Here is a 57671-nt window from a genome sequence, read left to right as displayed (position 1 = left end):
CGTTCAGCCCTTATTGTACGCATAGCTATGTGAGAGTGTCACCCTTACTATGATTATTTGACGCTTTCTTGTGCCGTCATGATTTCGTAGCAGGGCTCATATTGAGTGCCTGGCAATTTCATACGCTGTTGTTCGACGAAATTTTTCAGGAGTTTATCCATACGCTTCATCAATACTAGATCGCCATTTATTTTAAAACGCCCGTTGCGTTCTATTTCTTGTATACCTTCTTCTTTTACGTTACCCGCGACAATGCCAGAGAATGCTCGACGCAAGTTAGCTGCAAGGTTCTCTGGGCGTTGATTCAGGTGTAAATCTAAGCTGGTCATTGATTCATGTGTCGGTTCGAAAGGTAGTTGAAATTCTGGTGGGATTTTCAATGACCAATTGAAGCTATAAGAATCACCTGTCGCTAACCGGTGTTCTTTAATTAAAGGCATTGCCGATTTCATTACTTGGGCAACTTTTTCGGGGTCATCAATGATAATTTGATAGTACTGAGTTGCTGGTTCGCCAAGGGTATCCTTTATAAAGGAATCAAGAGTACGGAAGTACGGTTCACTTTCTTTAGGCCCCGTTAAGACTAACGGTAAAGGTTGTGCCGCATTATCCGGGTGCATCAAAATACCTAAAATGTACAGTAACTCTTCAGCAGTACCCGCTCCACCCGGGAAAATGATAATACCGTGACCCACGCGAATAAACCCTTCTAGACGCTTTTCGATATCAGGGAAAATAACTAATTCATTCACAATGGGGTTAGGTGGCTCAGCAGCAATAATGGATGGTTCGGTAAGACCAAGGAAACGACTTTGCTTGTAACGTTGTTTGGCATGACCGATAGCTGCGCCTTTCATTGGCCCTTCCATGGCCCCCGGGCCGCACCCTGTACATATATTTAACTCTCGTAACCCCAGCTCATGGCCTACTTCGCGCGTATATTGATACTCTATAGGGTTAATTGAGTGCCCTCCCCAACATACAACGATGTTTGGGTCTTCACCTGAGCGGAGGGTTTGAGCATTACGCAGAATACTAAAAACAAAGTTAGTAATATGGGTGGCGCTGGTTAAGTTAAGGTCGTTACGTTGCTGTACATGCATGTTTACGTACACAATATCACGCAGTACTGAAAACATATGTTCTTGAATACCGCGGATGATACGCCCATCAACAAAGGCATGTTCTGGTGGATTGATCAGTTCTAATTTTATGCCTCGTTCACGGCGCATTACGTGCACATCGAAACTTTTATTTTTTTCTAATAATTCTTTGGAATTATCAGTGTGGCTACCTGAATTTAAAACCGCTAAAGAACAGTTTCGATATAAACGGTATAAGTCGCTTGATGCGGTCGCTTTAAGACGATCAACTTCCAATTGTGAAAGTAGCTCCATAGCACCGACTGGACTGATATGTGTAATCATAGTGACCTCCCTGGTTACGATGAAACGGTATAGTTCGCATGCATTGTGGTATTTATTGATTGTATCCAAACATAAATACGTTGGCGGACATATCCGTAATTGAAAAACTTGAGGAGTAATTCGTATTGATTAGATTAACTATTTATCCGTATATTTAACAGTAGCAGACTCTTTATAATCAGCCTGTTATTTCACCATACACAGTGAAACGTTGTTTGACCAGACATGAATAAGGAAGCAGAGGGGGGGGCTATAATGTAATGATAATATTAATGATAGAAGGGGGAGAATATTAATAAATCCAGATAAAACGGTTACGGCCACTATTCTTGGCATTATCGAGGGCTTTACTGGTGCGTTCGGTAATATCGGCAGGGGTATCGTTACCTTCGAATAATGTGGCACCAATAGAGATCGTTATGCTGACATTTTGTTCTTTAAACCTAAACGGTAATTGCGCGACGGTTTCTCGGATTTTATTTAAACTTTTAGTGCGATTATCTTCATTAATATCAGGCATGATAATCATGAATTCATCACTTTTATAACGAGCAATAAAATCGGTTTCTTCAAGGCATTGGTGAATGGTTCTGGCTATGATTTTTAATGCCTTATCACCCGCGACATGGCCATAACTATCATTAATTTCTTTAAAATTATCGATATCAATTAATGCGACACACAGTGGGTGTTGATAACGCAACCAGCGACGATATTCATGTTCAAGGCGATCATTCAATGCAGCACAGTTATATACCTTCGTTAAATGATCGAGGAACATCTTACGTTCTTGATCATTTAAGCGCTGACGGTAGTCTTGAGTTTGTTCAAAGAGTGTGGTGATTTTATTTTCGTTGTAACTTAGCTGTTCAATAAGGGTCTTTTCGCGTTTTTCGAGTGCGCGATTACGATCTGCTAGAACTTGCAGCTCTTTGGTTAACTCGGTGATTTGTGGGCGCCATGTTTCGAGGTTTTTGTGCTCGCTTAGCCCTTTTTTTACCGTGGTAACGATAGTTGATAATTCATTATTTAGTCCACCACGGTGTTCATATAGTGCCGATGATTGGCCTACATATTGATTCGTCGTTTTTTGTAGTGTGGCTAAATCACCATTGACCCCATCAAGAAACTTTTGTGAAGATCGACGCTCCTGATGTGTAGAATCTAACACTAAACGAATTACTTCGAGTGCCAACTCCAGTAAAGCTTGCGGAGGAACACCAATCAAAAGACGGTTACGTATTGTCAGAAGCTTATCGCCTGATTCACCGTCAAAGTCGAGTTCAGAGATAAGATGTTGCAGCTCATTGGTTAATTGATGCTGTATGTCATGATCTAACATATCTTTAAGCTCCACATTTTCAGTGGATACAGAAAGCAACTTTAGCGATCTTTCATAGAGTTCAACCAATGCAATAATACGTTGATGGCTGTGGGTTAGTGATGCCGATGTGTTGTTCAGTAAATTACGCAGATCACGTTTAAGTTGTGCTGGTAAACCGCGAACACGTTTGAGTGTTTCGCCGCTTTGATGGATCTGATTTTCTATTCGTAGGTTTTCTTTTTCGGTGATGCCTGCTTGTCGAGTCACCAGCCTTTCAATGATTGCAAGGCGGGGAATAAGCTTGCTGATATCTTTGGGTTGCTCAAGCTCACAGCGTAACTCTGTAAGCTTAGTATCTAGCTCTTCATCTAGCCCTCGGCATGCAACAGATAGGCGAGTAATTAGGCGTTTTAATATTACAATCTCACGCCGAGACTTCAGTGAAGCATCGCGGTAAGAGAGTTGAGCTTGATCTAAACGTTGTTTCAATTTACTCACTTCAGAAACAACAGCGCTAATATCACTCACGCTGTATATTGCTTACCTAAGCTCATATGATTAACCCTTTTTTTATCATAGGTTTACTAAAAACACATTTCAGCCATACTAGCAAAAAAAATCTAGTCATTTAAGAATATCGGCACATAAATTGATAACTGGAATCGATTAAATAACATTTTTATCAAAATCGTGATCAGGATTCCAATTGAACTCTATTGATGAAGAGCTTTGTACTTTCACTAAACCGTTATCAATACCCTGTATACAAGCTTTTCGAATATTATCGCATGCGAAACTGGCTGCAGGGGCAGCATCAATAGCGCTTAAGTGTACCCATTGGCTGCCTGGCTCTTGTTTGCTATTTAGGCGAGCAGCATTGGTCGCCATCAGCAGAATATCAATCAGTTCTTGATCGTTAATCGCTGTGTATGCACGTGGTAAAAAAGGGTATTCCGCCATGCCAATACATACAGCGGCATCTAATTGATGCTCTTTTAAGAAGTTACTCATTAATTGTTGAATCGAGTCAGCCAGTTGCTTAGGTTCACCGTTAAGGCGAGAGTTAGGCTCAATGTATAAAAACATCGCATCGGAAAAATGATAAAGCCGTGCAGGTTTACAGACTTGTTCTTTTAAGTATTCACCGAATTGACGCTCAATTTCTAAGCCTTGCTGATAACCTTGCTGCAAATAAATATGTTTAAGGAAGGTCGCTTCAAACAAACCAAAACGTAGTCGATCACTTAATGGTTCATTGATGATTTCGCCTAAATGCCATTGCTCGAAGTTGGCACTACTTTGTTGTAAAGAGTTGGGTAGGCGAGCATTAAGCATCCGTAAGTTACGTAATCCACTACGTGGGTGAGTGTAGAGTTCGCTACGTAAGTGAGAAAGACGGCTCTGCAGTTGTTTGGCAACAGTATGGCGACGCACTAAAAAAGTGATGAGAAGAACGATAACACTGATTAGAAACAGACTGATTTTTTGCTGTTTATAGATCGATTTTTCATTTTCAAACTGTTGGCGTTCCATTTCTTCTAGGCGAAGAGATCGTTCAAGCATACGTTGCTGTTGTTTAAATACCTCAACGTTACTTTTTCTTTGTTTTTCTTGTTGGCTAGCAAAGAGTTGTTCGTAGCGGCGCTGACTTAATAGGGCATTATAGTAATCATTCTGCTTTTCAAATGCTTGAGATAGAATCGATTCACCCATTAATTGCAGGTTTATTTTGCCGATACGACTTGAAGCGATGAGCCCCGCTTGCAGTGTCGTAATTGATTTATCTATACGGCCTTCAGCTAGTTCAAGTTTACCTTCTAAGATCTGTGCTTCAGCCGAAATGACATCATTACCTGTTTGCTGTGCAAGAAGGCGTGCTTGTTGTAAATACTGTTCAGATTTTGGGTAGTTGTAAAGTTGTAAGTAGACTCTTGCAATATTAAGGCGTAACTGAGCAGAACGGACAACGTGCTTTAATTCACTTTCTTGGTCGAGCGCATTAAAATAATGCACTAATGCCAAGTTATAGCGATTTTGCTGTTCATAAATAGAAGCTATTAGTGTCAATGTTTTAGCTAAAGGTCGGCTACGTTGATAACGTTCGTAAAATTCACCTGCTTGAGTGGCATGCTCTAATGCTTTATCAAACACTTTTCGTTGTTCAAATAAATTCGCTAGCATGTAATTTGCAGAGGCTATTTGGGCGTTGTCTTCATTTTCAACCGCTAACCAGTAACCACTTAGAAGACGATCTAAGGCCAAGTCATAATGACTATGACGCAGGTAATGCCGCCCTAAAGTGAGTTGATATATGATTTTCTCTGATGAGTCATCAATGCTGATGAGCAATTGTTTGGCTTTTATAAACAGTTTTTCTGCTTGATTATCATTGTTTAATTTTGACTCAATGACAGCTCGCTGCATCAATGACCAATATTGTAAAAATGTCACTTGCTTGGTGCGCTTGAGTGATTGTGTCTGTTCTATTTCGGTATCAATGTTATCTAACATTTTTAATGCAGTTGCACTATTTTTGAGGTTTTCCCAATAAAATTTAGCATGTAATAAACGCGTTTCTAAGATGGTATAGGTGAGCCCATTTTCAACGGCCAGCTTTTCCGCTAATTTTATCGTGTTTAATGCCTGTTCAGAGTCATTCAATAGTGAATAAGCTTGTGCTTTAATTTGTAGGGCATTAATTGTATTTAATGGAGTACGAACGGTGTGATCGGTTTCATCGTTAGCATGAACACGAGAGGCGCCCTTCTTTTCTGTGAGGCGGCGTTGTTTAATGTAACGATCGGAGATTTCTAATGATTTTTCTGGGCTAGTTTGTAATAGCTCGTTTGCATCTGCCAAAATAGGGGTAGTGTATACTTTTGCACTCGCGCTAAAGGAAGCAATCAGAATCACTATTACACTTATCAACCCGCGGCGAAAACTCATATCATCTCTTAAACCACAATAAACACAGTTGTCTAATATTACTGGCTTGGTGAATCAAGTCCAGCAAAGTAAACCTTTTTACTGGACTTATTATTCAATGTGTTGGAATTATTAAGATTACTGGCGCGCTAGGCGGAAGTTATCACTCGGTGTTTTGCCTTGGTTTGTACGATATGGGTTAATATCTAACCCGCCACGACGTGTATAGCGTGCGTAAACCGTTAATAATTCTGGTTGGCAGAACTTCATGATATCAGTAAAGATACGTTCTACGCATTGTTCATGGAACTCATTGTGGTTACGGAAAGACACTAAGTAACGTAGCAATTTCTCGCGGTTGATTTGCTTACCTTTGTAAGAAATTTTCACGCTGCCCCAATCTGGCTGATTGGTGATTAAGCAGTTAGATTTCAGCAAATGGCTGTGAAGATCTTCCGTCACAATCTCACCTTCTGCAGCATCTTTAAGGTATTGTGCATCAAAGTCGTAACTGTTGATTTCAATATCTTGTTCATCAATACAATTGCCAGCAAAGTTGATCACCGTTTGGTCAGTGAAATCTTCTAATGGCTGAATCGTGACATCCACTTCTTGTCCCGCACAAGCTGTCAGATCTTTCTGTAATGTATCGGCAATTTGCTGCCAGCTATCAAAACGCGTTTGATTAAAGCTGTTGATATACAACTTAAACGATTTTGACTCAATTAGATTAGGGCTAGAAGCGGGTAAACGCACTTCACCAATTGCAACTTGAGGTAACCCTTTGCTGTTTAGCCATGATAGCTCATAGAGTGTCCAGATATCATAGCCAGTAAATGGTAAGCTTTCGCCAAGGTTTAAGTCACTGCGGTTTAGACTTCGAGGTACTGGTTGCAGTAAAGAGGCATCGTACTGATCGATATAATCGGTTTTTTGCCCCAGTGTTAAACCCGCTAATTCTTTAGCATCTTTATATTTGCTCATACTGTATTTGACACTCTTGGATTAGAATATGTGTGCGATTCTGCTTATAGCCTCATAACGCTGTATTAACGTTAGTAGGGGCTAAGCTGAAGCGTCACTGATTTATATTAAAAATACTATAGTGCAAAGTTTACTTAATCTTTAATGAGGTTGCGAATGAATCATCCTGTTGCTGTCGCTTTATCTGACTTTTCTTCTCTTTTTTTACAAGCTTGGCGTGATGCAGGTCACGGTTTTCCACGTAGCGAAGATTTAGTTGGGCTTGAGTCACCGTGTGTTGAACATGATTCAGGTGATGAAGTGACATGGAAACCCATTACTCGTCAACCTCAGGGAGATTTAGCTGGGGTTGAGAAGGGTATTGAGATTGAGCTACATAAAGATATTGTTGTTTTTTATAGCACCCAGTTTAGTGGTGATATGGCGGCAAAATTTGGTGAGATTGAATTAGACTTATTGCAAGTGTTCAGTGAGCAAGATGGTGTACGTTTACAAGAAAATATTCTAGGGCACCTTGTGACGCAACGTCGTCTAAAATTAAAGCCAACAGTTTTCATTGGCGTTATTGATAGTGCCGATAAAGTGATCGCCATTTGTAATCTAACAGGTGAGGTCATACTTGAAACCTTGGGTAAAAATGAACGCGATGTGTTAGCAAAAGATGTGACTAGCTTTTTACAGCAGTTAGTGCCCGTAGTACGAGAGGCTTAAAGATGTACGTTGTAGAGCTGCAATTTGAGTGTTTTGATAACACCACAATATCCGCTGTTGATGCTGCAATCAACGGCTTGATGGATGCATTACGTTATAACGGTCAGGTACTTGGTCGAGAGTTTCCTATCGTAATGGACGACGGTATTTTCCGTGTTAGAGCGGTATGCCCTGAGCAAGATGGTTTGCACTCGCAGTTTAACAGTGAAAATGTCAATGCGCATATCAAGCGCTTGAACAATGCTTGCTTATTAGCGCCTAAGATTAAATTGCTTGGACGTGATATTAATTCAGAAGCCGCTGCTGAAAATTTAACACCATCTTGGCAGGTTATTTATACCACCTTTGTTCATACTTGTTCGCCATTACGTTGTGGCGAAACGTTAATGCCTATTCCACTTTACCGTATTGGCCCTACATCTAATGGCGATCATAAAGCTATCTTGAAGTGGCAAACAGAGTGGCAAGCTTGCGATGAAATTCAAATGGCTGGTGGGTGCAAAGCTGAACATGCAGCCCTGCATGAAATTCGTGATGTTGATAGTGATCTATTTCGTCGTGGATGGGATCTGCGTGGACGTATTGAATTTTTAACGAAGATACCTACGTACTATTATCAATATCGTGTTGGTGGTGACAGCTTAGCGGCAGAACTTGAGCGTAAGTGCCCTAAATGTAATGGTGATTGGCGTCTGGATGAACCACTGCATAACTTGTTTCACTACAAGTGCGATAAATGTCGGATCGTTTCGAACTTATCTTACGACTTTCAGTAATCTGCTTATTGCATGATCCTCAATGAGAAAGGGCACCGCATGGTGCCTTTGAACTATCAGCTGCCATCGTATCGAGCAAGATAATATCGGCATCATCTCGCGCTAATGATTTGCATTTTCTAATTGGGAAAGGCGCGCCGTTAGATCCGCAACTTGTTGTTCAAGTTGTTTGATACGTTCTTCATTGGAGAGGCTGGGTTCTGTTCTCTCAATTTTTGGTACTTTTGCATTTTTCTTCCATGCCTGTAGTGCCTTTATAATAAGGGGCATTGGCAGCGGTTCAGTTAATCGTGCTTTAATTAATGCAACGGAAGGTTCTTTACCTTCAGCAATAAGAGAGGTAATCGCCTGTTCTAGCGCGAGGGTAATCGTCGACATAGTACTTCCTGAAATCGTGTTTGATATGAAGATACACGCTATTTTCGTAGCAAAGTATCTAATTGATCAATAACTTCACTCCAGTCAGCATCCTGTTCTTGGGATTCTTTTAAAAATCGTTTCTGAGCGGGCTGCCAAAAACTGGCTTCGGTTAACGTCTCATTTTGTTCAAGGTGATGTTCACAAAGGAATGACTCAATGAATGATTGAGAATTGTTTAGCCCTAACTGGCTGAAAAGATTTGATAAATTATGGTTGAATGTTTCCATGCCTATATCCCTTTTAAGTCGATTCTTATTGAATATGAAACTCGCGCATCTGTTATGAATGTAGGATAAGTTTGGCTATTAATACCAATTTTTGATGGTTATTTGCGTTAACGAGATAAAGTGTAGTGGGAGTCTGGCGAGATATCTCTACTTGGCTTGTAAGAGATCTCTTACAAGCACGTGCGCCTTTTAAGTTAATGTTGTCAGCGTTAATGTTGGGGCTCGTATTAACCTGTTGTTTTTATTGAGGTTGCGTTTTTATCGTGAATGTTATTATGAAAACTGTGATTGAAGTCCGCTTTGCCTCCCTTGTTCAAAACTTCTAAAAGCGTAATCTTATTGGTGTCGGAAGGAACTGACGGAACGGAACAGGAAAAAGCCAAGGATTTGGTAGTCTCAGGATGAGACCGGTGTATCAGGATGATATATCGAACATGGATAGTAAAAGGACCACCGAAGGATTCGGTAACAGTAAGCAGGATGTTTACTGGTCAGGATGACAAAAGGACCACTTCAGGACGAAGTTAGGGACACCTCTAGGATAGAGGCATAAAGGAACACTTCAGGGTTGAAGTAAAGGACACCTCCAGGAAGGAGATGAGAGTTGATATAGGATGTATCGACGGGTTAAGGAAAGCCAAAGGATCTCTTCAGGACGAAGATAAAAGGACAATGCTGACGGATTACAGCAGTCAATGGAATGATGCAGGGAGCACCATAGTAGCCGGATTGCTGCAAGTAAGACCTAAGGGCGCGACGCAAGTCGCGCCCGCTCTTTTATGTCTGCTATAAAATTATTCTTTTCTAAATCTTATTTATTTCCTCTCCTTTGTATCTACAACTCAATGTATTCGCTGTGTATTTTTGAGTGATATGTTGAATTATTGTTATTATTTCCACCCATTTACCTCAAATGAAATCGATTACCGGATATTGTTTATTTCAGGTGTGAGAGATCTCTTACAAACTCGTGGGAAAACTATATTTCAACTTACGGCTATTACGTAACCCTTAATGTTAAGTTGTTTAAATTCAATGCCTTAACTGGTTGTGATGAGGTTGTTATATTTTTTGTTCCTATTATATTTTTTCTTGGTCATGTCTAAAGTATGCATATAGAGTAGTATCTCTCTTGTCGGAAGGAACTGACGGAACGGAACAGGAAAAAGCCAAGGATTTGGTTGTCTCAGGAAGAGAACGGTGTATCAGGATGATATATCGAACATGGATAGTGAAAGGACAATCAAAGGATTTAGGAACAGTAAGCGGGACGTTTGCTGGTTAGGATGACAAAGGACCACTTCAGGACGAAGTCAGGGACACCTCTAGGACAGAGGTTTAAGGGGTTTGCTTCAGGATGAAGTCAGGGACACCTCTAGGACAGAGGTTTAAAGGATTTGCTTCAGGATGAAGTCAGGGACACCTCTAGGACAGAGGTTTAAGGGATTTGCTTCAGGATGAAGTCAGGGACACCTTCAGGGTTGAAGAGAGAGTTGAAGCTGGATTATTCAACGGGTCAGGGAATACCGTAGGACACTCTAGGATAGAGTGGGGAATTATGCTTTAGGAAGAAGCACATCATGGAATGATGCAGGGAGTATAGTAGTAGCAGGATTGCTGCAAGTGAGATCTAAAGGCGTGACGAAAGTCACGCCTTTTCTCGTTTCTGCAATTTCCGAATTGTTTGTGTTGTTGATGGTTAATCTCTTATATCTACCTGCCTTGTGCGAGATCTCTTACAAAGCTGTGGGAAATCATGTGATTTTAGGTAAGCTAAAATCACATGATATTGGTTAAGATGCTGTTTGTATTGGGGTTTTATGTTTTTTGGTTCGAGGTGTTTATTTCGTCATACAGTATTTTTTGCTAGGTGGTTCTTTTTTTAAGGATTCGGCGTAATCTTATTGGTGTCGGAAGGAACTGACGGAACGGAACAGGAAAAAGCCAAGGATTTGGTAGTCTCAGGATGAGACCGGTGTATCAGGATGATATATCGAACATGGATAGTAAAAGGACCACCGAAGGATTCGGTAACAGTAAGCAGGATGTTTACTGGTCAGGATGACAAAAGGACCACTTCAGGACGAAGTTAGGGACACCTCTAGGATAGAGGCATAAAGGAACACTTCAGGGTTGAAGTAAAGGACACCTCCAGGAAGGAGATGAGAGTTGATATAGGATGTATCGACGGGTTAAGGAAAGCCAAAGGATCTCTTCAGGACGAAGATAAAAGGACAATGCTGACGGATTACAGCAGTCAATGGAATGATGCAGGGAGCACCATAGTAGCCGGATTGCTGCAAGTAAGACCTAAGGGCGCGACGCAAGTCGCGCCCGCTCTTTTATGTCTGCTATCTAACATTCAGTGTTTTGCTATTAGGCTTTAGCCTATCGTTAACGAGCATCTACCTTCATTATCATTAATCAATTTCAACGTCTGGAATATGATGAGCTGGCACATAGAACGTCATGGGTCTAAACCCTTTCATTTCGACAATCCCTTCATAATAGTCATGTCCATTGGCAGAGAATTCAAACAAGTACACCGTTCGCCATCCCCAATTACCTTTATTATCTTTTAGCTTATGGGAACCTCTTGCTGTGCTGAGTAATTGCAAGCCAAGGTTTTTACAGCGTTGTTTAATGAACTTTTCGGCGAATTCAGTTTGGCGTCGTTGCTGCCAAAATAAATATGCGCCGAATGCGACCAGCAAGATTGCGATTAAGTTATCCATAACGAATAAGACTATCCTTAATAAAAATCAACAGATCTTAATATCCTTAAAATAGCACAGACTATTTATTATGAGCATGTTGTTGAAGCTGAGTTATCGCTTCAACTAATGCAGGGTTTGCTTGGCTGTGAAGAACTTGAAGCATAATTCCGCGAAGTAAAGGCAACATGACAAGATCAGTAAACAGCTGATTAAATAGCGTTTGATCTTTTGTTTCAGCAAGGCGTAATAAGAATAGGCTTGCGGTGTCTGTGTTTGCTAAACCATACCAACAGCGTCCTGCAATTGCGACTAAGACTTCAGGGTGACAAAGTTCGGTATGTTGTAGCAAGACATTAAGCTGCTCTGTAAGCGTGACAGCGTTGCTACCTGCAAGCGAACGAATAATAGCGGCGAGTAAGAAGAGATCTGGCTCTGAAGATGCCATTTCTGTGTGTAATCTTTCTTCTAAACGCTTGCTCAGTGTTTCTGGAATATCACAATGCTCTAAACAACCCAGTAATGCATAAAGAGGGGTCATTGGCAGATTGTTCACTGCTTTTCTTAGTAACGTGCTGTTATTTTCTTGCTTTATTCTTGCACAGATATCAGCCAAACCTTGCAGACCGACACCTTGCCACTGTTCCCAGCCGAGATCACCACTTAGAAATAGCTGAGCATGCTCATAATACTGGCTGGTCGATAATGAGAGAACGTGACGTAATTGGGCATGAAAAATCGCCATTTTGTCGTCATTCGGCTTAAATGTGTATGGGTTCGCGGCTAATTTCTCTTGTTCTTCTTCTGTCGGCTCAGCATTGAGCGTTGCGCCCATGGCTTCGATAACATACTTGATAAAATCACCCACAGCGGCTTGCTTTAATAGCCCACGCTCGTCTAATGGTAAACGTAAGAACCAAACCCAAGGTGCATTATTGTTCTGCCAAAAAGAGATAGAAAGGTGCGCATGCTGCTGCAATGGCCATGGATAAGGCTGACGATTTTCTTCTACAGCTTTGAATTGCTCGATATCAATTTCGCAAACACGGCGACCAAGGTCGAAAATCTTGTACTGACAACCAGCATTATCAAGTAATTGGGTAAGGGTATGAAATTTATCCATGGACATAGTTATTGCTCCTAAATCTGATTCGTGAGTATATCAAAGACAGTAATTAACTGACTATTCAATTGCGTAAATCATGTCATTAAGTACCTGAACCTTGATTGTCTGTGTATCCGTTGTTGGGTGGCGGGGGATGAAATGGTATTCTAGCGCGCCAATTTCATGAGGATTTGTTGCATGGATAAATATCGTCATAGCATGTTGTTACTAGAAAAGCTTGAGGCTGCCTTACGCAATGCCGACTTGTGGGAAAATGTACCACCAAGTGATGTGGCACTTGCGAGTACGGAACCTTTTGCTGTGGATTCGCTCTCTTGTAGTCAATGGTTGCAGTGGGTTTTTATTCCGAGAATGACCCAGCTTATCGCGCTGAAACAACCGTTACCTCAACATTTTGAACTTTCCCCTTATGTTGAAGAAGCAATGAAGCACGATAGTGGGATAAATATTATTCTTGGCGTAACACGTGAGTTAGATAACTTATTTAAGGCTCAATAATTGTGGAATTAGACATTCTTTTTCAAGATGAATACTTAGTTGCGGTTAATAAGCCCTCTGGCATGTTGGTTCACCGCTCTTGGCTTGATCGCCATGAAACGGTATTTGTAATGCAAACATTACGCGACCAAATTGGTCAGCATGTATTTCCGCTTCATCGTTTAGATCGTCCTACATCTGGGGTGTTATTATTTGGCTTATCGAGTGAAATTGCGTCGCAAATGATGCCGGTATTTTCAGGGCGAGAGATACATAAAACATATCATGCAGTTGTTCGTGGTTGGATCAAAGACGCTGCAGTACTTGATTATCCGTTGAAAAAAGAGCTTGATAAAATTGCGGATAAAAACGCAGCAGAAGAACAGGAAGCTCAGGAAGCAGTAACAGCCTATAGTCCACTTGCCACCGTTGAAACCAACATTCCAGTAGGTCGTTATGCGACCAGCCGTTATTGCTTAGTTGAAATGAAACCAGAAACGGGCCGTAAACACCAGCTGCGTCGCCATATGCACCATTTAAATCATCACATTATTGGTGATGTAAACCATGGTGATGGTCGCCACAACCGTATGTTCCGTGAAAACTATGACTGCCATCGTTTGATGCTGCATGCCTCCCGTTTGCAGTTTGTTCATCCAGTAACAAAGCAAACGCTAGATATTCGAGCATCAACTGATGAAACATGGCTACGGGTGATGTCAGAGTTTAATTGGTCTACTGAGCTATTAAATTCAAAATAGTGATAAATTATCATCACGCCACTTTTTTAATGAGGTAGCTCTCGTTGTCGGGTTATCTTATTTGCATCTTCGAATATAAAAAGCCAAATTTATTTTTGGATTCTCTGAAAATAAAGGCTAGGACGTTATGGCTAAAGTTGGTGTATTTGTTGGTTCTGTATTTGGCGGCGCTGAAGATGTTGCCCAAGATGTAATTACCCAGTTAAGCTGTAATGGACATACGGCTCAGCTGTATTTAGATCCTCAGCTTGATGATTTTTTAGCATATCAAAATGACACAATTGTCGTTATTACCTCGACAACGGGGCAGGGTGAAGTGCCTGATAACCTTTTACCACTATATGTTGCGCTAAATGATCAATTTCCATTGGTGCCTAAGTTAAGTTATGGCGTGATTTCAATGGGGGATTCAAGTTATGGCGAAGATCGTTATTGTGGTGCCGGGCGACAGTTCGATGAGATGCTGCAACAACTGCAGGCTAAACCTGTTGCAGAGCGATTAGATATTGATGCCTGCGTTAGCTTTGATGCATTAGAAGCGACGCTTCCTTGGTTAAGCCGTTTTTTGAAGCAAATCGCTTAGATGATGATTTCTGCTCTTCAAGAAGAGAGCAGAAATCAATGATGTTTATTTTAATTTTTCTAAATCTGCTTCAATTTCTGATATTTTGTGGCTTACAACGCGCTCTAAATGACGTAAGTCACCTAAAATTTTCTTCTTAATATCCACTTCTGTATGCTTTCTTTTAGTGATGATATCGAGCTCATCAATAATATGTGTCAGTGTTCGATTTATTTCAGTAATTTCTTTGTATTCACGGCTACCGCTATTCACTAAGACGGATTTTCGCTGACGAGGAAATTTAAATTTCACACTCTTTGCAAACAGCTCACCTTTATTTTTTGCAAAATAGACTTTCAGAATGTCATTGGCGGCTTCTTGACGCAGGCTGTAACGTTCAATTGCTTCTGGTTGTTCAATACCAATACTGGTGAGGTGTGGATACATAAGGGCCTCTGCTTAATGTCTTTATATTTTACGAGCAATAAAATAACTGTAGCAAGAACCTATCATAACGTCCTGATAGTCGATCCAGAATGTGGTGAAGATCGCGCATCCTTTAAGTAAAAAATATCTAGCGTAAAGAATGCGTATTAATAAGGTATTCGAGTGAATCAGGTAGTCATACTTAAGCCTTAATCTTGAGGGGTCAGCTTGATGATTAACGCCTCTTTCAATGCTTGCTGATGCTCTTCAGTTAACGGACTTCCGTGCTCATTCACTAAAATAAAGAAATCTTCTGCACGCTCACCAATGGTGGTAATTTTGGCGGCTTGTAGACTGACTTTTTGTTTAGCAAACACGGCACCAATTCGAGCGAGCAGACCCGGCATGTCTAACGCAATGAGCTCCATTGTTGTTTTTTTGCCCGTTTTAGTTGGCAAAAAGTCCACTTGAGTTTTAACGTTAAAATGCATTAATTTACGTGGTGCGCGTTTATTTTTACGCTCTGATTTCATTTTTGTCAGTGCGTTAACGAGTGCGCGTCGAATTGTATTGTGGCGATTTTCTGGTATGGCTTTTCCGCTCGGATCTAGCACCATAAATGTATCAAGCGTGTAACCGTCTTTACTGTTCATGATTTGGGCATCGTGAACACTGAGATTTTTCTTATCCAATTCTGATACGACAATTGCAAATAACTTGGCTTTGTCTTTGTTATAAACAAATACCTCCGTCCCCCCTCTTGTCGCTTTTTTACTCAGCAGTATGAGTGGTTTGTCATGATCATGCGTGAGTAGCGCTTCGGCATGCCAGGCTAATTGCTTGTGTGTATGACGCAAGAAATAATCAGCTTTAAAACGTTGCCACAGTACTTCTATTTCACGAGGTGCGAAGCCTTTTCCGCGCAAAATAGCAGAAGATAGCTGTTGGTTGTGACGGATACGGTCACGTACATCAGGAGTATTTTCTAATCCACGGCGCAACGCTTTTTGAGTCGAATAATAGAGCTCTGCGAGCAGAGTGCGTTTCCAGCTGTTCCATAATTCTTGGTTTGTCGCGCAAATATCAGCCACGGTTAGGCAAACCAAATAATCGAGACGTTCCTCATCTCGCACTTCTTTGGCAAATTCAGCGACAACTTCTGGATCATAGATGTCTCGGCGCTGAGCGGTGACTGACATCAGTAGGTGCTTTTGAACCAACCAAGCGATGAGGTTAGCTTCTGGGCGTGATAAACCGTGCTGAATACAGAACTTATGCGCTTCAACTGCGCCAAGCTCAGAGTGATCCCCACCACGGCCTTTGGCTATATCATGGAAAATACCTGCAATGGTGAGTAATTCCTTTTTGATGATCCTTGGATAGACCTCACAGCAAATAGGGTGACGCTCTCGATTCTCTGGGTCATTAAATTTATTGAGATTCTTGATAAGGCGAACGCTGTGTTCATCGACCGTGTATACATGGAACAAATCAAATTGCATCTGACCTACAATTTGACTCCATTGAGGTAAATATGCCGATAAAACGCCATGACGGTGCATTAAGCGAAATGCTTTTTGTAAAGTATTTGGCTGGCGAACCAATTCCATGAATTTTTCACGGGCCTCGGGAATATCAACTAAAAACACGTTTAAACGCCGTCGAGCTGTACGCAGTTGGCGAAGTGTCGGAGCCGCTATCCCTTCAATGTCACCGTTTTGTGCTATGTGCAAAAACATATCAAGGATCGTTTCAGGGCGGGCTTGGAATAATGCCGGTTTGATTGCTTCAATTAAATGCCCGCGAATTTGAAAGTCATCACTAAGCTGTATAGTTTCAACCGTTTTTCCGTTCTCGAGAATCGCTTGATCAAATAATTGAAGTAACATTTTATTGAGTTCAAGTACGCGACGTAATGTGCGATAAAACTCTTTCATCATCATTTCGACACCGCGATTGCCTTCTCCGGTGTAGCCTAAATTTTCAGCAACGGATGGTTGGTGTGAAAAAGTGAGGCGGTTATCGTAGCGGCGTAACTCAATGTGCAGGGCAAAACGAATGCGCCACAGTGAATCTTGGCATTCAACTAATTCACGGTATTCCGCATCAGTTAAAAAGCCAAATCGACTCATCTCTAACAAACTGGTCGCCCCAAAATGACGGCGTGCAACCCAGCTTAAGGTATGAATATCTCGTAATCCGCCAGGGCTTGATTTGATATCAGGTTCTAGATTATATGTGGTGTCGTGATAACGGGCATGGCGTGTTTTTTGTTCTTCTAATTTAGCCCGATAAAAGTCTTCACTCGGCCAGAAATCACCTGCACTAATACGTTCTTGTAAGCACTGAAATACGTCGTCACTGCCGCAGAGTATGCGTGCCTCGGTTAGGTTCGTAGCAACCGTTAAATCATTGCTGCCAATTTCAATACAGTCATCGATAGTCCGTACACTATGACCGACCTCTAAACGCAGATCCCATAAAAAGGTTAAAAACGCACTGATGATTTTTCCTGTTTCATCACTTAGTGGTTGAGCGCTTAAGATTAGAATATCGACATCTGATAATGGATGTAACTCACCCCGACCATATCCACCTACAGCGACTAATGCGATATCAGGATACTGGTTTACGCCATAATGTTCCCATAGACGAATTAATAATTTATCAATGAAAGTCGAGCGAGACAGTACCAAATCGGTTACTGGACGGTGCTGGATAAATTGTTGTTTTTGCTGTTCAGCAAATTGTTCAAGCGTGTTACGCAAGTTTTCTTGAGTAATCGCTTCAACAGGAAGTGTTTGAGGGTTAGTTATCGTAGAGGTGTCAATCATCGCGGTCCATGCCCTGTGATGTAGTGCTTAGTCTTACTATAACTGGATCGTAATAAATGGGTAGTAGTTATCGATAGATTGCTAACGGTTGGAGGATAGTGTTGAGGAGGAGTTCGTACTAAGGAAAAGTCGGCACATGGCCGACTTTTTCAATATTATGCTTTGATGATACGAGGTAGTGTTTCATCTTTTCGTAATGTAAGCACTTCACAACCAGTTTCAGTTACCAGTAGTGTATGTTCCCACTGTGCTGATTTTTTGCCATCAACAGTATATACAGTCCAACCATCATTATCGTCAGATACACAGCCAAATTTACCAGCATTGATCATCGGTTCGATAGTAAAACACATACCTGCTTTTAATACCGTACGGTCATTGTTTTTGTAATGAACAACCTGAGGCTCTTCATGAAACTCGTTACCGATACCATGCCCACAGTAATCTTTAACAATAGAGAAACGGCTGTTACCCGTTTTAATGAATTTCTGAATCGCAGTACCAATTTCACCTAGTTTAGTGCCAGGTTTTACCTTCTTAATTGCAAGGTAAAGACTTTCTTGTGCAACACGGCATAAGCGTTTGTCATCCAGTGATACTTCACCGATCTCAAACATCTTAGAGGTGTCACCGTGGTAGCCATCTTTAATAACAGTAATGTCGATATTAAGGATGTCGCCATCTTTTAGTACTGCAGGTTTGTTGTAAGAGCCATTAACGTCTTCATCTTTTTCAGCGGGAATGCCGTGGCAAACAACGTGATTGATCGATGTACAAACCGATTTAGGGAAACCGTGATAGTTGAGCGGCGCAGGAATTGCGTTCTGCTCTTTTGTGATGAAATCGTGACAGATTCGATCTATCTCTTCTGTCGTTACGCCCGCCTTTACATGGGGTTCAATCATCTCTAGCACATCAGCAGCCAAACGGCCGGCTACGCGCATTTTTTCTATTTCATCAGCCGTTTTGATCTTAATGCTCATACAATATTCTCTATATTTTACTGTTTGCTATTAATCATATGTTAACAGTGAGGAAGGGCGATGGAAACCAAGTTTAGATACATCAACTAAACTTAGTCTGGATTATTGCTATAAAGATATGGTATAAAACGCGCCGTAATTAGCTAATTTGGTTTCGACTCTATTAGTTAAATTACACACACTTTTATTAATCACTCACACATATCGACACATGCTCCGGGGTGCCCGCCATTTTTAATAAGCCCATTATGGACTTAGGTAAAATGGATAGAGGGTCGGTAGGATGGGATATGTGGACGCCTAACCCCATAGAGGAATTATTCAATGGCAACTGTATCAATGCGCGACATGCTTAAGGCTGGTGTACACTTTGGTCACCAAACTCGTTACTGGAACCCAAAAATGAAGCCATTCATTTTCGGTGCTCGTAACAAGGTACACATCATCAACCTTGAGAAAACTGTACCAATGTTCAACGAAGCACTAGCTGAAATCAACAAGATTGCAGCTCGTAAAGGTAAGGTGCTTTTCGTTGGTACTAAGCGTGCAGCCAGCGAATCTATCAAAGAATCAGCTATCAACTGTGATCAGTACTACGTAAACAACCGTTGGTTGGGTGGTATGCTGACTAACTGGAAAACTGTTCGTCAGTCAATCAAACGTCTGAAAGAGCTAGAAATTCAGTCTGCTGACGGTACGTTCGAAAAGCTAACTAAGAAAGAAGCGCTAATGCGTACTCGTGAAATGGAGAAACTTGAAAAGTCTCTAGGTGGTATCAAGAACATGGGCGGTCTTCCTGACGCAATGTTCGTAATTGATGCTGATCACGAACACATCGCTATTAAAGAAGCTAACAACCTGGGTATCCCTGTATTCTCTGTTGTAGATACTAACTCTAACCCAGACGGCGTTGACTTCGTTATCCCTGGTAACGATGATGCAATCCGTTCAATTCAGCTTTACACTGGTGCTGTAGCACAAACTGTAACTGAAGCTCGTAACCAAGATATCGTTGTTCAAGCTGAACAAGATGGTTTCGTAGCAGAAGCTTAATAGCCGCTCTTTTGAGTTTCTTAGTTTACCTAGTGTAAACTAAGAATGGTTAACAGGGGCCCATTTCGGCCCCTGATTTTTATATCAAGAATTCAAACCGAGGATATGACAATGGCAACAGTTACAGCTGCCCTAGTTAAAGAACTGCGTGAGCGTACAGCTGCAGGCATGATGGATTGTAAAAAAGCACTTGTTGAAGCAGATGGCGACATCGAGCTAGCAATTGATAACATGCGTAAGAGCGGTGCTGCTAAGGCTGCTAAAAAATCAGGTAACATCGCAGCTGAAGGCACAATTATCATCAAAGAAGTTGATGGCGTTGCTGCAATTCTAGAAGTTAACTGTCAAACAGATTTCGTTGCTAAAGATGCTAGCTTCCTTGCGTTTGCTAATGAAGTAGCAGATGCAGCTCTTGCAGGTCGTGCTGAAGTTGCTGAACTTCAAACTACTTTCGAAGAGAAGCGTATTGCTCTAGTAACTAAAATCGGTGAAAACATCAGCATTCGTCGTGTTGAGTTCATCGAAGGCGCAGCAATTGGTTCTTACCGTCACGGCGACCGTATTGGTGTTGTTGTTGCATCTGATGCAGACCAAGAAACAATTAAGCAAGTAGCTATGCACGTTGCTGCATCTAAGCCTGAGTTCGTAACTCCTGAAGATGTACCAGCAGAAGTTGTTGCTAAAGAAAAGCAAATCCAGATCGATATCGCTATCCAATCTGGTAAGCCAGCTGAAATCGCAGAGAAAATGGTTGTTGGCCGCATGAAGAAATTCACCGGCGAAGTTTCTCTAACTGGTCAAGCATTCATCATGGACCCAGCACAAACTGTTGGTCAAATGTTGAAAGCTAAAGGTGCTACAGTAACAAACTTCATCCGTTTTGAAGTTGGTGAAGGCATCGAGAAAGCACAAGAAATGAGCTTCGCAGAAGAAGTTGCAGCTGTTCAGAAGGGTTAATCCTTCACAGCAAAAAGAACTCTAAAGACCGTAGCCAAGGCTGCGGTCTTTTTACAACTCCATATCTCTTTAGTTTAGTTAGCCTGGAAGGTAATACTTATGACCACAAACCCTAAACCAATTTATCAACGAATTTTACTTAAACTAAGTGGTGAAGCACTACAGGGATCAGAAGGTTTCGGTATTGATGCAAAAGTTCTTGACCGTATGGCACAAGAAGTTAAAGAACTCGTTGAACTGGGTGTACAGGTTGGCCTTGTTATCGGTGGCGGTAATTTGTTCCGTGGCGCTGGTTTAGCTGAAGCGGGTATGAACCGAGTTGTGGGCGACCACATGGGTATGCTAGCAACTGTGATGAATGGTTTGGCAATGCGAGATTCATTACACCGTGCCTATGTGAACGCTCGAGTGATGTCTGCAATTCCACTAAATGGTGTGTGTGACAGCTACAACTGGGCTGAAGCTATTAGCCAACTTCGTCAAGGTCGCGTTGTGATCTTCGCAGCTGGTACTGGTAATCCGTTCTTTACTACTGATTCAGCGGCATGCCTTCGTGGTATTGAAATTGAAGCTGACGTAGTATTGAAAGCAACGAAAGTTGACGGAGTTTACACTGATGATCCAGTTAAGAACCCAGATGCGGTTCTTTGTGATAAGCTTGGTTACCAAGATGTTCTCGAAAAAGAGCTTAAAGTGATGGACTTAGCTGCATTTACACTTGCTCGTGACCATAAAATGCCGATTCGTGTTTTTAACATGACTAAACCAGGCTCTCTTCGTCGCGTAGTAATGGGTGAGCAAGAAGGCACTTTGATCTCTTAATTGTTAATGTGAAAACATGAGTCTTCACGTTGGTGAAGCTTTAAAACGTATTAACGATAAAAACGACTAATTCAGGATGGAGGCCTTTGAGGCCTCCGCCGTGACTAAATAACCTGACCATTACCAAGCAGGGGTACTAAATCGTGATTAATGAAATTCAAAATGATGCGCAAGAGCGTATGGGAAAAAGCGTTGATGCGCTAAAAAACCAACTTGTTAAGATCCGTACTGGTCGTGCGCATCCAAGTCTACTTGATACCATTTACGTAGAATACTACGGTGCGAATACACCACTTAAGCAGCTTGCAAATGTTGTTGCTGAAGATTCACGTACGTTGGCGATTACGGTTTTTGACCGAGAGCTAACGCCAAAAATCGAAAAAGCTATCATGATGTCAGATTTGGGGCTAAACCCAATGTCTGCAGGTACCGTAATTCGTGTACCATTGCCTCCGTTAACGGAAGAGCGTCGTCGTGATCTTGTTAAGATTGTACGTAAAGAAGCAGAGCAAGGTCGTGTGGCTATTCGTAACATCCGTCGTGATGCGAATGCAGACTTAAAAGCATTGCTAAAAGACAAAGAAATCTCTGAAGATGATGATCGTCGTGCACAAGATGAAATTCAGAAGCTGACAGATGTTGCTGTTAAGAATATTGAAGCTGTTCTTGAAGTAAAAGAAAAAGAGTTAATGGAAGTTTAAGACACTTGTCTTTCCAATATGATTTAGCTTTATGATATTTGAAGCGCTGTGCGTACAGCACAGCGTTTTTTTTTGAGGGAGAAACATGGCAGAGCGTACCATCGAAACTGAACTTTCTGCTGAATGTTTACCGAAGCATGTTGCCGTCATTATGGATGGAAATGGTCGGTGGGCGAAGGCAAAAGGAAAGGCTCGAGTGTTTGGCCATAAGGCTGGCGTTGAAGCCGTGCGTAAAAGTGTCTCGACGGCTAACCGTCTTGGCGTTAAGGTTTTGACATTATTTGCTTTTAGTAGCGAAAACTGGCGTCGCCCTGAAGACGAGGTTTCATTATTAATGGAACTGTTTATGACTGTACTGACTCGTGAAGTTAAACGTCTTCATAAAAATAATATCCAGTTACGTATTATCGGTGACAAAAGTGGCTTTAGTGATCGACTTCAACGAAAAATAGCAAGCTCAGAAGCGTTAACAGCTAACAATACTGGGTTAGTCTTGAATATTGCTGCCAATTACGGTGGACAATGGGATATCTTGCAAGCAACGAAAAAATTGGCCGTTCAAATTGCTGAACAAGGTTTAACTGCTTCAGATATTACTGAGGATATGTTGTCTGCAGGCATGTCGACTGCTGATTTACCTGATGTGGATTTAATGATCCGTACGAGTGGTGAATGCCGTATTAGTAATTTTATGCTGTGGCAGGCGGCTTATGCCGAATTATACTTCACAGAGCAGCACTGGCCTGATTTTGATGAAGAAAGCTTTGCTAACGCTATAGCATGGTATGTTAACCGCGAACGCCGTTTTGGTTGCACGGGTGAACAGATTAAAGCTTTAATACAAGAATAAATATTATTCAAGAGATGCGTTTTTAAGAAAACGCATTGATTATCGTCACAACATTAAAATCGTGATATTTGGTCTGAATAATGAAAATAAATAACAATCGAGAGGACGCCGCTTGTTAAAGCAACGAATTATTACTGCACTAATCCTCGCGCCTTTAGTGATTGCTGGGATATTTTTACTACCATTTCCTTTTTTCGTCATTGCTCTTGCTGCGATTACGTTGATTGGTTTTTGGGAATGGACACAGTTTGTTGATGCTAAATCGCGCCTCGTTGCGATGGTCGTACCTACGATAGCCCTAGGCTTAAGCTTAGTGGTAATACCTTTCGATGTAACTGCATTATCAACACTGGCTGAGTCGCACCATGGCATATTGTTTGTTGGTGGAATTTGGTGGTTAATTGCATCTACCTTAGCAATAACATATCCATCCAGCGTAAAACTTTGGTCTACATCTTCTTCGCTAAAATACTTCTTTGGGTTACTTACACTCATTCCATTTTTTTGGAGCATCTTAATGCTCCGCGCAGTTAATTATGCTGAAAACCCATACCACGGTGCAAAACTTGTGTTACTAGTTTGTTTTCTTGTTTGGTCGGCCGATACAGGTGCGTACTTCTCTGGTAAACGTTTTGGTAAAACTAAAATGGCCCCTGCGGTTAGCCCAAACAAAACCATTGAAGGTTTAGTTGGAGGTGCATTGTTAGCGATCCTTATTACGTGGGGTGGCGCGACATTGATGGATATTCCATTTACGAGCTTAAGCAATCTTTTCATCATTGCTATTATTACAGTGATTGCATCTGTTTTAGGTGATTTGGTTGAAAGTATGTTCAAGCGTGTTTCTGGCATCAAAGATAGTGGTAATATTTTACCTGGTCACGGTGGTATCCTTGATCGTATTGACAGCTTAACGGCTGCCCTTCCTGTTTTTGCTTTATTGTACCTTTGGGTACTGTAAGCAATATCATATAGCGGGCAGCGATTCTTAAACTGCCCTCCATAGCTGAATTAAGTGATTTTATGCGTAAGTTAACGATTCTTGGTGCTACTGGCTCTATTGGAAGTAGTACATTGGCTGTTGCAGCACAGAACCCACAATTGTTTGAGGTTGTTGCTTTAGCTGCCGGTACGAATAGTCAGAAAATGCTCGAGTTGTGCCGTGTTTGGAAACCAAAATACGCAGCAATGGCATCTCAGCAGGCTGCGAAGGAATTGTCAGCATTACTGAAACAGCATGAGATTAGTACCCAAGTTTTAGCGGGTGAAGCAGGGCTCTGCCAAGTCGCGGCACTTGATGAAGTTGACACTGTCATGGCCGCAATAGTTGGTGCTGCGGGTTTATTACCGACAATGGCTGGTGTGAAAGCGGGTAAACGCATTTTATTAGCGAACAAAGAAGCATTGGTAATGTCTGGTCAGATGTTTATTGATGCGTGTGAGCAATACGGCGCTGAGCTATTGCCTGTAGATAGTGAGCATAATGCCATCTTCCAATGCCTACCTGCTGATATTCAGCGTGCAATGGGGCGTTGTGATTTGGAAGAGTACGGCATTAGTAAAATTTTGCTAACGGGCTCTGGTGGACCATTTAGGTATACTGAACTATCTGAATTGACATCGGTTACGCCACAGATGGCAATCGCACATCCTAATTGGTCTATGGGACCAAAAATCTCAGTTGATTCCGCAACCATGATGAACAAAGGGCTTGAATATATTGAGGCTCGGTGGTTGTTCAATGCATCTAGAGAGCAGCTGCAAGTGATTATTCACCCACAGTCCGTTATTCACTCCATGGTGCAATATAAAGATGGCTCAGTATTGGCGCAGATGGGGTTACCCGATATGCAAACGCCCATTGCGTGTGCAATGTCCTACCCTAATAGAGTAGATGCGGGGGTTGCGCCATTAGACTTCAGTAATATTGGTGAATTCACTTTCTTGCCGCCAGACTACTCGCGCTATCCTTGTTTGAAACTTGCTATTGATGCATGTTATGACGGTCAAGCCGCGACAACGGCATTGAATGCGGCGAACGAAATAGCGGTTTCGGCGTTCTTAAATAATGAAATCGGTTTTACCGATATTGCAGTAATAAACGAGCAAATTCTTAATTCTGCCGATATGACGACACCAGTAGATTTGGAAAGTGTGATTGAGTTAGATATGCGAGCTCGTGTTTTGACTCACAACATAATTCGTAAGGTAGCATGAATATGATGAGTATTTTATGGAATCTAGGGTCATTTATACTGGCTTTAGGGATTCTAATTGCAGCACATGAATTCGGTCACTTTTGGGTCGCTAGACGTTGTGGTGTCTATGTTGAACGCTTTTCCATCGGTTTTGGTAAATCGTTATGGCGTAAAGTGGGCAAAGATGGCACAGAATATACTCTGGCCATGATTCCACTGGGTGGTTACGTTAAAATGCTCGATGAGCGTGTTGATGACGTACCAGCTGATAAAAAACATATGGCTTTCAATAATAAACCACTATGGCAACGTAGTGCGATTGTTGCTGCTGGACCAATGGCGAACTTTATGTTTGCTATCTTTGCTTATTGGGTCGTTTATCTGATTGGAATTCCTGCTGTTCGTCCCATAATTGGTGAAGTCGCTCCGCAATCGATAGCGGCGGAAGCAGGAATTAGCTCTGGAATGGAACTAAAATCTATTTCAGGAATCAAAACCGCTGATTGGGAATCCGCTAATATGGCGATGATTTCTCATATCGGTGATAAAGAAATGGTTATTACAGTCACTGAACCTAATAATGACTATGAGGTTCAGCGCACTTTAAACCTAAGTTCTTGGTCATTTGACCCTGAAAGTGAGCGTGTTCTAACAACACTCGGTATTACACCCTATTCACCTGCAATAACCCTTTCCATCTCACAACTTGTTGACGGTGGAGCAGCAATTGATGCTGGATTCAGGTTAAATGATAAAATTGTGGCGATCGATAATACCCCGATCTCACAATGGAAAGAGGTTGTTGATGCTGTTCGATCGCACCCTGAACAAGCACTGTTGTTTGAATTAGAGCGTGAAGGGCAGCGTGTTTCGGTGACTTTGACACCGAAATCAAAAAAATTGGCAAATGATGAGTTAATTGGATACGCAGGTTTTGCGCCAGAAGTGGAAGCTTGGCCCGAGTCATACCGTATTAACCTTCAGTTTGGTCCTATAGAAGCAGTAGGAAAAGCAACAGAAAAAACATGGCAGTTGGTGACGTTGACCTTTGACATGGTGACAAAGTTGGTAACTGGAGATGTGGCGCTTAAAAATCTAAGTGGCCCAATATCCATAGCGAAAGGGGCTGGAATGACCGCCGATTACGGTTTGGTGTATTTCCTTGGATTTTTAGCTCTGATTAGTGTGAACTTAGGGATAGTTAACTTGTTACCGCTTCCGGTACTTGATGGTGGACATTTAATGTATTTTGCCATTGAAGCTGTAACCCGTCGTCCCGTTTCTGAGCGTGTTCAGGATCTTGGCTATAGAGTGGGATCTGCCATTTTGGTTGCATTAATGGCCGTAGCGCTATTCAATGATTTTACCCGCCTTTAATAAGTGCGTTTTTAGCAAGGAATAATTAGAACAGTAATGGCGATAAAAAAACTGTTGATCGCATCACTCTTACTCGGTAGCAGTGTTGCGCAGAGCGCGGAACAATTTGTAGTTGACGATATTCGTTTTGAAGGGCTTCAACGTGTCACTATGGGGGCTGCATTGTTAAAAATGCCAGTACGTGTAGGCGATAATGTTGATGACCGTGATGTAGCGGAAATTATTCAGGCTCTTTTTGCTTCCGGTAACTTCGAAGATATTAAAGTATTTCGTGATGGTGATGCACTGGTTGTCAAAGTGCTTGAGCGTCCGACAATTGCCAATATAACATTTTCGGGAAACAAGGCGATCAAGGAAGAGCAACTTACTGATAATCTAGATTCATCGAATCTGCGTATTGGTGAAGCACTTGATCGTACGACACTCAGTAAAATAGAAAAAGGACTAGAAGACTTTTACTATAGTGTAGGTAAATATAACGCCAGCGTACAAGCTGTTGTTACGCCATTGCCTCGAAACCGTGCGGATCTTAAGTTTGTCTTCACTGAAGGTGTATCGGCAAAAATTCAGCAAATCAACTTCATTGGAAATGACGTTTTTACTGATGCAGAGCTGAGCAGTAAATTTAACTTGAAGGCTGATATTCCATGGTGGAACTTCCTTGCTGATGAAAAATATCAAAAGCAAGTGCTCGCTGGTGATTTAGAAATATTACGCTCGCAATACTTGAATAATGGTTACTTGAAATACAAGTTAGACTCAACTCAAGTCTCAATCTCTCCAGATAAAAAGGGTGTGTATATCACGCTTAAAATTGATGAGGGCGAGCAGTATCAAGTGAAAGATGTAACGTTCCGTGGTGACTTATCGAAAGAGAATAATGACCTAAACGAGCTTGTTACGATCAACACTGGTGATATCTATAACGGTGCACAAGTGACGGCACTTGAAGAAGCCGTTAAGCGAACATTAGGTGAATCTGGTTATGCGTACCCGCAGGTAACGACCATTCCTGATTTTGATGACGATAAAAATGAAGTCTCACTGCTTGTAAACGTTGAATCTGGCAAGCGTATTTATGTGCGTAATATCCAGTTCTCTGGTAACACATCGACGAAAGATGAAGTGTTGCGCCGAGAGATGCGTCAAATGGAAGGTAGTTGGCTGAACTCGAAATCTGTTGAAAGCGGTAAGAGTCGTTTGAATCGAACTGGCTTCTTTGAAACCGTCGATGTACAAACCGTTCGTGTACCGGGTTCTGACGATGAAGTCGATATCAAATATGTAGTGAAAGAGGCTAATGCTGGTAGCATTAATTTCGGGGTTGGTTATGGTACTGAATCAGGTATCAGCTTCCAAGCGGGTATTCAGCAAGATAACTTCTTAGGTACCGGTAACCGTTTTGGCATCAATGCGATGATGAATGATTACCAAAAGAATGTCAGCTTAGAATACCGTGACCCTTATTTCACGATCGATGGTATCAGCTTAGGTGGTAAAATTTACTACAACGAGTTTGAAGCATCGGATGCAAACATCTCGGACTATACCAACCAAAGTTATGGTACAAGTTTGACATGGGGCTTCCCGTTTGATGAATTAAACTTCTTCGAATTTGGCCTTGGGTACGATCATAACAAGATTTCGAATACCCAAGAATATTACCAGATTGAAAAATTCAAAAAGATTCATGGCTTCGACCGAGGTCAAAATGTGATCGAACTGGATGACTTTGATTGGTCGGTTTCATGGACTCGTAACAACTTGAACCGTGGTTACTTCCCTACGGCGGGTAATCACCAACGTGCATCATTCCGTATGACAATTCCGGGCTCTGATGCTCAGTATTTCAAAACGCAGTACGATGTTCGCCAATATTTCCCGTTAAACGACGGGCATGATTTCAGTTTATTACTTCGTGGTCGCTTAGGTTACGGTAATGGTTATGGCACAACAGACAATGGAAGTGATCAATTACTGCCATTCTACGAAAACTTCTACGCGGGTGGTTTTACTACGCTACGTGGTTTCCGTTCTAATACTGTTGGCCCTAAAGCTGTTTATGTACAAGGTTGTCCGACTGGTGGTCCATCAGGGAACAACAATTGTGCTATCGGTACTGATGATGCAGCTGGTGGTAACGCCGTGGCATTAGCAAGTATGGAGCTTATTGTTCCAACCCCGTTTGCATCAGATGAAATTCGTAACCAGATCCGTACTAGTCTATTTATTGATGCTGGTACAGTGTGGGATACGGAATATGATTTGAAAGATACTGACGGTAAATATCTTGAAGATTATTCCGATATGGGATTAATTCGTGCGTCATACGGTGCTGCTTTACAGTGGATGTCACCTATGGGCCCATTGGTATTCTCGATTGCTCGTCCGATCAAGAAATACGACGGTGATGATGAAGAATTCTTCACATTCACCATTGGACGAACATTCTAATTTTTTGAGGAGAAGTCTTTTGAAACAGTGGATTAAAGCAGCAAGTTTAAGTTTAGTTATTTTATCATCTTCAATGTATGCGCAAGCTGCTGAAGCGGCACAAAAAGTGGGTTATGTTGCAACGGGTCAAGCAATGGCTCAGTTAGCTAAGCGTTACAATGTGTCTGAAAAGCTACGTAAAGAGTTCAAAGATCGTATTGATGAGCTTCGCGGCATTGAAAACCGCATGAAAACGAAGGTCGAGAAAATGAAGCGTGATGGTGAGTTAATGAGCTCAACTGATCGTACTAAGATTCAGCGTGAATTAGCATCTCTTGATTCTACTTACAAGCTAAAGGCTAAAGCACTTCAAGAAGACCAGCGACGTCGTGGTCAAGAAGAAGAGCAGAAATTAGTGATGAAAATTCGTACAGCAATCCAAACTGTAGCGAAGAAAGAAGGCTACGATATTGTGGTTGATGCACAAGCTGTATTGTTTGCAGATCCTAAAGATGACTTATCTAATAAAGTTATCACTGCAGTAAAATAAAGTGATTATTCTCTTAACGCTATTTTGCTCAACAGCAAGATAGCGTTGAGCTGAGCAGTTATAAAAGAATAAGGTTAACAATGGCACGTATTACTCTTGCTGAAATAGCAGATAAATTGGGTGCAGAACTTCGTGGAGATGGTTCTGTAGAAATTCAATCAATTGCAGGCATGGAAAAAGCAGCTGAAGGGCACATTACCTTCTTATCTGCAAGTAAGTACCGTAAACATTTAGCAGAATGTCAGGCGTCGGCAGTCATGCTGAAAGAGGCTGATTTACCGTTTTTTGATGGGAATGCACTGGTACTGAAAGACCCGTATTTAGGGTATGCGCTTCTTGCTCAATTATTGGATACGACACCTAAATCTGCTTCAAATATTGCGCCATCGGCATATATCGCTGATGATGCAATAATCGGTGAAGGTGCTGCTATTGGCCATAATGCGGTTATTGAATCAGGCGCACAAATAGGCGCTAACGTACAAATAGGTGCTGGTAGCTTTATTGGGCAGCATGCAGTTATTGGTGCGGGCAGTAAAATTTGGGCGAATGTATCTATTTACCACAAGGTGACATTAGGGAATGATTGCTTAGTACAATCAGGTGCTGTAATTGGTTCTGATGGTTTTGGGTATGCTAATGATCGTGGTAAGTGGGTCAAAATTCCACAACTAGGCTCTGTCCATGTTGGTAACAATGTAGAAATTGGTGCATGTACTACGATTGACCGTGGTGCGATCGATGATACAGTTATTGCCGATGGTGTTATTATTGATAACCATTGTCAAATTGCCCATAACGTATCTATCGGCGAAAATACTGCGATTGCTGGTGCAACAACAATGGCGGGTAGCTTAAAGATTGGTAAGCATTGCTTTATTGGTGGTGCAACAGTGATCAATGGTCATATGGAAATTACTGATGGTGTAACGATTACCGGAATGGGGATGGTAATGCGCCCTATCAGTGAGCCTGGTGTATACTCATCAGGAATACCATTGCAGACTAATCGTGAATGGCGTAAAACAGCGGCTCGAGTGATGAAAATTGAAGAGATGAATAAACGCCTTAAATCAGTTGAGAAAAAGCTGAATGAGAGCAACTAATTAATCTTCAATAGAGTTCGTTGAACTGGCCTGCGCATGCGTAGGCCGTTTTGCGTTTAATATATATGATTTTAAAAATTATTTTTATAGGTGTTAATTGCCTATTTAGAACAGGAATGTAGTTTTGACGAGCGAAAAGAAAACGTTAAATATCACAGAAATTCAGGCGCTTTTACCGCACCGTTACCCGTTTTTAATGATTGATCGTGTAACGGATTACGAAGAAGGTCAAACGTTAACAGCGTATAAAAATGTATCAATAAATGAGCCTTTATTTACAGGCCATTTCCCTAAGATGCCTATTTTTCCTGGCGTGATGATTCTTGAAGCAATGGCTCAAGCTACTGGTCTATTGGCTTTTAAAAGCTTTGGTGCTCCCTCTGAAAATGAATTGTATTACTTTGCAAGCATTGATAAAGCGAAGTTCCGTAGACCTGTTGTCCCTGGCGATCAGCTTGTTTTAGACGTTGAGTTTATAAAAGAGCGCCGTGGTATTGCTCTATTTAATGGCACCGCAAAAGTTGACGGTGAAGTTGTTTGCTCTGCTGAGCTTAAATGCGCAAGACGAGAATTCTAATGATCCATGAAACTGCAAAAATCCACCCATCGGCTGTAGTCGAAGACGGCGTTAAAATTGGTGCGAATGTTACCGTTGGTCCATTTACTTATATCGGCGCAGATGTCGAAATTGGTGACGGTACAGAAGTGATGTCACACGTTGTGATCAAAGGCCCTACGGTTATTGGTCAAGATAATCGTATTTTCCCATTCGCAGTGATTGGTGAAGAGTGCCAAGATAAGAAATACAGCGGTGAAGCCACACGTCTTGTGGTCGGTGATCGCAATGTTATTCGTGAAAGCGTCCAGATGCATCGCGGAACAGTTCAAGACCGAGGCGTGACAACGGTTGGTAGTGATAACCTATTTTGTGTGAATGTTCACATTGCACATGACTGTGTTGTGGGTGATAACATCATCATGGGCAACAATGCTACGCTAGCGGGTCACGTAAACGTTGAAGATTATGCCATTATTTCGGCCTTATCACCGGTGCACCAATTCTGCACTGTGGGTGCCCACAGCTTTATTGGTGGCGGCTCGATAGTGGTCCAAGATGTGCCACCGTACGTGATGGCGCAAGGTAATCATGCTAAACCGTTTGGTATCAATATCGAAGGCTTAAAGCGCCGCGGTTTTGAAAAACCAGAGCTGCATGCAATCCGTCGTGCTTATAAAGAGATCTACCGCTCAGGTAAAACACTGGCAGAGGTGAAACCTGTGCTGGAAGAGATGGCAAAAGATTACCCATCGATTGGCCTGTTCGTTAAGTTATTTGATAATTCGACTCGCGGTATTATTCGCTAATGACGAAGCCACTTCGAATAGGAATTGTCGCTGGGGAAATCTCCGGCGATATTTTAGGTGCTGGCTTTATTCGTGCGATTAAAGCTCAATACCCTGATGCTGAATTTGTTGGTATTGCAGGTCCACGTATGGAAGCAGAAGGCTGTGAAGCGCTGTTTGATATGGAAGAGCTTGCGGTGATGGGCATTGTGGAAGTATTAGGGCGTTTGCCTCGCTTGCTCAAAGTTAAAGCTGAGTTAGTGAAATACTTTACTGAAAACCCACCGGATGTATTCGTTGGTATTGATGCGCCTGATTTTAATCTGCGCCTAGAGCTAGATTTAAAACAGCATGGTATTAAGACGGTTCACTACGTGAGCCCATCGGTATGGGCGTGGCGCCAAAAGCGGATTTTCAAAATCGAGGCTGCAACAAACTTGGTGTTGGCTTTTTTACCTTTTGAAAAAGCGTTTTACGATAAGTTTAATGTGCCTTGTGAGTTTGTTGGGCATACGATGGCTGACGCTATTCCCCTTGAAACCGATAAAGCTGCAGCACAAACTTTACTGAACCTTGATGGCAATAAGCGTTGGTTAGCGGTATTACCAGGCAGTCGTGGTAGTGAGATGGGGATGTTAGCAGCTCCTTTCATTGAAACCTGTAAATTGCTTAAGCAAAAACACCCTGATCTTGGTTTTGTTGTTGCCTTAGTCAATGAAAAACGTCGTGAACAATTTGAACAATCATGGCAAGAAACGGCTCCAGAACTCGATTTTGTATTGGTGAATGATACCGCGCGTAATGTGATGACAGCTTCAGATGCGGTGTTATTGGCATCAGGCACTGTCGCATTAGAGTGCATGCTTGTTGGTCGTCCGATGGTGGTGGGTTACAAAGTGAAGCCCTTGACCGCATGGATAATAAGACGTTTGGTTAAAACAAAATATGTGTCTCTGGCAAACATTTTGGCCGACAAACCCTTGGTGACCGAATTACTGCAACAAGATTGCGTGCCTGAAAAGTTAAGTGCCGAAGTCGATCGAATTTTGAGTTCTGATAATACAGAACTATTGAGTGAATTTTCTCGTATGCACCAATCAATAAAGTGCGATGCAGATAATCGAGCCGCTCACGCAGTTTTATCTCTAATTAACAAAGCTTGAGCAAAAATAATGACGAAAGATTTTGAACCATTTGTATATCCACAAGCCAATTTGATTGCAGGTGTTGACGAAGTTGGACGTGGTCCATTGGTTGGTGCTGTTGTGACTGCCGCTGTTATTTTAGATCCTAATAATCCTATTGTGGGATTAACTGATTCTAAAAAGTTGAGTGAAAAGAAGCGCAATGTATTATTTGATGAAATTAAAGAAAAAGCATTAGCGTGGTCGCTGGGCCGTTGTGAGCCAGAGGAAATCGATGAGCTTAATATTTTACAAGCGACCATGGTTGCTATGCAGCGTGCTGTTGCGGGCTTAAGTCTTCAGCCTGATTTCGTACTGATTGATGGTAATAAAATCCCTCAATTGCCTATGGCTGCGCAAGCGGTAGTTAAAGGGGATTTACGTGTGGCAGAAATTAGTGCCGCATCGATCATTGCAAAAGTAACACGAGATCGTGAAATGGAAGTACTTGATGCTCAGTATCCACAATACGGTTTTGCGAAACATAAAGGTTACCCTACCAAAGCGCATTTTGAAGCATTAGAGCTACATGGTGCGATTGAGCAACACCGTAAGAGTTTTAAACCGGTAAAACGCATTTTGGATATAGAGTAACTGAACGATTATTTAGTCTTAATAGCGTCATTGCTGTTAAGCGATATACGGTGATAATAAATACCTTAGGCTATAATTATCACTTCAAATTAGAACGCAATAAATCTGGTTGTCATGGCTGATCCTCGCTTTATTCATCTTCATACTCATAGTGACTTTTCAATGGTTGATGGCTTATCAAAAGTCTCGCCGTTAGTTAAAAAAGTGGCTGAACTTGGTATGCCTGCAATGGCATTAACCGACTTCACTAACCTGTGTGGTTTAGTGAAATTCTACTTTGCAGCACATGGTGCTGGAATGAAGCCGATCATCGGTGCTGATTTTAAAGTGCATTCAGAAGAGCTTGATAATGAGCTGGCTGACCTCACTATTTTGGCTGCAGACAACGACGGCTATCAAAATCTAACCATGTTGATTTCGAAAGCGTATTTGCGTGGTCATGTTCAGCATCAGCCCGTTATCGATAAAGAGTGGCTAGCTCAATATAGCAAAGGGCTAATTTTATTGTCTGGTCGCTGTGGCGATGTCGGTAAAGCCCTGCTTAAAGGTAACCAAACGCTGGTCAATCGATGCGTCGAGTTCTATAAAACCCATTTTGAAGATAGATTTTATTTGGAATTAGTCCGGACTGGGCGTTCTGATGAAGATGCATACATTCACTTTGCGGTTGAGCTTGCTACGAATGAAGAACTGCCGGTTGTTGCAACCAATGATGTGCGTTTTATATCTGCTGAACAATTTGATGCACATGAAATTCGCGTGTCAATTCATGATGGTTACACCATCGTTGATCCTAATAGACCAAAGCTATACAGCCCACAGCAGTATTTACGTACTGAAGAGGAAATGTGTGAGTTATTCTCAGATATTCCTGAAGCGTTGGCGAACAGTGTTGAAATCGCGAAGCGTTGTAATGTAACGGTTCGTCTTGGGGAATACTTCCTGCCGAATTTCCCTACTGGGGATCTAAGTACTGAAGATTTCTTAGTTGTTAAGTCTCGTGAAGGTTTGGAACGACGTCTAGCGTTCCTTTTTCCGGATGAAGCGGTACGTGTCGAAAAGCGCCCTGAGTACGATGAGCGACTTGAAATCGAACTTCAAGTTATTAATCAGATGGGGTTTCCCGGCTATTTCTTGATCGTCATGGAGTTTATCCAATGGTCGAAAGATAATGATGTGCCGGTTGGTCCTGGGCGTGGTTCTGGTGCGGGGTCATTGGTGGCTTATGCTCTCGACATTACCGACCTTGATCCGCTGGAATTTGACTTACTCTTCGAACGTTTCTTGAACCCTGAACGTGTATCGATGCCCGATTTCGATATTGATTTCTGTATGGACAAACGTGATTTGGTTATTGATCACGTTGCCGAAATGTATGGTCGTGATGCGGTATCTCAGATCATTACGTTTGGTACAATGGCGGCGAAAGCGGTTATTCGAGATGTAGGGCGAGTACTCGGTCACCCGTACGGTTTTGTTGATCGTCTTTCTAAAATGATCCCGGCAGAGCCAGGTATGACATTGGCTAAAGCTTTTGAGGCAGAACCGCAACTTGGGGATGCCTACAATGCCGATGAAGAAGTAAAAGCCTTAATTGATATGTGTCGCATCCTTGAAGGTGTAACACGTAATGCGGGTAAGCATGCGGGTGGTGTTGTAATTTCACCAACGACGATCACTGATTTCTCACCACTGTATTGCGATGCAGAAGGTGCTAACCCTGTTACCCAGTTTGATAAAAATGATGTTGAAACTGCAGGCTTGGTGAAGTTTGACTTCTTGGGTCTACGAACATTAACCATTATTGACTGGGCGCTAGATCTCATTAACCCTCGTCGAGAGGCTGAAGGTAAAGAGCCGATCAATATTGCTTCGATTCCAATGAACGATAAAAAGTCATTCGACATGTTGCAGCGCTCTGAATCAACGGCAGTGTTCCAGTTAGAATCGCGAGGAATGAAGGATCTGATCAAGCGTCTTCAACCCGATAGCTTTGAAGATATGATCGCACTGGTAGCCTTGTTCCGTCCCGGCCCTTTGCAGTCCGGTATGGTAGATAACTTTATCGACCGTAAGCATGGTCGAGAAGAAGTGTCATACCCTGATGCCACTTGGCAGCATGAATCGTTGAAAGAGATTCTCGAACCCACTTACGGCATTATCTTGTATCAAGAACAAGTTATGCAAATTGCACAGGTACTGTCTGGCTACACCTTGGGTGGGGCCGATATGTTACGTCGTGCGATGGGTAAGAAAAAACCTGAAGAAATGGCCAAGCAGCGCACCACCTTTGAAGAAGGGGCGGTTAATAATGGGGTCGATGGCGAACTCGCCATGAAGATCTTCGACTTGGTAGAGAAATTTGCCGGTTATGGTTTCAACAAATCCCACTCAGCTGCGTATGCATTGGTATCGTACCAAACACTGTATTTAAAAGCGCATTACCCTGCGGAATTCATGGCTGCGGTAATGACTGCAGATATGGATAACACTGATAAAATCATTGGTTTGGTTGATGAATGTTTACGCATGAAGATACCTTTGCTGCCGCCTGATGTAAACAAAGGGCTTTATCGATTTAATGTTGATGAGCAAGGCGCAATTGTTTACGGTATAGGTGCAGTAAAAGGTGTTGGTGAAGGGCCGATAGAGAATCTGATTGAAGCCCGTGAAAAAGGTGGTCACTTTAAAGATTTATTCGATTTCTGTGCGCGTATAGACACTAAAAAAGTCAACAAGCGTGTACTTGAGAAATTGATCAAATCGGGTGCGATGGATCGTTTAGGCCCAAATCGTGCCACTATGATGGCGACGTTGAACGATGCTATTAAAGCGGCTGGCCAGCATCATCAAGCAGAAGCCTTTGGTCAGGCTGATATGTTTGGTGTATTGACAGCTGCTCCTGAAGAGGTCGAGCAAGCTTATGCCAATATTCCAGAATGGCCAGATAAAATTTGGTTGGAAGGTGAACGTGAAACTCTAGGGCTGTACTTAACAGGTCACCCGATAAATGCCTATATTTCAGAGTTAAAGCATTACACCACTTGGCGCCTAAAAGATGCTAACCCAACAGGACGTGATAAAGTAGCGTCTGTTGCAGGGTTAGTGATTGCTGCACGCGTTATGACAACAAAGCGTGGGACACGTATTGGTTTAATGACACTAGATGATCGTTCAGGTCGTATGGAAGTCATGTTATTCTCTGATGCGCTTGAACGTTACCTGGATTTGCTTGAAAAAGACAAAATAGTGGTTGTTTCTGGACAGGTCAGCTTTGATGATTTCAATGGTGGCCTTAAAATGTCAGCCAGAGAAGTACTGGATATCTCTGAGGCAAGAGAAAAACACCTTAGAGGACTTGCTATCTCGGTAACAGAACAGCAAGTCGATGAAAAGTTTTTTGCACGCTTCAGTCAAGTACTGGAGCCTCACAGGGCAGGTACAGTACCTGTTAATGTGTATTATCAGCGCTCGAATGCACGTGCCAAACTTACCTTAGGAACAGAATGGCGTATTACGCCGTCGGATCAGTTAATTCTCGATCTCAAGTTGTTGTTAGGTGAGAAGCAAGTCGAGCTTGAATTTAATTAATTTAGTTTATCCGTCGTCTAGTTCATTTTATGGTGCTTTAGACAAGCCATTATAGAGTGAAAGACGGCGATAATAGACAAAAGGATTTAAAGTTGTATGAGCCTGAACTTCCTTGAGTTTGAACAACCAATTGCAGAGTTGGAAGCCAAAATTGAAGCACTTCGCGATGTTTCTCGTCGTGATGAATCGGCGTCGGTTGATTTAGACAAAGAAATCGGACAACTAGAAAAGAAAAGTCTTGAGTTAACTAAAAAAATCTTTAGTGACTTAGGGGCATGGCAAGTCGCGCAATTAGCGCGTCATCCTGAGCGCCCATATATTTTTGACTATGTTGAGCATATCTTCACTGAGTTTGATGAATTAGCGGGCGATCGTGCATTTGCTGATGATAAAGCGTTAGTGGGTGGTATTGCACGCCTTGATGGTCGTCCTGTTATGGTTATCGGTCATCAAAAAGGACGTGGTACAAAAGAAAAAGTACTGCGTAATTTTGGCATGCCTAAACCTGAAGGTTACCGTAAAGCATTACGTTTAATGAAAATGGCTGAGCGTTTTAAAATGCCAATCATTACCTTTATTGATACTGCGGGTGCATATCCTGGTGTTGGGGCTGAAGAACGTGGTCAATCAGAAGCGATTGCAACTAACTTGAAAGCAATGGCGGGCCTAACAGTGCCTGTTATTTGTAATGTTGTTGGCGAAGGCGGTTCTGGTGGGGCATTAGCGATTGGTGTAGGTGACTGCGTTAATATGCTTCAGTACTCTACATACTCTGTTATTTCTCCTGAAGGTTGTGCATCAATTTTATGGCGAGATTCAAATAAAGCGCCTCAGGCAGCTGAAGCGATGGGACTGACGGCTGATCGCCTGAAAGAACTTGAGCTTATCGATAGCATTATTGAAGAACCTCTAGGTGGTGCACATCGTGATCTAGAGGCAATCTCTGCATCATTAAAAGCAACGCTAATCGCTAACTTAGCTGAACTTGAAGCTTTGGATACCGATGAGTTGCTTGAGCGTCGTTACCAACGTTTGATGAGCTACGGTTACTGCTAAGCAGACTTAGTCAAAATTAGAGCACATTGAAGCGAGTCAATTCTAAGTAAAGAGTTGGTTCGCTTTTTTTTGACGACTAAAAAGTATTATACTGCGACATTATTCTTCCCTGTGCAGGCTTCATATTTCCCATGCTTTATTCTTCGCTTCGTTCGTGCCTGCTGGCTAATACTCCCGATTCCAATCGATTTGTAATTGCTTTAAGTGGCGGGTTAGATTCGCGGGTATTACTGCACTTAATGGGGCGTTTTATTCGCGATAATCCGCAGTATCAATGCGATGCTGTGCATGTACATCATGGTTTAAGCGGCAATGCGGATAAATGGGCTCAGCAGTGTCAGCAATGGGCTTTCGAAGAGAAGATAACCTACTGCCATATTGAACACGTTACTTTGGTTCTAGGTAATCGAATTAGTGTCGAACAACAAGCGCGAGAGCAGCGTTATCTTGCGTTAAGTAAGCATATTCAGCAAGGTGATTGCTTATTAACCGCGCAGCACGCTGATGACCAGCTTGAGACATTTTTACTCGCGTTAAAACGAGGCAGTGGTCCTGCTGGGTTAGCCTCTATGCCAGAGAGCACTACGTTTGGCATTGGTTATCATCTTCGACCTTTGTTGCAGGTTACACGTCAGAGTATTACTGATTACGGTATTGCCCATCAATTAGAGTGGGTTGAAGATGAAAGTAATCAAGATCAACGTTATGACCGCAATTTTCTTCGCCATCAAATAACGCCATTATTACATCAACGCTGGCCTGGAATACGTAAAGCGGTATCTCGTAGTGCCGTGTTATGTGGTGAACAAGAAGCATTATTAAATGAATTATTAGCTAGTCATTTATCGAAAGCATTGCATGTGGATCAAAGTTTAAAAATTGTAGAACTAGGTTCTGAGAGGATAGGCAAGCAGCTGATCCGTCAGTGGCTAAGTCTATTTACGGTGTTAATGCCATCGCAAGCTCAGTTACAGCAAATATGGCACTCGGTTGTTTGGGCTCAAGATGACGCTAACCCACAAGTATGTTGTGGTAGCCATCAAATTCGACGCTATAAACAACGCTTGTATGTTGTCAAACAGTGGGCCGATATTAGCCGCTTTCAGCAAGAGTGTAAGTTAAACCAGCCCTGTTCCCTGCCTGAAGAGCTTGGAACGTTAGTGATAACAACCGTTAAAGTAAGTGGAACATTACGCTTGCCTCTGAAAAATGAAACTGTATCTGTACGGTTTGAGCCCGAAGGTATAGAGGCTAAACCTCAAGGACGTATTGGGAAGCGTAAACTTAAAAAGCTATTTCAAGAATATGAAGTGCCCAGTTGGAATCGCCGTCGTACACCGTTAGTTTTTTATAATGATCGGCTTGCCGCTGTTGCGGGGTTATTTGTGACTGAAGATTTTGTCGGTGAAGATTGTGATCTAGATTGGCAGTGTAACTCACGAGAAGTGCAATAGTTTCACAAAGAGTGCACAATTTGCGAAAGGATATTAAAAATGTATAAGAGGACAAAATGAATAAAATTATTGCACTTACTATTTTCGCAGCTGTATTCTCATCATCAGTAATGGCTGCAGGTGACCCCGCAGCAGGTAAAGCTAAAGCTGCTATTTGTGCGGCATGCCATGGTGCTGATGGGGTTGCAATGATCCCAGGCTATCCAAACCTTAAAGGGCAGAATGAACAATATTTGGCAAATGCATTAAAAGCCTATAAAAATAAAGAACGCACGGGCGGAATGGCGATGGTAATGCAGCCCCAAGCTTCTATGCTAAACGATACCGACATTGCAAATGTTGCTGCGTATTTTGCTCAATTAAAATAAGTTTATTATTTAATATACCTCAGTAGGCATATTGATATTTAACATTAACCGCTATTAGTACTCAACACTGATAGCGGTTTTTCTTTGTCTATTATTGCTGTACCACGATATTTACAGTTGCTAGCTCATAATTTATTCAGTTAGATACTCTGCTCTTGCTAAAGAAAGTAGCATGCATTATTGTACTAGCACACTGATACGATGATTGGTAAATGAGTACGCATAATGGCTGGTAGTAGAGAACATTTTGGTTCAAAAGTAGGGTTTATTCTGGCTGCTGCCGGTGCTGCTGTTGGGCTTGGGAATATTTGGGGATTTCCAACACAAGCGGCAAGTAATGGAGGAGGGGCGTTTGTTCTGGTTTACCTCTTTATGATCTTGGTCGTTGCTTTCCCTATGCTGGTGGTCGAAATGGCTATTGGTCGTCATGGTCAAGCGAATCCAATCGATAGCATGCGTAGTTTATCGGATAACCCGTTAGCTAAAAAAGCAGGCTCAGTAGTTGGTTGTATTGGTTTAGCCGTACCTTGTTTAGTGTTGGCATTCTACAGCATTGTCGCAGGATGGTTAATTACCTTCATGTTTGCAGCTGTAACGGATATTTTCGGTTTTGAATCGGCATCTGCATGGTTAAAAGATTTCTCTATTGGTCGTAACCTCTTTGGCGCAATTATATTTTATATATTAACCATTCTTATTGTGCAAAGTGGCGTTAAGCAGGGTATCGAAAAGTGGTCTACACGTTTAATGCCTGCGTTGTTTGCTTTATTTGGTTTAATGTTTGTTTATATCATGACTCAAGATGGCGCAATGGAAGGGTTAAAGCACTTCCTTATTCCTGATTTCAGTAAAGTCTTTGATCGCCAGTTACTGTTAGCCGCAATGGGACAAGGGTTCTTCTCTTTGACTATTGGTGGCTGTTCTATGCTTATTTATGGCTCTTACTTAAGTAAGAAAGAAAACCTACCGAAAATGGCGCTTAGCGTGACATTGGTTGATACCGCTGTTGCCATTGTAGCGGGCATGGTTGTAATGCCTGCGATGTTTGTCGCGATGCAAAAAGGTGTAGCAATTTACGCAGAAGATGGCTCTCTTCTGAGTTCTGATACCTTAGTGTTTACTGTTCTGCCTATGTTGTTTGATAGCCTTGGTTTTGTGGGTGAACTGCTTGCTCTCGTTTTCTTTGTGCTAATGACGATCGCTGCACTAACATCATCTATCTCAATGCTTGAATGCCCAGTGTCGTTAGTCAGTGAGCGTTTTAATACGAAACGTAAGCCGACAAGCTGGGTGTTAGGGGCGTTAATTGCTTTATTCAGTGTTGTTATTATTTTTAATTTTGGCCAGATGTTTGGTTTAGTTGCGACTATTGCTACGCAGTATTTTCAGCCTGTAGCTGCATTACTGTTTACTTTATTTGGTGGCTGGGTTTGGTCTCGTAACAGTAAACTCAAAGAGTTGAGCGAAGGTTGCCCTGAAATCGAAAACAGTTTGTTCTGGAAAGTTTGGCCGCTATACCTAAAAGTTGTATGTCCTATTTTAGTGGCAACAGTACTTTGGGCTTCGTTTGGCTAAGGTTACTGATAATTAACCATGAAATATAAAAAACGGAAGCCATTGGCTTCCGTTTTTGTCTCTAATACTCATTTATTTGATGCGTTAGCGAAATTGTTTCACTTCAGGCAAGTAATCAAAGCCTGCCTGTTTTAGGCGGCTGATCAAAACTTCTTTATCGATTTCGAAATAGTTAATCAAGCTGTCCAAGTCCTCAAATTCATCACGAATTTTCATATTAATAATGCTCATTAACATGACAGGGTCCATCGTTTCATATTTGGATAAGTTCATAGTTAGTCTTCAAAATCACTCATCAATAGATTTGCAGCAGCAAAAGCCGCACGTTCGCGAACATCTTTTGGTAGCTCTTCATTAGCAGCAATAAAATCAAATGTTTTGACTGCACAATGAATCGCATTAGGAATATAGCCGAGATCACCGCTGCCAACTTGTGCATAAGTCATACGGATTAATTCGCAGCATTCGTAAACTTTCATGATGTTTCCTCTAAAGTAAAATTTATTCGAATAGAGAACGTATTGGAATAAATTCTATGACGATGAACACCAATATACACGTTGAGGATAACAAAGAATATTGATCAAAAGAGGATAAATTTGGGAGGTGGCTATTTATTACGCTTTTGTTTATATAACTGGCGATCAGCGCGATCAATTAGTGAAAGGGTGGTATCCCCTTTTTGATATTGGGCATAACCATGTGATGATGAAACCTGAAGAGTACGTAGCGCTTGGTCATCATTAATCAAGTGATGTACGCGTTCTGCTACTTTTTGTGCCGATTTGTCTGTTGCTGGCTGCAGCAGCATGATGAACTCATCTCCGCCTAGACGATAACAACGGTCAGAGTTACGAACAGCATGTTTTAACGCAATAGCGAACCGACGGATAACTTTATCACCATCAAGGTGTCCATAGCGGTCGTTAACTTGTTTAAAATTATCTAAATCAAAGATCACGACGACTAAACCCACATCCCGACGTTCGCTCATCGCAATTGAGTGTTGTATATCTTGCTCAAAACTAGAACGGTTGCCTAAACCTGATAAATGATCTCGCATAGCCATATTTTTGACTCGACGATATTCAATAGCATTACTAAGGGGACCAGCGAAAAGGCGGTGATACGTATGAAGTAAGTTAATTTCATCGTTATCAAGTTTATAAGGGGTCGTGTATTTTAATTTACCGAGTTCATTTTCACCAAAGCGTAAAACAAAGGTTTGGTTGAATTCGGTGGCTTTTCCTCGACGAATTAAGGTACTAGTATCGTCAAGATCCCAGATAAGACGGCTTATATCGATTTGTTTTTCGATTTCACGAGTGAATATTTCGAATAATATTCCAAGTTCTATTTTGCCTTGTAGTTTTTGCAAGATCAGTAGACGCTGATCAGCGCCGAGAGGTTTTGTCCTCGGTTTTCGTTCATCAGCAAAAAACTTGTCCCAGAGAATTGGATCCATAAAAGCGTCATAAATTTGTTAGGGGTTCACTATAGGCAATTATTTGTTCAAATCAATATCTAGAGTAATTTATTATTAATAATTATATGATTTTATTTCAAAAACTTGCGGAGCATCGTCTCTTTTTCAGTCGTATCTTCATAACCTAGCTTTATTAAAGCCTGAATATATTCAGGTTCAAATAAGATGTAACTGGTTATGGCGGCATCATCTTTAGGGCTAATCCCCGTAAGTCGCATTAATGCGCGGGTCATTGGTGGTAGATGGCAGTAGTACTTTTGGGCTAATGGTTCAAAGGATTTGCTTGGGGATAAATGAATATGGTCCACATTTTTTAATTGTAGGCGTTGTCTTTCATGTTCAGGTAGTGCCTGAATGATGGTATTGGTACGTGATAGGTTTTCTAGGTCAGCTGTTAACGTATCGCTAAAAATAGTATCCATTAAATGCCCCCCCAAAGACGCTAATCCTGGTGCTTTGGTGTGATCTCTTTCTTCTGTTTTTTCATTGATTAAATCAATCATCAGTATTTTATCTGCGCCCATTTTTAATGATGGACGCAGTGGCGATAATTGGTGGATTGAACCATCCCCATAGTAGGTTTGACCTATCCTACTGGCAGGAAAGACCAGAGGTATTGCGGCAGATGCTAACAAATGCTCTGTCGATATTAATGAGCGGCGCCCTTTCGATTTTGCTCTATCCCATTCACACAGTTCTTGTTGGCCTTGAAAGAAGCTGACAGAGCGGCCACTTTTATAGCTGGAAGCGGTGATAGAGATGCCATGTAAATTACCGGCTATAATTTGTTTTTCTAGCCGTTCATAATTATTAACTTGGTTAAGTAGCTCACGAAGGGGACGATTATTTAATAAGCCAAAAGGTGGGCGTTCATGATAATCAGCCTGTAAGCGTGCAAACCCTTGTTTAAGCAAGTAGTTAGTCATGCCATACGGACTGGCGATAAATACTCTGCGGCTATGTAGCCGCGCCCAAATCCACTCTAATTTTTTCACACCAAGGCGAAAACATGACGCGTAACTGGCGATGGCGATTGCATTTATGCCGCCAGCTGATGTACCGCAATATATTGAAAAAGGGCTATGGTGAACGCGTGGGTACCACTCGGCAATGGCTTTTAACACGCCAACTTGATAAGCAGCCCGTGCTCCCCCCCCTGTTAAGAGTAAGCTGATTTTTGGCTTATCCTTTGCCATATTTCTACCTCACATCGTAAACGATGATGATAAATATTATTTTCTCTTCATTAACTATATACCCAAGCTACCTCAAGATGCAGGATTCAGAGTGATCTCAGCGATGTTGTACTAGTGATGGAATATCGAGGTATGGCATTGTACATTCCACATGAGTATGAAAAGTGCGTTATAGAAAGTAGTTATCGTGGATGACAACATATAAAAAAGCCTCCAACAAGGAGGCTTAATAAGACGGCTGAAACGATAGTTGAATTAAGCTAATTTTTGCTTAATCATTTCAACAACATCAGCAACTGGCACTGCGACTTTGTTGCCATCACGACGGTCTTTATATTCCATCTCGCCATTTTCTAAGCTGCGGTTACCGATCACAATCGTGTGTGGAATGCCAATTAGCTCGATATCTTTGAACATTACACCTGGGCGTTCTTTACGATCATCAAATAACACTTCGATGCCCGCAGCCGTTAATTCAGCATACAAGCTTTCTGCTGCTTCTTTAACTTCTTCAGATTTAGCCATGTTCATCGGTACGATAGCCACTTGGAATGGTGCAAGTGCTGTCGGCCAGATAATGCCGTTTTCATCGTAGTTTTGCTCAATAGCTGATGCCACAACACGTGAAACACCAATACCGTAACAACCCATTTCTAGAGTGACACTCTTACCATCAGGGCCAAGAACGTTACAGTTCATTTTTTCTGAGTAGTTAGTGCCTAGTTGGAAGATGTGACCAACCTCAATACCACGTTTCAGCTGGATAGTACCTTGACCACACGGGCTTAGGTCGCCTTCTACAACGTTACGCAGGTCTTCCACTTGAGCAAGCTCAACATCACGACCCCAGTTAATACCGAAGTAGTGCTTGTCATCAACGTTAGCACCCGCACCGAAATCACTCATTACTGCAACAGTACGGTCTACGATAAATGGTAGCTCAAGACCAACAGGACCAAGTGAGCCTGGGCCTGCACCAACTAGTGCACGGATCTCAGCTTCACCAGCCATCTCTAGTGGAGATGCAACTTGTGGTAGGTTTTCAGCTTTAACTTCGTTAAGCTCGTGATCACCACGGATGATAAGCGCGATAATGTCAGCATCTACTTCGTCAGAAGCTTTAACGAATAGCGTTTTCACTGTCTTTTCGATTGCAAGGCCGTGCTGCTCAACAAGCTCTGCGATTGTTTTCGCATTAGGTGTATCAACCAGTTCCATCTCTTGAGTTGCTGCTGCAAGCTCAGCTGTTGGAGCTAGTGCTTCTGCTTTCTCGATGTTTGCTGCGTAATCAGAGTCACTAGAGAATGCGATTAGATCTTCACCGCTTTCAGCAAGCACGTGGAATTCTTGAGAGCCGCTGCCGCCGATTGCGCCAGAGTCTGCCAATACTGGACGGTACTCAAGGCCCATACGGTCAAATGCTTTACAGTAAGCATCGTGCATAGCTTGGTAAGATTTTTCTAAGCCTTCTTTATCGATATCAAAGCTGTACGCATCCATCATTGAGAATTCACGAGCACGCATTACGCCAAAACGAGGGCGACGTTCATCACGGAATTTAGTCTGGATTTGGTACAGGTTCAGCGGAAGCTGCTTGTATGAGCTAATCTCGTTGCGCACAAGGCTAGTGACAACTTCTTCTGCTGTTGGGCTTAGAACAAACGGACGAGAATGGCGGTCAGTAAAGCGAAGTAGCTCAGGACCCATTTTCTCAGAACGGCCCGTTTCTTCCCAAAGCTCAAACGGTTGAACTACGGGCATCAAGATTTCAACGGCACCTGCATTATCGATCTCTTGGCGAACGATATTTTCGACTTTACGCAGTACACGTAGACCAGTAGGTAGCCAAGTATATAAACCTGAAGCTAGCTTACGGATCATACCTGCACGTAGCATTAGTTGGTGACTAATGACTTCTGCGTCGTTTGGAGTCTCCTTCAACGTGGAAAGAAGATAGTTACTGGTACGCATTGATGGTATCCGTTTGTTGAGAATTTTAAGTGAAGGGGATTATATTATCAGCCAAAAGGCTAATCACCAAAGAGAACAAGCGTGATCTCACTTATTCTACGGTTGTTTCAATAGTAGTAACGGTAACGAGACCATCCTGTACGGTAAATTTCACATTGAAATTAAATAAATGGACGGCATATTCTTTGGTATCAATTTTATTCTTTTTGTAAGCCGGTCGAGGGTCTTGAGCCAATACTTCACTAATAACGGTTTGCTGATAAGCATTGTCATCCATTTTTAATTGTTCTAATGCTGTATCTGTAAACATAACGGGTAAGGTCTCGGGTTCACCCGCGGCAAAACCACCCAATGCTTGTGGCAAACTATCTGAATAAGGTACGTAAGGCTTTATATCGATAATCGGTGTGCCATCAACTAAGTCAACACCACCTAATTCAATAATAATATCACTGCCTTTTTGGCGTATCCCTTTCAGTTCAACAGCTGACATTCCAATGCCATTAGGGCGAAATGTTGCTCTGCTCGCAAAGACACCAATGCGTTCGTTACCACCTAAACGAGGGGGCCTTACTGTTGGTCGCCAGCCAGCTTCAAGGTTTTGATCGAATAAAAATAATAACCAGAGATGGCTGAATTGTTCGATGCCTCTCACTGCCTCTATAGTATTGGCACTGCCTTGCAAGATGATTTCTGAGCATGCGCTGGGTACTAACCCTGGTTGACGTGGAACGGCAAATTTTTCTTTATAAGGCGACCGAACAATACCAATAGGTTCAATGCTGTAAGACATAAAGCGCGACCTGTTATAGATAGCAAAGAGTAAGTAGCGCAGAACATACCATAAAAAACGCCTTGACTCAGCGATGATAAAACACGATATTGTTATGTTATAACATATCAGTTGATTTAATCGAAGAGAATAAAATGAAAGTTGTTAGCTCATTAAAAAGTGCAAAATCACGTCATCGTGATTGTCAGATCGTTAAACGTCGCGGGCGAGTATTCGTGATTTGTAAATCAAATCCACGCTTTAAAGCGGTGCAGGGGAAGGCGAAGAAAAAATAGTGGTAGTAATAAACCAAAAAAGAGGCGCCAATATCAGGCGCCCCTTTTGTTTTAGCTGTTTTTTTAGTCTGCAAGTTATTCAGCGATAAGGAATTACCAGCCTTTAACTGCGCCACCTTGGAAGATTTCTTGTGCCGCGTTGTAAACGACATCAGATTGGTAAGCTTTTAAGAATGTCTGCACATTTTCAGCATTCACATTATCTTCACGTGCAACAATTAGGTTTACATACGGAGATTCTTTGTCTTCAACGAATACACCATCCCGCTCAGGTGTTAGGTTGATGCTGCTTGCGTATGTTGTGTTAATAATCGCAAGTTGAACATCATCTAGAGAGCGGGGAAGCTGGGCAGCTTCAAGCTCAACAATTTTTAGGTTCTTAGGGCTACTTACAATATCAAGCACTGTTGCTGTTAAACCTGAGCCTTCTTTTAGCGTTAGTAGACCTTGTTGTTGCAATAGTAGTAAAGAACGACCAAGGTTTGTTGGATCATTCGGAACTGCAATTTGATCGCCATCTTTTAGCTCGTCAAGTGATTTGATTTTGCTTGAGTAAGCAGCAATTGGGTATACAAAAGAGTTACCCACAATAGCAAACTTGTAACCACGGTCAGTCATTTGCTGATCTAAGTAAGGTTTATGTTGGAATGCATTTATATCAATAGAGCCTTCTTCTAAAGCTGCGTTTGGTGAAACGTAGTCAGTAAAAGTGATTAATTCAACATCTAATCCGTATGTTTTCTTTGCTTCTTTCGCTGCCACTTCAGCAACTTGTGCTTCAGCGCCAGCCATTACCCCAATTTTAATTTTGCTATTATCAACAACAGCTTCTTTTTCGCCACAACCTGTTAATACAAGTGCAGATGCTAGGCCTGCGACTGCAACAATATTTTTCAAATTAAACGCCATGGTGCTTCTCCTTAACTGGGGTATTCCCTGATTTTTTTAATAGCCATTCTTTATTGTATGCATGAAATGGCTATGCAGTTTTTTCGTATTAATGAATGTTCTACTTATCGATGATCAACACGTTTAACCAAGTGATCACCAACCGATTGAATAAGTTGTACTAAGATGACCAACATAACAACAGTGATCATCATAACGGTGCCATCAAAGCGTTGGTAACCATAACGGATCCCCACATCACCAAGGCCGCCGCCACCAACTGTGCCCGCCATTGCAGAATAGCTTACGAGAGTGACTAGGGTAATTGTTATCGCATTAATGATGCCCGGCAATGCTTCTGGTAATAGAACTTTAGTAACAATTTGCTGAGGTGTCGCGCCCATTGCCTGTGCTGCTTCAACTAAGCCTGACGGTACTTCCAGTAATGCACCTTCGACCAAGCGTGCAATAAATGGAATCGCACCAACGGTGAGCGGTACTATTGCTGCAGCCGTTCCGATTGAGCTACCTACGATAAAGCGAGTAAAAGGAATAATGGCGACAAGTAAAATGATAAAAGGGATAGATCGCCCAATATTGACAACGGTACCCAGCACTTTGTTTAAGGTACGGTTTTCAAGCTGGCCACCTTCTTTACTTAAGTGTAAAGCGACACCTAGCGGAATACCGAGTGCAAAGCCGATAAGCCCTGATGCAAACACCATCGTTAAGGTTTGACCTAGTGCTTCAACCAATAAATACGTTAATCGTTCATTGGTTTCCCACCAACTGCTTATTGAATCAAGCAACATAACCTAATACCTCTACATTTACTTTATGATCACGCAAGAAAGCGATAGCTTGCTCTGCTGCTTGTTCTGTACCAAATAATTCTGCCAACATTAAGCCAAATTTAACGCCACCGGCATAATCCATATCAGAACTTAAAATGCTGATATCGATATTAAACTCTCTTGCAACTTGGCTAATCAAAGGGGCATTTACCGAAGCGCCTGTAAACTCTAAACGAATAAGAGGGTAGCTACCTGCTACTCTTTCTGGTGTCATACGAGCTTGGTAATCCGCAGGGATTGATAAGTCTAATGTAGAGCGGATAAATTCGCGCGCGAGTTCTGTTTTAGGGTGGGCGAAGATATCACCGACAGGGCCTTTTTCGACTAATTCACCATCACCAATAATGGCAACTTGTGAGCAGATACTTTTAACCACATCCATTTCATGCGTGATTAATAAGATCGTTAGGTTTAATTCGCGATTAATCTCGCGTAATAGTTCTAAAATTGATTGTGTTGTTGCAGGATCAAGCGCACTTGTTGCTTCATCACATAATAAGACTTTTGGATCTGACGCTAATGCACGAGCAATTGCAACGCGCTGTTTTTGACCACCACTTAAGTTACAAGGGTAGGTATCATTTTTATCAGCTAGACCAACAAGTTTTAACAGCCCATCCACTTTTTCTTTTATAGCATTATTAGATACGCCTGCTAATTCTAACGGTAGCGCTACGTTTTCGAAAACAGTGCGTGACGATAAAAGATTGAAGTGCTGAAAAATCATGCCAATTTTTCGGCGTGCTAATGATAACTCTTTATTGGAAAGTTGAGTTAGGTCGACACCGTCAACAATGATATGTCCGTTTGTTGGGCGCTCTAACAAGTTAACGCAACGAATTAACGTACTCTTACCAGCACCAGAAGAGCCAATAACGCCAAAAATAGTACCTTGCTCAATAGTCAGGTTAATATCGCTAAGCGCATTGATCGCTCGCTCACCTTGATAGAACACTTTATTAACTCTATTAATTTCTATCATCGAACATCCTGAATCTAGATAAAAGTAATGCTGTTGTTTGTGTTTACATTGTAATTGTTTTGTTCTTTATGTGACATTCAATCGTAAACTGTTGTGATGATGCTAGGGCGTCTAGATGGCTAAGTCAATAGCTATTTTTACGGCTAGATGGCTAAACGTAAGAGTCAGGCTCTTTCTAGCACCTTGAATGACAGGTGTATAGCGCAGAATCTGATAAACAGGTGAATCACATTCTAAGCCGTGCCATAATCTGCTTATACGCAATATTGCCGCAAATACTATATAGAGGGCTAACTCTTGGCCAATCCAGCAGTCTTTATCGATCGTGATGGCGTGATTAACGTTGATCATGGCTATGTTCATACAGTAGATGACTTTGAATACATAGATGGTGTATTTGAAGCATGTAAAAAGCTTAAAGATATGGGCTACTTGCTTATTTTAGTAACGAACCAAGCAGGGATTGCGCGTGGTATGTACACCGAAGCGGAATTTACCCGCTTAACGGAGTGGATGGATTGGAACTTCGTTGATAACGGTGTTGAGTTTGATGGTATTTATTACTGCCCGCATCACCCAACAGAAGGTAAAGGCGAGTATTTACAAGATTGTGATTGCCGCAAACCTGAACCGGGTATGTTGCTTTCTGCATGTGAAGAGTTTGACATCGATATGGATAACTCAATTATGATCGGCGATAAAACCGATGATATGACAGCAGCAACGACGGCGAACGTTGGTACTAAAATACTTGTTCGTACAGGCAAGCCTGTTACAGAGCAAGGTGAAGCATTGGCAAGTGTTGTGCTTGATAGTGTTGCTAATGTTCCTGCTTGGTTAGCTGCACGCTAATCATTGTTTTGCTGAACATCTTGTATAAAAAAGGTCGCAGATTAGCGGCCTTTTTTGTACTTAAATTTTAGTCAACTAGTTAAAATTTAAGAGATAGCTAACTTTTGAGTAAAAGATATCGTTATGCCTTGTTTTCTATTGTATATAAATCAGTTTCCCGATATGAATGAAGGCTATTGAAAACGTAAGCGCACGAGAATAGCGGTAACCATTCAGGAAGATTGGTATAAGATCGTTGAAAGAAATTTCACCTGCTATCTTTTTATATAGGTGCTTACTGTATAGGCACTTTTTATGTAGGTACTTAGTGATCGTCGTTGACAAGGAGTTAGTCTATAGATGTTGTCATATTTTCTTCGGCGGATGATGTTAGTCATCCCGACCTTTCTCGGCATTACGCTTCTTATCTTTACAATCACTCGGTTTGTACCTGGTGGGCCTGTTGAGCGCATGCTGGCAAGTATGCAAGCGCAAGGCGATGTTGCAGCATCCATTTCCAGCCCTGGGGGAAGCAGCGCGCTTTCTGAAACTCAAATCGCTGAACTGAATGCTTTTTATGGTTTGGATAAACCGGTATTTGAAGCGTATACGCAATGGCTCGGAAAACTTTTAACGTTAGACTTTGGCGAATCTACCCGGTATTACGAACCAGTATGGGACATGATAGCCGAGCGTTTTCCGGTATCAGCATTCTATGGTGGAATGACTTTTTTTATTAGTTACTTTATTTCGATCCCGCTGGGTTACTACAAAGCCATGCGTCATGGAACAATATTTGACTCAAGTTCATCCATCTTAATTTTTGTTGGTTATGCACTTCCGGGTTATGTGGTGGGTGTTTTACTGATCACGTTATTTGGCTATCACTTGGAGTGGTTCCCGATGGGAGGATTTGTTGATGACGACTTTGATGATTATGAAACGGTCTATGAGCAAGTTAAAGATGTTATGTGGCATGCCGTGCTTCCTTTGATTTGTTATTTGATAGGGGATTTTGCAACCTTAACAATGACAATGAAAAATAATCTAATGGAAAACCTATCGTCAGATTATGTGCGTACAGCAATAGCTAAAGGGTTACCCTTCAAAGAAGCAGTGCGCAAACATGCTTTGCGTAATAGTTTAATTCCTGTCGCCAGTCATTTTGGTAATTCTCTGCTGTTCTTTATGACCGGATCATTTCTGATTGAGGTTATCTTTAATATTGATGGCATTGGATTGTTAGGGTACGAATCAATTGTTGAGCGTGATTACCCTGTTGTGATGGGGATTGTGGCAATTAATGCCGTGCTTCTAATGATTGGTAATATCCTCTCTGATATTTGCGTTGCAATCGCTGATCCTCGCGTAAAGTTTGGAGCGTAAATGATGAAACTGAATCCTCTTACGCTAAAAAAAATAAAGCGTTTTAAAGAAATAAAGCGTGGGTACTTATCCTTCTTAGTATTAACTTGCTTGTTACTTCTATCGCTGGTGGCTGAAGTTTTTATCAATAGCAAAGCGTTGGTGGTGAAATATGAGGGGGGCTTTCATTTTCCGGTTATTAGTGATGTAAGGAAAGGTACAACGTTTGGTCTTTCGTATTTGAAAGAAACGGACTACCGAGAATTACAGCAAGTGTTTGAGCAACAAAATCGCGGTAATTTTGTTGTACTACCGCTAGTGCCTTGGAACCCCTATGAGCAAGACTTTAGCGGTGATTATCCTCCAACTGCACCCAGTTTTGAGGATAAACATTATCTTGGAACAGACACTATCGGGCGCGATATTTTAGCGCGTTTGGTTTATGGCTTTAGAATTGCCATGGGCTTTGCTTTGATGACGATGGTGATCTCATATGCTATTGGCGTTGCAGTTGGGTGTGCGATGGGGTTCTGGGGAGGAAAGTTTGATTTGATTGCTCAACGTTTAATTGAAGTGTGGTCAATGGTGCCTTTTTTGTATGTCATCATGATATTGGTTTCGATTACTCGCCCTACGTTCTCTTTATTTGTCGCTATTAACGTACTCTTTGGTTGGATGGGCATAACCTGGTACATGCGTACGATGACCTATAAAGAATCTGCCCGAGAATATGTGATGGCAGCCCGGGCACTTGGTGCATCAACATTCCGGATTCTGTTTAAGCATATATTACCCAATACCATGGTAATGATTGTGACATTAGCACCATTTACGATTGCGGCAAATATTACCGCATTAACAGCGTTAGATTATTTAGGGTTGGGTTTAATGCCTCCCACGCCAAGCTGGGGAGATTTACTACAACAAGGAAAATCCAACTTAGATTCACCGTGGATAGCATCGTCAGTTGTTGCTGCTATTGTCATGGTACTCGTCATGGTGACATTTATAGGTGAAGGCATTCGTGAAGCTTTCGATCCTAAAAAATATACGCGCTATATTTAAGGTTCACGATATAAACAAGGATGTTAATGATGAATAAAATAACACTATCCGTATTGGCGATGGTATCTATGTTGGGAGGGGCGTTTGCCAGTGCTGCTCAACTCCCCAGTGATCTTGAATGGATCTCCAATGCAGATGAACCTATATTCGCTTCTGAAAACGCGCAGTTTGGCGGTACGTTTCGAACCTATCTACAAAGCTTTCCCCAGACATTTCGTATTGTAGGTCCCGACTCTAATGGTAGTTTCAGGCAATGGTTATTAGATTCTCGTCCTAATTTGGTAAGACGACATCCTATTACCTATAAATGGATTCCAGAATTAGCTGATGAGTGGGCTTATGGTAACGACAATAAAAGTATTTATTTTCGATTAAACCCAAAGGCACAGTGGTCTGATGGTAAACCGATTACGGTGGATGATTTTAAGTTTGCCCTCCAGCTCATGCGTTCAAAAGATATTATTGCCCCTTGGTATAATAATTACTACACCGAACAAGTTGATTCGGTAACTGAGATAGATAAACACACCATTGTGATTAAATCGGTTCAGCCTAAAAACCGAGAAGATTTAATGACAACACTCTACGATATTCAGCCCCGCCCCGCCCACTTTTATAAGCCAAAAGTCGATAAGAATAATGATGGCGTCGATGACAACTTTGTCCGCCTTTATAATTTTAAAGCTGAGCCATCATCAGGACCTTATTACGTTGATAAAGTGAAAAAAGGTAAGTCGATTAGGTTTAAGCATGTAGGCAAGGATTGGTGGGGATATTCCAATAAATATTATAAAAACCGTTATAACGTTGAAAAAATAAATATAAAAGTCATTCGTGACCAAGACATTGCCCAAAAACATTTTGAGAAGGGGGATCTTGATGCATTTGGCTTAGTGATGCCTTCATTGTGGCACGATAAATCAAATAGCAAACCGTATCAAAATGGGTATATCAATAAGTTTTGGGGATTTAATCAATTACCTCAGGGCAGTGGTGGAGTATGGGTAAATACCGCAAAACCGCACCTTAATGATCTGAATGTGCGTAAAGGGATTGCACATGCGATTGACTTTGATGGCATGATTGAGAAGGTTTTACGTGGTGATTATATGCGTAAGCCTAATGGTTTAGGCGTTGGTCATGGTGAATATACCAATAGCGAGATAAAAGCGGATAAATTTGATCCTCAGCTAGCTGCAGAATACTTTTCTCAAGCAGGTTTTGAGAAAATAGGTACCGATGGCATAAGGGTAAATAGTAAAGGTGAGCGATTAAGCTTTGCGATAACCTACTCCGCGACTGCACATACCCCTAGGGTCGCTTACCTTAAAGAGCAGGCGAAAGAGGCGGGTTTAGAATTAACCTTGAATTTAGTTGATGGATCTTCGGCGTTTAAATATGTGCTAGAGAAAAAGCATGAGCTGTCTTTCCATAATATGGGGACGTCTTATATTCCTCAGTATTGGGAGTACTTCCATTCTGACAATGCCAACAAAACGCAGACCAATAACTTCACGAACTTTAGTTCGCCCGCGCTTGATCAATTAATCATGTCATACCGTATCGAGTTTGATGTCGAAAAGAAAAGGGCCATATCCCGAGAGATACAGCAGGTTGTAGCCGATGCCAATGTCATCATTCCTGGTTATATGGTGCCTTACGTTCGAGAGGGGTACTGGCGTTGGTTAAAAGTGCCAAACCAGCCAATGACCAAATTAACAGAAGCAATGTTTGACCCTATTGGGATATCAACATTTTGGATTGATGATAACGTCAAGAAAGAGACAAAGTCGGCGATGAAGAAAGGGAAGGTATTTGATGCCGTCACCATCATTGACGAATCTTACAAGCTATAAATCATGGGAGAAGTAATATGCTCCCTGAGGTATTGCTTGAAGTTAAAAATCTTGGAACAGAATTTACCACTGATGACGGTATTGTCCGTGTACTGGATGGCGTTACCTTTAATGTAAAGAAAGGGCAAACCTTGGGGATTGTCGGAGAGTCGGGATGTGGGAAAAGTGTGACAGCAATGTCCATTATGGGGCTCCTTCCCCATCCTTATGGTCGAGTTAATGCTGGAGAGATCCTCTATCGAGGAACGAATGTGGTGGATTTGCCTCCAGAGAAGCTTTATGAGATGCGAGGAAACAGCATCTCTATGATATTCCAAGATCCAATGACAGCGTTAAACCCCGTTCATTCGGTTGGAAAGCAATTGTGCGAAGTGCTTGAATTGCACCGTAAGGATCTTGATAAAAAAGATCGCTTAACATACGCCATTAGAATGTTAGAGAAGGTGGGGATTCCATCGCCAGAACAGCGAGTCATGGAGTATCCCCATAACCTTTCAGGCGGTATGCGCCAGCGAGTAATGATCGCGATAGCGTTGGCATGTAAACCGGATATTTTAATCTGTGATGAGCCAACAACGGCATTAGACGTGACTGTTCAGGCGCAAATTCTTGACCTAATGCGAGAGTTACAGCGAGAAACTGGTATGGCTATGATTTTTATCACGCATGATCTTGGTGTTGTCGCCGAGATCTGTGATGACGTTGTGGTGATGTATGCGGGTCGAGCGGTAGAAACGGCAGATATATTTACATTGTTTGAGAAACCTAAGCACCCTTATACCAAAGGTTTGTTGAATTCGATGCCGACCTTGAGTGCATTACACAAACAGATGTTAGTCACGATTCCTGGGAATGTGCCTCATTTAAGTGAAATGCCTGAAGGTTGTCGGTTTTGTACCCGGTGCGCTTATGCTACCGAGGAATGTCGAAATACAGTACCAATATGGACGCAACTCGACGGTGAACATAGAGTGAGTTGTCATCACTGGAAAGAGGTGGATTAATGCCGGAATTATTACGCATTGAAAATATTAAGCAGCACTTCTCTTCTGGCGGCGGTATCTTTCGTAAGGGCTACACCATCCATGCTGTCGATGGTGTTAGTTTTTCTGTAAAGGCGGGGGAAACACTTGGCCTTGTGGGGGAGTCGGGCTGTGGAAAAAGTACGTTGGGACGTTCTATTCTGAAATTGTTTGAGCCAACTGCAGGAAAGATATTTTTTGAAGGGCGCGACATTACCCATTTATCAGTCAAAGAAATGCGTACACTTCGCCAAGAAATGCAGATTATCTTTCAAGATCCCACTGAATCTTTAAATTCTCGCCATACCGTTGGCATGATAATAGAAGAACCTTTCATCATTCATGGTATTGGTAAACCTGCAGAGCGTAAGTTGTGGGTCAAAGAGCTTTTAATTAAAGTCGGTTTACCTGAAAGTGCGGCAGAACGTTACCCTCATGAGTTTTCAGGGGGGCAGAGGCAGCGTATTGGGATTGCGCGTGCTGTTGCCTTAAAACCCAAGCTTATTATTTGTGATGAGTCGGTCTCGGCATTAGATGTATCTGTTCAAGCACAGATCTTAAATTTATTATTAGAATTTCAACAAGAAATGAAATTAGCGCTGATCTTCATTGCGCATGACTTATCTGTCGTCAAACATATTTCTGATCGTGTTGCGGTAATGTACCTGGGAAAGATTGTTGAGTTAGGTAATGCACTTGATGTATACAACTCTCCACGTCATCCCTATACCCAAGCTTTATTATCTGCGATTCCAGTTGCAGACCCTCGAAAGAGAAATACTGAACGAATAATGTTGAAAGGGGAGTTACCTTCGCCTATCAATCCCCCTAAAGGTTGTCACTTCCATACACGCTGTCCTTATGCGACAGATAAGTGCAAAGAGGATAGACCGTTATTAATAGCGAAAGCCGGTGATCATGCAGATGCGTGTCACTATCCTCTTAATAGTCAATCAAAGCCTGAATTTCGCCAATTAGCATGAAATAAAAGCTGATTTTTACTGTTTGATTAAAAAGAGAGCAGTCGGGTGTTTTTTTTAAATAAATGCTTGCGGATTGTTTTGGGTTCCCTATAATGCGACCTCACTGACACGGAGCACGGCGCTTAGCCAGCAACCTAGTCAGTATGTTCTTTAACAATTTGACCATGCAATCTGTGTGGGCACTCGTGAAATTTTAAGTCGAAAGATTTATCAA

The 57671-nt window shown here is 41.9% G+C and carries 52 protein-coding genes; 32 read left to right on the top strand and 20 right to left on the bottom strand.

Annotated features, from left to right (window positions below; all coding sequences use genetic code 11):
• Positions 1–53 precede the first annotated feature (53 nt).
• From ppnN to queF, 4 genes are all read right to left on the bottom strand, one after another.
• Positions 54–1427: a nucleotide 5'-monophosphate nucleosidase PpnN gene (gene ppnN, locus C9J47_RS25570; protein WP_107256712.1), complete on the bottom strand. Its 1374-nt coding sequence runs from the start codon at positions 1425–1427 to the stop codon at positions 54–56.
• Between the two features lie 292 nt (positions 1428–1719).
• Positions 1720–3279, bottom strand: a complete 1560-nt coding sequence (locus C9J47_RS25565; RefSeq protein WP_107256710.1) for a sensor domain-containing diguanylate cyclase — start codon at positions 3277–3279, stop codon at positions 1720–1722.
• A gap of 138 nt (positions 3280–3417) precedes the next feature.
• Positions 3418–5697, bottom strand: coding sequence for a tetratricopeptide repeat protein (locus C9J47_RS25560; protein ID WP_107256708.1), 2280 nt, complete (start codon positions 5695–5697; stop codon positions 3418–3420).
• A gap of 117 nt (positions 5698–5814) precedes the next feature.
• Positions 5815–6660, bottom strand: coding sequence for an NADPH-dependent 7-cyano-7-deazaguanine reductase QueF (gene queF / locus C9J47_RS25555; protein WP_107256706.1), 846 nt, complete (start codon positions 6658–6660; stop codon positions 5815–5817).
• A gap of 156 nt (positions 6661–6816) precedes the next feature.
• Between queF and syd the strand changes: the two genes are divergently transcribed.
• Positions 6817–7371: a SecY-interacting protein gene (syd, locus tag C9J47_RS25550; RefSeq protein WP_107256704.1), complete on the top strand. Its 555-nt coding sequence runs from the start codon at positions 6817–6819 to the stop codon at positions 7369–7371.
• A gap of 2 nt (positions 7372–7373) precedes the next feature.
• Positions 7374–8147: a Zn-ribbon-containing protein gene (locus C9J47_RS25545; RefSeq protein ID WP_107256702.1), complete on the top strand. Its 774-nt coding sequence runs from the start codon at positions 7374–7376 to the stop codon at positions 8145–8147.
• Positions 8148–8249: 102 nt separating this feature from the next.
• On the opposite strand, the gene C9J47_RS25540 is transcribed toward C9J47_RS25545, so the two are convergent.
• The 4 genes from C9J47_RS25540 to C9J47_RS25510 all read right to left on the bottom strand — a co-directional run bounded on the left by C9J47_RS25540 (position 8250) and on the right by C9J47_RS25510 (position 12637).
• The gene (locus C9J47_RS25540) at positions 8250–8525 is read right to left on the bottom strand and encodes a hypothetical protein (RefSeq protein WP_107256700.1); all 276 of its coding nucleotides are present in this window, start codon (positions 8523–8525) and stop codon (positions 8250–8252) included.
• A 38-nt stretch (positions 8526–8563) separates the two neighbouring features.
• The gene (locus tag C9J47_RS25535; protein ID WP_011219578.1) at positions 8564–8794 is read right to left on the bottom strand and encodes a DUF2789 domain-containing protein; all 231 of its coding nucleotides are present in this window, start codon (positions 8792–8794) and stop codon (positions 8564–8566) included.
• A 2420-nt stretch (positions 8795–11214) separates the two neighbouring features.
• The gene (locus C9J47_RS25515) at positions 11215–11529 is read right to left on the bottom strand and encodes a DUF3301 domain-containing protein (RefSeq protein ID WP_107256694.1); all 315 of its coding nucleotides are present in this window, start codon (positions 11527–11529) and stop codon (positions 11215–11217) included.
• A 61-nt stretch (positions 11530–11590) separates the two neighbouring features.
• The gene (locus C9J47_RS25510) at positions 11591–12637 is read right to left on the bottom strand and encodes a DUF3549 family protein (protein WP_107256692.1); all 1047 of its coding nucleotides are present in this window, start codon (positions 12635–12637) and stop codon (positions 11591–11593) included.
• A 174-nt stretch (positions 12638–12811) separates the two neighbouring features.
• Between C9J47_RS25510 and C9J47_RS25505 the strand changes: the two genes are divergently transcribed.
• The 3 genes from C9J47_RS25505 (at position 12812) to C9J47_RS25495 (ending at position 14455) form a co-directional block, all read left to right on the top strand.
• Positions 12812–13132: a YqcC family protein gene (locus tag C9J47_RS25505; RefSeq protein WP_107256690.1), complete on the top strand. Its 321-nt coding sequence runs from the start codon at positions 12812–12814 to the stop codon at positions 13130–13132.
• Between the two features lie 2 nt (positions 13133–13134).
• Entirely contained in the window at positions 13135–13872 is a 738-nt protein-coding gene (gene truC, locus C9J47_RS25500; RefSeq protein ID WP_107256688.1) for a tRNA pseudouridine(65) synthase TruC, read from the top strand.
• 127 nt (positions 13873–13999) lie between these two features.
• Positions 14000–14455 carry a flavodoxin gene (locus C9J47_RS25495; protein WP_107256686.1) on the top strand — a complete coding sequence of 152 codons (456 nt, stop codon included), beginning with the start codon at positions 14000–14002 and terminating at the stop codon, positions 14453–14455.
• Between the two features lie 45 nt (positions 14456–14500).
• On the opposite strand, the gene C9J47_RS25490 is transcribed toward C9J47_RS25495, so the two are convergent.
• From C9J47_RS25490 to map, 3 genes are all read right to left on the bottom strand, one after another.
• Positions 14501–14881, bottom strand: coding sequence for a DUF3461 family protein (locus tag C9J47_RS25490; RefSeq protein WP_011219572.1), 381 nt, complete (start codon positions 14879–14881; stop codon positions 14501–14503).
• Between the two features lie 188 nt (positions 14882–15069).
• Positions 15070–17694, bottom strand: a complete 2625-nt coding sequence (gene glnD / locus C9J47_RS25485) for a bifunctional uridylyltransferase/uridylyl-removing protein GlnD (protein ID WP_107256684.1) — start codon at positions 17692–17694, stop codon at positions 15070–15072.
• A 155-nt stretch (positions 17695–17849) separates the two neighbouring features.
• Entirely contained in the window at positions 17850–18677 is an 828-nt protein-coding gene (gene map, locus C9J47_RS25480) for a type I methionyl aminopeptidase (protein ID WP_006232663.1), read from the bottom strand.
• Positions 18678–19001: 324 nt separating this feature from the next.
• Between map and rpsB the strand changes: the two genes are divergently transcribed.
• The 20 genes from rpsB to C9J47_RS25380 all read left to right on the top strand — a co-directional run bounded on the left by rpsB (position 19002) and on the right by C9J47_RS25380 (position 41890).
• Positions 19002–19730, top strand: coding sequence for a 30S ribosomal protein S2 (rpsB, locus tag C9J47_RS25475; RefSeq protein WP_006232664.1), 729 nt, complete (start codon positions 19002–19004; stop codon positions 19728–19730).
• Between the two features lie 111 nt (positions 19731–19841).
• Complete coding sequence (gene tsf / locus C9J47_RS25470; RefSeq protein ID WP_107256682.1) at positions 19842–20687, top strand: translation elongation factor Ts; 846 nt, start codon at positions 19842–19844, stop codon at positions 20685–20687.
• A gap of 99 nt (positions 20688–20786) precedes the next feature.
• Complete coding sequence (gene pyrH / locus C9J47_RS25465; protein WP_107256680.1) at positions 20787–21509, top strand: UMP kinase; 723 nt, start codon at positions 20787–20789, stop codon at positions 21507–21509.
• Between the two features lie 143 nt (positions 21510–21652).
• The gene (gene frr, locus C9J47_RS25460; RefSeq protein ID WP_011219566.1) at positions 21653–22210 is read left to right on the top strand and encodes a ribosome recycling factor; all 558 of its coding nucleotides are present in this window, start codon (positions 21653–21655) and stop codon (positions 22208–22210) included.
• 85 nt (positions 22211–22295) lie between these two features.
• The gene (locus C9J47_RS25455; RefSeq protein WP_107256678.1) at positions 22296–23060 is read left to right on the top strand and encodes an undecaprenyl pyrophosphate synthase; all 765 of its coding nucleotides are present in this window, start codon (positions 22296–22298) and stop codon (positions 23058–23060) included.
• Between the two features lie 112 nt (positions 23061–23172).
• On the top strand, positions 23173–24021 hold the full coding sequence (locus C9J47_RS25450; protein ID WP_107256676.1) for a phosphatidate cytidylyltransferase: 849 nt from the start codon (positions 23173–23175) through the stop codon (positions 24019–24021).
• Between the two features lie 62 nt (positions 24022–24083).
• Positions 24084–25277 (top strand): 1-deoxy-D-xylulose-5-phosphate reductoisomerase, encoded by a 1194-nt coding sequence (gene ispC, locus C9J47_RS25445; protein WP_107256674.1) that lies wholly within the window; start codon positions 24084–24086, stop codon positions 25275–25277.
• A 2-nt stretch (positions 25278–25279) separates the two neighbouring features.
• Positions 25280–26635: a sigma E protease regulator RseP gene (rseP, locus tag C9J47_RS25440; RefSeq protein ID WP_107256672.1), complete on the top strand. Its 1356-nt coding sequence runs from the start codon at positions 25280–25282 to the stop codon at positions 26633–26635.
• Positions 26636–26671: 36 nt separating this feature from the next.
• Entirely contained in the window at positions 26672–29089 is a 2418-nt protein-coding gene (gene bamA, locus C9J47_RS25435; protein ID WP_107256670.1) for an outer membrane protein assembly factor BamA, read from the top strand.
• Between the two features lie 19 nt (positions 29090–29108).
• On the top strand, positions 29109–29618 hold the full coding sequence (locus C9J47_RS25430; RefSeq protein WP_006232673.1) for an OmpH family outer membrane protein: 510 nt from the start codon (positions 29109–29111) through the stop codon (positions 29616–29618).
• Between the two features lie 80 nt (positions 29619–29698).
• Positions 29699–30724, top strand: coding sequence for a UDP-3-O-(3-hydroxymyristoyl)glucosamine N-acyltransferase (lpxD, locus tag C9J47_RS25425; RefSeq protein WP_107256668.1), 1026 nt, complete (start codon positions 29699–29701; stop codon positions 30722–30724).
• Positions 30725–30848: 124 nt separating this feature from the next.
• Positions 30849–31301 (top strand): 3-hydroxyacyl-ACP dehydratase FabZ, encoded by a 453-nt coding sequence (fabZ, locus tag C9J47_RS25420; RefSeq protein ID WP_107256666.1) that lies wholly within the window; start codon positions 30849–30851, stop codon positions 31299–31301.
• Entirely contained in the window at positions 31301–32089 is a 789-nt protein-coding gene (gene lpxA, locus C9J47_RS25415; RefSeq protein WP_107256664.1) for an acyl-ACP--UDP-N-acetylglucosamine O-acyltransferase, read from the top strand. Before fabZ ends, lpxA begins: the two co-directional genes overlap by 1 nt.
• Positions 32089–33231 (top strand): lipid-A-disaccharide synthase, encoded by a 1143-nt coding sequence (gene lpxB / locus C9J47_RS25410; protein WP_107256662.1) that lies wholly within the window; start codon positions 32089–32091, stop codon positions 33229–33231. Before lpxA ends, lpxB begins: the two co-directional genes overlap by 1 nt.
• 9 nt (positions 33232–33240) lie before the next feature.
• Positions 33241–33846: a ribonuclease HII gene (rnhB, locus tag C9J47_RS25405; protein ID WP_107256660.1), complete on the top strand. Its 606-nt coding sequence runs from the start codon at positions 33241–33243 to the stop codon at positions 33844–33846.
• 114 nt (positions 33847–33960) lie between these two features.
• On the top strand, positions 33961–37437 hold the full coding sequence (dnaE, locus tag C9J47_RS25400) for a DNA polymerase III subunit alpha (protein ID WP_107256658.1): 3477 nt from the start codon (positions 33961–33963) through the stop codon (positions 37435–37437).
• Positions 37438–37533: 96 nt separating this feature from the next.
• Positions 37534–38493 carry an acetyl-CoA carboxylase carboxyl transferase subunit alpha gene (gene accA, locus C9J47_RS25395; RefSeq protein ID WP_107256656.1) on the top strand — a complete coding sequence of 320 codons (960 nt, stop codon included), beginning with the start codon at positions 37534–37536 and terminating at the stop codon, positions 38491–38493.
• 131 nt (positions 38494–38624) lie between these two features.
• Positions 38625–39947 (top strand): tRNA lysidine(34) synthetase TilS, encoded by a 1323-nt coding sequence (gene tilS, locus C9J47_RS25390; protein WP_107256654.1) that lies wholly within the window; start codon positions 38625–38627, stop codon positions 39945–39947.
• A gap of 56 nt (positions 39948–40003) precedes the next feature.
• Positions 40004–40315 carry a c-type cytochrome gene (locus C9J47_RS25385; RefSeq protein WP_107256652.1) on the top strand — a complete coding sequence of 104 codons (312 nt, stop codon included), beginning with the start codon at positions 40004–40006 and terminating at the stop codon, positions 40313–40315.
• Positions 40316–40540: 225 nt separating this feature from the next.
• Positions 40541–41890, top strand: a complete 1350-nt coding sequence (locus tag C9J47_RS25380) for a sodium-dependent transporter (protein WP_107256650.1) — start codon at positions 40541–40543, stop codon at positions 41888–41890.
• Between the two features lie 84 nt (positions 41891–41974).
• Here C9J47_RS25380 and C9J47_RS25375 read toward each other — a convergent pair whose 3' ends face one another.
• The 6 genes from C9J47_RS25375 to tsaA form a co-directional block, all read right to left on the bottom strand.
• Positions 41975–42163, bottom strand: coding sequence for a DUF4250 domain-containing protein (locus C9J47_RS25375; protein WP_107256648.1), 189 nt, complete (start codon positions 42161–42163; stop codon positions 41975–41977).
• Positions 42164–42165: 2 nt separating this feature from the next.
• Positions 42166–42369: a YaeP family protein gene (locus C9J47_RS25370; RefSeq protein WP_107256646.1), complete on the bottom strand. Its 204-nt coding sequence runs from the start codon at positions 42367–42369 to the stop codon at positions 42166–42168.
• A 131-nt stretch (positions 42370–42500) separates the two neighbouring features.
• Complete coding sequence (locus C9J47_RS25365) at positions 42501–43355, bottom strand: GGDEF domain-containing protein (RefSeq protein WP_107256644.1); 855 nt, start codon at positions 43353–43355, stop codon at positions 42501–42503.
• A gap of 92 nt (positions 43356–43447) precedes the next feature.
• On the bottom strand, positions 43448–44572 hold the full coding sequence (locus tag C9J47_RS25360) for a patatin-like phospholipase family protein (RefSeq protein WP_107256641.1): 1125 nt from the start codon (positions 44570–44572) through the stop codon (positions 43448–43450).
• Positions 44573–44827: 255 nt separating this feature from the next.
• Complete coding sequence (locus C9J47_RS25355) at positions 44828–46543, bottom strand: proline--tRNA ligase (RefSeq protein ID WP_107256639.1); 1716 nt, start codon at positions 46541–46543, stop codon at positions 44828–44830.
• Between the two features lie 91 nt (positions 46544–46634).
• On the bottom strand, positions 46635–47336 hold the full coding sequence (gene tsaA / locus C9J47_RS25350) for a tRNA (N6-threonylcarbamoyladenosine(37)-N6)-methyltransferase TrmO (RefSeq protein WP_107256637.1): 702 nt from the start codon (positions 47334–47336) through the stop codon (positions 46635–46637).
• Positions 47337–47470: 134 nt separating this feature from the next.
• On the opposite strand from tsaA, the gene ykgO reads away from it, so the two are divergent.
• Complete coding sequence (gene ykgO / locus C9J47_RS25345) at positions 47471–47611, top strand: type B 50S ribosomal protein L36 (protein WP_107256635.1); 141 nt, start codon at positions 47471–47473, stop codon at positions 47609–47611.
• A gap of 93 nt (positions 47612–47704) precedes the next feature.
• Here the strand turns inward: ykgO and C9J47_RS25340 are convergent, their stop codons facing one another.
• The 3 genes from C9J47_RS25340 to metN form a co-directional block, all read right to left on the bottom strand.
• Positions 47705–48520: a MetQ/NlpA family lipoprotein gene (locus tag C9J47_RS25340; protein ID WP_107256633.1), complete on the bottom strand. Its 816-nt coding sequence runs from the start codon at positions 48518–48520 to the stop codon at positions 47705–47707.
• A gap of 104 nt (positions 48521–48624) precedes the next feature.
• Positions 48625–49311, bottom strand: coding sequence for a methionine ABC transporter permease (locus C9J47_RS25335; RefSeq protein WP_006232692.1), 687 nt, complete (start codon positions 49309–49311; stop codon positions 48625–48627).
• Positions 49301–50335, bottom strand: coding sequence for a methionine ABC transporter ATP-binding protein MetN (metN, locus tag C9J47_RS25330; protein ID WP_107256630.1), 1035 nt, complete (start codon positions 50333–50335; stop codon positions 49301–49303). Before metN ends, C9J47_RS25335 begins: the two co-directional genes overlap by 11 nt.
• A 297-nt stretch (positions 50336–50632) precedes the next feature.
• Between metN and gmhB the strand changes: the two genes are divergently transcribed.
• From gmhB to C9J47_RS25300, 6 genes are all read left to right on the top strand, one after another.
• Complete coding sequence (gene gmhB / locus C9J47_RS25325) at positions 50633–51187, top strand: D-glycero-beta-D-manno-heptose 1,7-bisphosphate 7-phosphatase (RefSeq protein WP_107256628.1); 555 nt, start codon at positions 50633–50635, stop codon at positions 51185–51187.
• A gap of 339 nt (positions 51188–51526) precedes the next feature.
• Positions 51527–52552, top strand: a complete 1026-nt coding sequence (locus C9J47_RS25320) for an ABC transporter permease subunit (RefSeq protein WP_107256626.1) — start codon at positions 51527–51529, stop codon at positions 52550–52552.
• On the top strand, positions 52553–53596 hold the full coding sequence (locus C9J47_RS25315) for an ABC transporter permease (protein ID WP_107256623.1): 1044 nt from the start codon (positions 52553–52555) through the stop codon (positions 53594–53596).
• Positions 53597–53625: 29 nt separating this feature from the next.
• On the top strand, positions 53626–55452 hold the full coding sequence (locus C9J47_RS25310; protein WP_107256620.1) for an extracellular solute-binding protein: 1827 nt from the start codon (positions 53626–53628) through the stop codon (positions 55450–55452).
• Positions 55453–55469: 17 nt separating this feature from the next.
• Positions 55470–56456 (top strand): ABC transporter ATP-binding protein, encoded by a 987-nt coding sequence (locus C9J47_RS25305; RefSeq protein ID WP_107256618.1) that lies wholly within the window; start codon positions 55470–55472, stop codon positions 56454–56456.
• Entirely contained in the window at positions 56456–57457 is a 1002-nt protein-coding gene (locus C9J47_RS25300) for an ABC transporter ATP-binding protein (RefSeq protein ID WP_107256616.1), read from the top strand. The genes C9J47_RS25305 and C9J47_RS25300 overlap by 1 nt, the downstream gene beginning before the upstream one ends.
• Positions 57458–57671: the final 214 nt, after the last annotated feature.

The organism is Photobacterium indicum, from assembly GCF_003026215.1.
Taxonomy (GTDB): Bacteria; Pseudomonadota; Gammaproteobacteria; order Enterobacterales; family Vibrionaceae; genus Photobacterium; species Photobacterium indicum.
The sequence above is the reverse complement of the archived record's forward strand: the minus strand, read 5'-3'. Positions and strand labels throughout refer to the sequence as shown.

Excerpts from the sequence above, each read along its gene's own strand:
- pyrH (WP_107256680.1), top strand. The coding sequence starts at position 20,787 with ATGACCACAAACCCTAAACCAATTTATCAACGAATTTTACTTAAACTA.
- C9J47_RS25495 (WP_107256686.1), top strand. The coding sequence starts at position 14,000 with ATGGCTAAAGTTGGTGTATTTGTTGGTTCTGTATTTGGCGGCGCTGAA.
- tilS (WP_107256654.1), top strand. The coding sequence starts at position 38,625 with ATGCTTTATTCTTCGCTTCGTTCGTGCCTGCTGGCTAATACTCCCGAT.
- glnD (WP_107256684.1), bottom strand. The coding sequence starts at position 17,694 with ATGATTGACACCTCTACGATAACTAACCCTCAAACACTTCCTGTTGAA.
- C9J47_RS25360 (WP_107256641.1), bottom strand. The coding sequence starts at position 44,572 with ATGGCAAAGGATAAGCCAAAAATCAGCTTACTCTTAACAGGGGGGGGA.
- bamA (WP_107256670.1), top strand. The coding sequence starts at position 26,672 with ATGGCGATAAAAAAACTGTTGATCGCATCACTCTTACTCGGTAGCAGT.
- rnhB (WP_107256660.1), top strand. The coding sequence starts at position 33,241 with ATGACGAAAGATTTTGAACCATTTGTATATCCACAAGCCAATTTGATT.
- lpxD (WP_107256668.1), top strand. The coding sequence starts at position 29,699 with ATGGCACGTATTACTCTTGCTGAAATAGCAGATAAATTGGGTGCAGAA.
- lpxA (WP_107256664.1), top strand. The coding sequence starts at position 31,301 with ATGATCCATGAAACTGCAAAAATCCACCCATCGGCTGTAGTCGAAGAC.
- rpsB (WP_006232664.1), top strand. The coding sequence starts at position 19,002 with ATGGCAACTGTATCAATGCGCGACATGCTTAAGGCTGGTGTACACTTT.
- ykgO (WP_107256635.1), top strand. The coding sequence starts at position 47,471 with ATGAAAGTTGTTAGCTCATTAAAAAGTGCAAAATCACGTCATCGTGAT.
- C9J47_RS25335 (WP_006232692.1), bottom strand. The coding sequence starts at position 49,311 with ATGTTGCTTGATTCAATAAGCAGTTGGTGGGAAACCAATGAACGATTA.
- C9J47_RS25300 (WP_107256616.1), top strand. The coding sequence starts at position 56,456 with ATGCCGGAATTATTACGCATTGAAAATATTAAGCAGCACTTCTCTTCT.
- C9J47_RS25515 (WP_107256694.1), bottom strand. The coding sequence starts at position 11,529 with ATGGATAACTTAATCGCAATCTTGCTGGTCGCATTCGGCGCATATTTA.
- C9J47_RS25375 (WP_107256648.1), bottom strand. The coding sequence starts at position 42,163 with ATGAACTTATCCAAATATGAAACGATGGACCCTGTCATGTTAATGAGC.
- C9J47_RS25535 (WP_011219578.1), bottom strand. The coding sequence starts at position 8,794 with ATGGAAACATTCAACCATAATTTATCAAATCTTTTCAGCCAGTTAGGG.
- C9J47_RS25305 (WP_107256618.1), top strand. The coding sequence starts at position 55,470 with ATGCTCCCTGAGGTATTGCTTGAAGTTAAAAATCTTGGAACAGAATTT.
- C9J47_RS25540 (WP_107256700.1), bottom strand. The coding sequence starts at position 8,525 with ATGTCGACGATTACCCTCGCGCTAGAACAGGCGATTACCTCTCTTATT.
- ppnN (WP_107256712.1), bottom strand. The coding sequence starts at position 1,427 with ATGATTACACATATCAGTCCAGTCGGTGCTATGGAGCTACTTTCACAA.
- queF (WP_107256706.1), bottom strand. The coding sequence starts at position 6,660 with ATGAGCAAATATAAAGATGCTAAAGAATTAGCGGGTTTAACACTGGGG.
- C9J47_RS25510 (WP_107256692.1), bottom strand. The coding sequence starts at position 12,637 with ATGTCCATGGATAAATTTCATACCCTTACCCAATTACTTGATAATGCT.
- C9J47_RS25505 (WP_107256690.1), top strand. The coding sequence starts at position 12,812 with ATGGATAAATATCGTCATAGCATGTTGTTACTAGAAAAGCTTGAGGCT.
- C9J47_RS25385 (WP_107256652.1), top strand. The coding sequence starts at position 40,004 with ATGAATAAAATTATTGCACTTACTATTTTCGCAGCTGTATTCTCATCA.
- C9J47_RS25340 (WP_107256633.1), bottom strand. The coding sequence starts at position 48,520 with ATGGCGTTTAATTTGAAAAATATTGTTGCAGTCGCAGGCCTAGCATCT.
- lpxB (WP_107256662.1), top strand. The coding sequence starts at position 32,089 with ATGACGAAGCCACTTCGAATAGGAATTGTCGCTGGGGAAATCTCCGGC.
- C9J47_RS25455 (WP_107256678.1), top strand. The coding sequence starts at position 22,296 with ATGGCAGAGCGTACCATCGAAACTGAACTTTCTGCTGAATGTTTACCG.
- tsf (WP_107256682.1), top strand. The coding sequence starts at position 19,842 with ATGGCAACAGTTACAGCTGCCCTAGTTAAAGAACTGCGTGAGCGTACA.
- C9J47_RS25365 (WP_107256644.1), bottom strand. The coding sequence starts at position 43,355 with ATGGATCCAATTCTCTGGGACAAGTTTTTTGCTGATGAACGAAAACCG.
- C9J47_RS25370 (WP_107256646.1), bottom strand. The coding sequence starts at position 42,369 with ATGAAAGTTTACGAATGCTGCGAATTAATCCGTATGACTTATGCACAA.
- C9J47_RS25355 (WP_107256639.1), bottom strand. The coding sequence starts at position 46,543 with ATGCGTACCAGTAACTATCTTCTTTCCACGTTGAAGGAGACTCCAAAC.
- C9J47_RS25380 (WP_107256650.1), top strand. The coding sequence starts at position 40,541 with ATGGCTGGTAGTAGAGAACATTTTGGTTCAAAAGTAGGGTTTATTCTG.
- metN (WP_107256630.1), bottom strand. The coding sequence starts at position 50,335 with ATGATAGAAATTAATAGAGTTAATAAAGTGTTCTATCAAGGTGAGCGA.
- accA (WP_107256656.1), top strand. The coding sequence starts at position 37,534 with ATGAGCCTGAACTTCCTTGAGTTTGAACAACCAATTGCAGAGTTGGAA.
- C9J47_RS25315 (WP_107256623.1), top strand. The coding sequence starts at position 52,553 with ATGATGAAACTGAATCCTCTTACGCTAAAAAAAATAAAGCGTTTTAAA.
- dnaE (WP_107256658.1), top strand. The coding sequence starts at position 33,961 with ATGGCTGATCCTCGCTTTATTCATCTTCATACTCATAGTGACTTTTCA.
- C9J47_RS25310 (WP_107256620.1), top strand. The coding sequence starts at position 53,626 with ATGAATAAAATAACACTATCCGTATTGGCGATGGTATCTATGTTGGGA.
- C9J47_RS25560 (WP_107256708.1), bottom strand. The coding sequence starts at position 5,697 with ATGAGTTTTCGCCGCGGGTTGATAAGTGTAATAGTGATTCTGATTGCT.
- ispC (WP_107256674.1), top strand. The coding sequence starts at position 24,084 with ATGCGTAAGTTAACGATTCTTGGTGCTACTGGCTCTATTGGAAGTAGT.
- C9J47_RS25490 (WP_011219572.1), bottom strand. The coding sequence starts at position 14,881 with ATGTATCCACACCTCACCAGTATTGGTATTGAACAACCAGAAGCAATT.
- tsaA (WP_107256637.1), bottom strand. The coding sequence starts at position 47,336 with ATGTCTTACAGCATTGAACCTATTGGTATTGTTCGGTCGCCTTATAAA.
- map (WP_006232663.1), bottom strand. The coding sequence starts at position 18,677 with ATGAGCATTAAGATCAAAACGGCTGATGAAATAGAAAAAATGCGCGTA.
- rseP (WP_107256672.1), top strand. The coding sequence starts at position 25,280 with ATGATGAGTATTTTATGGAATCTAGGGTCATTTATACTGGCTTTAGGG.
- C9J47_RS25545 (WP_107256702.1), top strand. The coding sequence starts at position 7,374 with ATGTACGTTGTAGAGCTGCAATTTGAGTGTTTTGATAACACCACAATA.
- syd (WP_107256704.1), top strand. The coding sequence starts at position 6,817 with ATGAATCATCCTGTTGCTGTCGCTTTATCTGACTTTTCTTCTCTTTTT.
- C9J47_RS25320 (WP_107256626.1), top strand. The coding sequence starts at position 51,527 with ATGTTGTCATATTTTCTTCGGCGGATGATGTTAGTCATCCCGACCTTT.